General features: G+C 53.9%; 39 protein-coding genes and 1 other RNA gene (2 of these 40 running past the window's edge). 17 read left to right on the top strand and 23 right to left on the bottom strand.

The window, feature by feature from the left end; translation table 11 throughout:
* The 14 genes from Q9L42_RS09670 to Q9L42_RS21465 form a co-directional block, all read right to left on the bottom strand.
* Window positions 1–302 carry the start of an ATP-binding protein gene (locus tag Q9L42_RS09670; protein WP_305908646.1) on the bottom strand. 1,396 nt of this gene lie to the left of the window's left edge, so only the first 302 of its 1,698 coding nucleotides appear in the window; the start codon lies at window positions 300–302; its stop codon lies beyond the left edge, outside the window.
* Complete coding sequence (locus tag Q9L42_RS09665; RefSeq protein WP_305908647.1) at window positions 299–1,456, bottom strand: SIR2 family protein; 1,158 nt, start codon at window positions 1,454–1,456, stop codon at window positions 299–301. Before Q9L42_RS09665 ends, Q9L42_RS09670 begins: the two co-directional genes overlap by 4 nt.
* Window positions 1,457–1,516: 60 nt before the next feature.
* Window positions 1,517–2,269, bottom strand: coding sequence for a hypothetical protein (locus Q9L42_RS09660; RefSeq protein WP_305910243.1), 753 nt, complete (start codon window positions 2,267–2,269; stop codon window positions 1,517–1,519).
* Entirely contained in the window at window positions 2,269–4,263 is a 1,995-nt protein-coding gene (pglZ, locus tag Q9L42_RS09655; protein WP_305908648.1) for a BREX-3 system phosphatase PglZ, read from the bottom strand. Before pglZ ends, Q9L42_RS09660 begins: the two co-directional genes overlap by 1 nt.
* Entirely contained in the window at window positions 4,260–7,154 is a 2,895-nt protein-coding gene (locus tag Q9L42_RS09650) for a DEAD/DEAH box helicase (RefSeq protein ID WP_305908649.1), read from the bottom strand. Before Q9L42_RS09650 ends, pglZ begins: the two co-directional genes overlap by 4 nt.
* The gene (locus Q9L42_RS09645) at window positions 7,154–7,816 is read right to left on the bottom strand and encodes a DUF4276 family protein (RefSeq protein WP_305908650.1); all 663 of its coding nucleotides are present in this window, start codon (window positions 7,814–7,816) and stop codon (window positions 7,154–7,156) included. The genes Q9L42_RS09650 and Q9L42_RS09645 overlap by 1 nt, the downstream gene beginning before the upstream one ends.
* A gap of 4 nt (window positions 7,817–7,820) precedes the next feature.
* Window positions 7,821–9,122: an AAA family ATPase gene (locus Q9L42_RS09640; protein ID WP_305908651.1), complete on the bottom strand. Its 1,302-nt coding sequence runs from the start codon at window positions 9,120–9,122 to the stop codon at window positions 7,821–7,823.
* The gene (locus tag Q9L42_RS09635) at window positions 9,122–9,418 is read right to left on the bottom strand and encodes a hypothetical protein (protein WP_305908652.1); all 297 of its coding nucleotides are present in this window, start codon (window positions 9,416–9,418) and stop codon (window positions 9,122–9,124) included. The genes Q9L42_RS09640 and Q9L42_RS09635 overlap by 1 nt, the downstream gene beginning before the upstream one ends.
* The gene (locus Q9L42_RS09630) at window positions 9,415–9,801 is read right to left on the bottom strand and encodes a four helix bundle protein (protein ID WP_305908653.1); all 387 of its coding nucleotides are present in this window, start codon (window positions 9,799–9,801) and stop codon (window positions 9,415–9,417) included. Before Q9L42_RS09630 ends, Q9L42_RS09635 begins: the two co-directional genes overlap by 4 nt.
* Window positions 9,802–9,868: 67 nt before the next feature.
* Window positions 9,869–12,691 carry a DNA methyltransferase gene (locus Q9L42_RS09625; protein WP_349432689.1) on the bottom strand — a complete coding sequence of 941 codons (2,823 nt, stop codon included), beginning with the start codon at window positions 12,689–12,691 and terminating at the stop codon, window positions 9,869–9,871.
* Window positions 12,692–12,782: 91 nt separating this feature from the next.
* Window positions 12,783–16,514, bottom strand: a complete 3,732-nt coding sequence (locus tag Q9L42_RS09620; RefSeq protein WP_305908656.1) for a DUF6079 family protein — start codon at window positions 16,512–16,514, stop codon at window positions 12,783–12,785.
* A complete protein-coding gene (brxF, locus tag Q9L42_RS09615; protein WP_018076240.1) occupies window positions 16,511–17,026 on the bottom strand; it encodes a BREX-3 system P-loop-containing protein BrxF in 516 nt (171 codons plus the stop codon). Before brxF ends, Q9L42_RS09620 begins: the two co-directional genes overlap by 4 nt.
* Window positions 17,027–17,035: 9 nt before the next feature.
* Complete coding sequence (locus tag Q9L42_RS09610; RefSeq protein ID WP_011927933.1) at window positions 17,036–17,239, bottom strand: helix-turn-helix domain-containing protein; 204 nt, start codon at window positions 17,237–17,239, stop codon at window positions 17,036–17,038.
* A 102-nt stretch (window positions 17,240–17,341) separates the two neighbouring features.
* The gene (locus Q9L42_RS21465) at window positions 17,342–17,833 is read right to left on the bottom strand and encodes a hypothetical protein (protein ID WP_432648897.1); all 492 of its coding nucleotides are present in this window, start codon (window positions 17,831–17,833) and stop codon (window positions 17,342–17,344) included.
* Here Q9L42_RS21465 and Q9L42_RS09600 point away from each other — a divergent pair.
* Together Q9L42_RS09600 and Q9L42_RS09595 are read left to right on the top strand one after the other, a co-directional pair.
* Window positions 17,741–19,051 carry a recombinase family protein gene (locus Q9L42_RS09600; RefSeq protein WP_305908657.1) on the top strand — a complete coding sequence of 437 codons (1,311 nt, stop codon included), beginning with the start codon at window positions 17,741–17,743 and terminating at the stop codon, window positions 19,049–19,051. The genes Q9L42_RS21465 and Q9L42_RS09600 overlap by 93 nt on opposite strands.
* Window positions 19,048–19,470 carry a hypothetical protein gene (locus Q9L42_RS09595; protein WP_305908658.1) on the top strand — a complete coding sequence of 141 codons (423 nt, stop codon included), beginning with the start codon at window positions 19,048–19,050 and terminating at the stop codon, window positions 19,468–19,470. The genes Q9L42_RS09600 and Q9L42_RS09595 overlap by 4 nt, the downstream gene beginning before the upstream one ends.
* Window positions 19,471–19,888: 418 nt before the next feature.
* Here Q9L42_RS09595 and ssrA read toward each other — a convergent pair.
* Both ssrA and Q9L42_RS09585 read right to left on the bottom strand, forming a co-directional pair.
* Window positions 19,889–20,274: a transfer-messenger RNA gene (ssrA, locus tag Q9L42_RS09590) on the bottom strand.
* Window positions 20,275–20,400: 126 nt separating this feature from the next.
* A complete protein-coding gene (locus Q9L42_RS09585; protein ID WP_432648896.1) occupies window positions 20,401–20,607 on the bottom strand; it encodes a cold-shock protein in 207 nt (68 codons plus the stop codon).
* A gap of 258 nt (window positions 20,608–20,865) precedes the next feature.
* Between Q9L42_RS09585 and Q9L42_RS09580 the strand changes: the two genes are divergently transcribed.
* The 3 genes from Q9L42_RS09580 (at window position 20,866) to Q9L42_RS09570 (ending at window position 23,784) form a co-directional block, all read left to right on the top strand.
* Window positions 20,866–21,333, top strand: a complete 468-nt coding sequence (locus tag Q9L42_RS09580; RefSeq protein WP_305908660.1) for a putative molybdenum carrier protein — start codon at window positions 20,866–20,868, stop codon at window positions 21,331–21,333.
* A gap of 334 nt (window positions 21,334–21,667) precedes the next feature.
* A complete protein-coding gene (locus Q9L42_RS09575) occupies window positions 21,668–23,050 on the top strand; it encodes an NfeD family protein (protein ID WP_305908661.1) in 1,383 nt (460 codons plus the stop codon).
* Entirely contained in the window at window positions 23,050–23,784 is a 735-nt protein-coding gene (locus Q9L42_RS09570; protein WP_305908662.1) for a slipin family protein, read from the top strand. The genes Q9L42_RS09575 and Q9L42_RS09570 overlap by 1 nt, the downstream gene beginning before the upstream one ends.
* A gap of 63 nt (window positions 23,785–23,847) precedes the next feature.
* Here the strand turns inward: Q9L42_RS09570 and Q9L42_RS09565 are convergent, their stop codons facing one another.
* Window positions 23,848–24,324, bottom strand: coding sequence for a YbhB/YbcL family Raf kinase inhibitor-like protein (locus tag Q9L42_RS09565; RefSeq protein ID WP_305908663.1), 477 nt, complete (start codon window positions 24,322–24,324; stop codon window positions 23,848–23,850).
* Window positions 24,325–24,961: 637 nt separating this feature from the next.
* Here Q9L42_RS09565 and Q9L42_RS09560 point away from each other — a divergent pair.
* From Q9L42_RS09560 to Q9L42_RS09550, 3 genes are read left to right on the top strand one after another with little or no spacing between them, the layout of a single operon-like run.
* The gene (locus tag Q9L42_RS09560; protein WP_349432687.1) at window positions 24,962–26,761 is read left to right on the top strand and encodes a GMC oxidoreductase; all 1,800 of its coding nucleotides are present in this window, start codon (window positions 24,962–24,964) and stop codon (window positions 26,759–26,761) included.
* Window positions 26,762–26,782: 21 nt separating this feature from the next.
* Window positions 26,783–28,525: an alpha/beta fold hydrolase gene (locus Q9L42_RS09555; protein ID WP_305908668.1), complete on the top strand. Its 1,743-nt coding sequence runs from the start codon at window positions 26,783–26,785 to the stop codon at window positions 28,523–28,525.
* 11 nt (window positions 28,526–28,536) lie between these two features.
* Window positions 28,537–30,174 (top strand): hypothetical protein, encoded by a 1,638-nt coding sequence (locus Q9L42_RS09550; protein WP_305908669.1) that lies wholly within the window; start codon window positions 28,537–28,539, stop codon window positions 30,172–30,174.
* 306 nt (window positions 30,175–30,480) lie between these two features.
* Here the strand turns inward: Q9L42_RS09550 and Q9L42_RS09545 are convergent, their stop codons facing one another.
* The 6 genes from Q9L42_RS09545 to Q9L42_RS09520 all read right to left on the bottom strand — a co-directional run bounded on the left by Q9L42_RS09545 (window position 30,481) and on the right by Q9L42_RS09520 (window position 36,800).
* Window positions 30,481–31,791: a sensor histidine kinase gene (locus tag Q9L42_RS09545; RefSeq protein WP_305908670.1), complete on the bottom strand. Its 1,311-nt coding sequence runs from the start codon at window positions 31,789–31,791 to the stop codon at window positions 30,481–30,483.
* Complete coding sequence (locus tag Q9L42_RS09540) at window positions 31,769–32,464, bottom strand: response regulator transcription factor (RefSeq protein ID WP_305910245.1); 696 nt, start codon at window positions 32,462–32,464, stop codon at window positions 31,769–31,771. The genes Q9L42_RS09545 and Q9L42_RS09540 overlap by 23 nt, the downstream gene beginning before the upstream one ends.
* 106 nt (window positions 32,465–32,570) lie before the next feature.
* Window positions 32,571–33,137: a cytochrome b/b6 domain-containing protein gene (locus Q9L42_RS09535; RefSeq protein WP_305908671.1), complete on the bottom strand. Its 567-nt coding sequence runs from the start codon at window positions 33,135–33,137 to the stop codon at window positions 32,571–32,573.
* 17 nt (window positions 33,138–33,154) lie between these two features.
* Complete coding sequence (locus tag Q9L42_RS09530; RefSeq protein ID WP_305908672.1) at window positions 33,155–34,078, bottom strand: cation diffusion facilitator family transporter; 924 nt, start codon at window positions 34,076–34,078, stop codon at window positions 33,155–33,157.
* A 92-nt stretch (window positions 34,079–34,170) separates the two neighbouring features.
* Complete coding sequence (locus Q9L42_RS09525) at window positions 34,171–36,102, bottom strand: LTA synthase family protein (protein ID WP_349432686.1); 1,932 nt, start codon at window positions 36,100–36,102, stop codon at window positions 34,171–34,173.
* Window positions 36,093–36,800: a phosphatase PAP2 family protein gene (locus tag Q9L42_RS09520; RefSeq protein ID WP_349432685.1), complete on the bottom strand. Its 708-nt coding sequence runs from the start codon at window positions 36,798–36,800 to the stop codon at window positions 36,093–36,095. Before Q9L42_RS09520 ends, Q9L42_RS09525 begins: the two co-directional genes overlap by 10 nt.
* 306 nt (window positions 36,801–37,106) lie before the next feature.
* On the opposite strand from Q9L42_RS09520, the gene Q9L42_RS09515 reads away from it, so the two are divergent.
* The 9 genes from Q9L42_RS09515 to Q9L42_RS09475 form a co-directional block, all read left to right on the top strand.
* Window positions 37,107–38,783 (top strand): SulP family inorganic anion transporter, encoded by a 1,677-nt coding sequence (locus tag Q9L42_RS09515; protein ID WP_349432684.1) that lies wholly within the window; start codon window positions 37,107–37,109, stop codon window positions 38,781–38,783.
* A 24-nt stretch (window positions 38,784–38,807) separates the two neighbouring features.
* Window positions 38,808–40,919, top strand: coding sequence for a hydrogenase 4 subunit B (gene hyfB, locus Q9L42_RS09510; protein ID WP_349432683.1), 2,112 nt, complete (start codon window positions 38,808–38,810; stop codon window positions 40,917–40,919).
* Window positions 40,904–41,863 (top strand): respiratory chain complex I subunit 1 family protein, encoded by a 960-nt coding sequence (locus tag Q9L42_RS09505; RefSeq protein WP_305908678.1) that lies wholly within the window; start codon window positions 40,904–40,906, stop codon window positions 41,861–41,863. Before hyfB ends, Q9L42_RS09505 begins: the two co-directional genes overlap by 16 nt.
* Window positions 41,863–42,540, top strand: a complete 678-nt coding sequence (locus tag Q9L42_RS09500; protein WP_305908679.1) for a formate hydrogenlyase — start codon at window positions 41,863–41,865, stop codon at window positions 42,538–42,540. Before Q9L42_RS09505 ends, Q9L42_RS09500 begins: the two co-directional genes overlap by 1 nt.
* Window positions 42,537–44,000: a hydrogenase 4 subunit F gene (locus Q9L42_RS09495; RefSeq protein WP_305908680.1), complete on the top strand. Its 1,464-nt coding sequence runs from the start codon at window positions 42,537–42,539 to the stop codon at window positions 43,998–44,000. The genes Q9L42_RS09500 and Q9L42_RS09495 overlap by 4 nt, the downstream gene beginning before the upstream one ends.
* Complete coding sequence (locus tag Q9L42_RS09490) at window positions 43,997–45,577, top strand: NADH-quinone oxidoreductase subunit C (RefSeq protein ID WP_305908681.1); 1,581 nt, start codon at window positions 43,997–43,999, stop codon at window positions 45,575–45,577. Before Q9L42_RS09495 ends, Q9L42_RS09490 begins: the two co-directional genes overlap by 4 nt.
* A 9-nt stretch (window positions 45,578–45,586) precedes the next feature.
* Window positions 45,587–46,132 (top strand): NADH-quinone oxidoreductase subunit B family protein, encoded by a 546-nt coding sequence (locus Q9L42_RS09485; protein ID WP_349432681.1) that lies wholly within the window; start codon window positions 45,587–45,589, stop codon window positions 46,130–46,132.
* Between the two features lie 209 nt (window positions 46,133–46,341).
* Window positions 46,342–46,848 carry a cytochrome P460 family protein gene (locus Q9L42_RS09480; protein ID WP_349432680.1) on the top strand — a complete coding sequence of 169 codons (507 nt, stop codon included), beginning with the start codon at window positions 46,342–46,344 and terminating at the stop codon, window positions 46,846–46,848.
* A 542-nt stretch (window positions 46,849–47,390) separates the two neighbouring features.
* Window positions 47,391–48,772: the 5' portion of a sensor histidine kinase gene (locus Q9L42_RS09475; protein WP_305908685.1), read on the top strand. 37 nt of this gene lie beyond the right edge of the window; 1,382 of the gene's 1,419 nt are visible here — the first part of the coding sequence; the start codon lies at window positions 47,391–47,393; its stop codon lies beyond the right edge, outside the window.

The raw sequence follows: 48,772 nt of genomic DNA, 5'->3' as shown, positions 1-48,772 counted from the left end.
AACAGGTCGGCTTCGACAATTCTTTCATCCGAAGATGATGCAGGCACCAATCCTCGTTCCGCCTGAAATTCAGATTTCATCCTCAGTCGGCCGACCAACGCGTAGACGAGCCGACGCCCGAAATGGATTCTGACAATGGAACCAAATTGTCCGATAGGATAGGTTTCTCCCGCATACACACGCGAGAGTTCCGAGAGAGTTGGATTCAACTCGGCTACAAGGCGAGATCCATCAACCTCAATTATCTGGCCGATTGCCAGATTCTCAATTGGCTCATTGGGATTACGGGTCGACATGCTCATCTTTTACCTCCAAGCAGGCGGGTCAGATTTTCAAACTTCCACCAAAGTAGGTCGGCGTCGGATGACGTTTTATTGCTGCCATGAAAGAAGCCACGATTTGCGAAAATGAGAACCTGTTCGGTGATGGCGGGATCATCATGCCACCCCTTCAGTTGGCCTTGTGGATCATTGTCAGAAGTAAACACTACGACAGTAAGCCGACCATCCGATTCACGCAGCGCACGGTCAATTTCGAGGTTGATGTGTGAATCTCCAAAGCGATACCCGCAAGTAATGAGAATTTTCTGTGACCCCGGAGCAGCCCTTAATGCTCTTCTCCCATGTTCGGCCAATTGAGCGTAGGGATCTCTTTGAGTCTCGCGGTATTTGGTTGACGCAGGCCAAATGAGGATTCTTTTGTCACCCTCGGATTGAACATTGACATTACCGGCGACACGGCGTGGAAGCGGATCGCCATCGAACTCACACCAGTTTATGGAGCCGTGCAATTTGAAGATCCTCGACGAGATCCCGTCACGCTCAAAAACTGTAGGGTTCCACCATCCGGTGACTCCGCCATCCAGACCATCTGAGAAAGAAATTCTCTCAAGCGCGAGGGTATCTTCAAGAAGCGTGTCGTAGTTGAGGCAGAGATAATCCACGCAACCAAGGCCGTCTGTTTTGCCTGGTCGAATCGGGCGGTGAACCGCTTTTACGAATTCTCGATGAACCGCCACATCAATTTTCTTGTCGCTACACTCAATGATGTCAGAGATAGTGCGCTTTATTTTTTCTGCAGATTCCCTCAGCTGCTGTCCAGAATATTGCTTGTCTTTGATAAAGACCTGGTTATCAGTTGCGCCTCGTTCAGACCTTCTCTCAGCAATGGCCAGAAGGTCGATAATTTCACTAAGGTAGTCCTCAATATTTGGACCACTCGCGCCAGCGAAGCTGACCTGAATTCCCTTGAGAATATCTGTGGTGTCAGCGTCCAGCACACCGCTACCCAGTACCTTAGCAGTAAGTTCTTCCATCAACGGTAGGCCTGCGCATTTGCTGCAACCCGCACCGATCAGGAACACTCTCCCATGCTGTGCCATAAGCGCGTCCAGGGCATCCAGAGCGTCACCAAATGGAGCAGTCCATATTGCTTCAAGATTGTCAGATGCGCTCATACGAAACCCTCCTCAACTTTTCTGTTCCGATTTTTTGACTTCATTCCTTGCCATGTGTCGCTATGCCTTCAGTTTCAACAGCTCATCGTCCAGTCCATAGCGAACCACGTCGATCCGCTCGCTGCGTTGGGATACAAAGTCTCCGGTCATCACGGGGAGCTGGAATGGGAAGAAAGCCGGATTGTTCAGGAGCAGCCCCAATGCGCCCTTGGCCTCTGGGGTGGCCAGGAGTGCGGATTCGAACATCAGGATGGCCAAATCCGAATCAGCAATGCTCACCGGAGCGACTTTCTCATAGCAGCCCTTGGCTTCGGAATCCTTCAAGGCTCCCCAGGCGACAAATGAGCGGATAACATATTGTGCACAGCGGCTGACAGTCTGTCGGTCGCCATATTGTTCCTTGAGCCGGTTAACGATCTGCGTGTGGGTGACCTGGTCCTGCAGAGCCAGCAGACGACCGGTCTGCCGGGCCACATTGAACCAAAAAGGATAGACCGCCGAGATCATCCCCCAATGAACCGCAAGACCCATCGAAGGGTGCTTACGCAAAAACGCCAGTGCCGCATCCCGGAAAGGAACCAGTACCGGGTCCGGAGATACCCAAGTTTTCACCAGGTTATCAACGACAAAGGTTCGGGTCTGGTCGCTTCGTTCGCCTTCGGAGCCGTTGCCTTTCCTGTCCGCGAGAAATTCGTGCAGCTCTTGACGGATGGTTTTGGCGTCGAGTCCCGCCAGCAGCAGATTGGCTGCTTTCTGCATCCACTCGAAACGGATCGCCTGTTTGATACCGATGGCTTCGTGTCTTTTGCCCATCACCGTGTCCTCCTTTCAAACTTCACAAGGGGCACAATGACTTCTTCGATGGCTACACCGCCGTGACCTACGATGGCATCTCCCGGGTTCACGAATGCGTCGCGGCCACCGGCCACCAGGGGGAAATAATCTGCGGGCAAACCGACCGGCTGCCATTCGTGGGCAAACGGGAAGGCCCCGGCCACCTGAGCGCGGAGTTCCGGCGTGGGATAGACACGAACCCGCTCGCCGCGAGTTTCGGCAATCACACCTTCAGACGGGCGGCCTTTGCCTTCGCATTGGATGTTGCCGTGATCGGCCGTCAGCCAGACCTCATAGCCGTAATCCAGCAGTTGGCCGACCATCGCGGAAAGAAATCCTGCATGGCACCACTGCTTGATCTGGTTGTGCATCCCGGCCGAGCCGAGTTGCATGCCGTGCATGATCTTGTCCACCTTGTCCACGACCAACCCCACCACCTTGGTCTTCCCGGGGTGGATTGCGGAGTCGAGGACGCCCGCAGCATCGCCGTCGCCAAGACCTCGCTGGTAAGCGACATCCAGCCGGGACAGACCATGGCCTTCCCAGAACTGCTTCCAGAGTTTCTCTTCGCTGTTGGTCGAGTTGATGGATGACGGGAAATAGAGCGGCGGCTTGCCCGAGAAGATCGATTGCCGCGATACCGAGGTCAGCGTCGGAATCCAGGCGAAGGTCGCGGATTCGCGCATGACCAGATTGGCGTCCTGCTTTTGCAGAAGCTGGCGAATGGTTACCCACTGATCCAAGGCCAGGCCGTCAACCACAATCAACGCCGCACGGCTGCTACCGGAGTCCTCGATATCCCGAGCCAGGCGGCGCGGCACATGGTGGAGCATGGCCGGATTGGTCGGCGGCAAGTTGATCAGACTGGAGTAGTGGTCGGCCAGCCAAGCGGCAAAGATCGTGTTCAGTGCATCGCCGATTTCCCTGAGCCGGGTCTGATACTCGGTGCTGTTGCCACAATGAACCAGCGAAGAAAGTTCGGCCCATTTCAATGCAAAGGCGGTCCAGTCCGAGTAACGCGCTTCCGCAGTGGGCAGTTCCTTCTCGACAAGGCCAAACAAGCGAGAGATCCGCAGCTCGTCATCGTCCACGCCGGACGTGGCGATGCCGCTTCGAACCCAGGACCCGGCATCCACTTCAATGCCTTTGGCCTCGACAGGGGTGAGTTTCCCCTCCAGGAACAGGTTGTCGATGTAGACCTTGATGTCCTGATGGTCGAACGACAGGCGATCAGGGCCGGGATACTTGAGACCGTATTCCGGCGAATCCTCCCGTAACTGATGAGCGCTGCCGAGCCTGGAAAGAAATAGCGGCCAGCGTTCCTGCAAAAAGGCGAAAAAGGCCTCATCGTCCGGAACGATTTCAGAGAGCGGCCAAGCCTTGAATCCATCATGCCCTTTGAGAACCTGGATAAGCCGCTCAGCCAGCATCTGCGGGATCTGTAGCTTCCCATAGTGCAGGCGAAGCAAGGCGCGAAGCAGTTCCACCTCGCTGGCAATCAGCTCAGCGGCGATGCCGAACACATGGCGGAGGATGAAATCCTTGGTGGCGTTATCGCCCATGCGATCCGGCGGCGACTTGCGTTGAGCCTCAAAAAGTGCGTCCAGCAGGCTTCGGTCGAGCTTCTCGATCACCGGATAGCTAAGCGTTGGGAACAGATCCCCCAGATTGAATGAAAGCTTGCGGCCTGCTTGGAGCAGGTCGTATGGCAGGGATTCAAGCTCCGCATCCTGCAAGCGGAGGACTACCACCAGATCGGTGTGCTCACCCCGGTCCCAGATCGAACGGTACTTTGACTCATAGGCGTATCTGAATTCGACCGGATCACTGAACTCGATCAGGTCGAACCCGCGCCCGCGAAGCTCCAATGCCAGCTTCTCCTCGGTCAGCAGACAATCCGGGTCCGCGACCAGGGTCAGCTTGCTGACGTTGGGCACAAAGTCGTTCAGGATGGCGTCTCGCCAACTACTCATTGAGCGCCTCCCTTGATGATCCGCAGCATCAGCAGCGACCGGATTTCCGGTACGATCTGCCGCGCTGATTGCAGTTCATGCCGCCACTCATTTTCCTCGGCAGCGCAGCGGGCCAGACGGTACTGGCGCACTTCGGGCAGCCCCACCCGTTCGATGGCCTTGCGCCGTGAGGTGAAGGCGACCATGCCGCGTTCCTCTTCCCTGTTCACCGAAGCGAGGTGCGCTTGCTGCAGGGCGTCGAACAGCTCCTGTCCGGCCTGTTCGGCAGCAATCTGCAAACGCTCATGGGCGGTGATAGATTCATCCTGCCCGAGGGTGGATTGCACCTCGGCTTCCGCTGTCTGCAACGCATCCCAGATATGCCGGGCCGTGGGCAGAAACAGTTTGCCTTCCTCGCTCAAAAACACGCTGACATAGCCACGCCGCACCATGGGGATGCGCAGGAGTTGTGTCTTCTGGTGCATTCCGGCCCGAAGGCGGATCTCAAAGAGCCCCCAGAGCCCGGAGATGCTCGCTGGCAGTCCGCTCACGGTTACGCAAGGCAATGGCTGACCTGCCGCGACCTGGGGCAGGTTCAGGGCAAGACCACGGACACGGCTATTTTCAAGGTTGAGCAGAGTTGCGTCGGTCAAGCGATTCGCTTCTCGGGCGCTGAATACGGCTTTGCGGTGTTCCTGACCGTCAGGCCAATTCAGATCCCACCAGGAGCGCTTGCGACTGGCCATACCGCCATGGGAGTTGAGGTAACCGACCGTCATCCGTTCCACCCAGTGGGGCAGCGGATGCGAGCGCAGACGCTCAGCGGTTTGCACATCCGGCTCTTCGGAGATGCCATAGATGGCGGAGGCCTCGCGCACCTGCTGGATCTCATCCCGAATCCTGGCCACCGTGTGATCGACGGAGGTTTCGATGCCGTCAGGATTAAGGATGGCCGAGGCGAACACATCCTCGAACAACTCACCGGCCTGGGCCGAGTCGAGCACGTCGCCGGTCTTGTCGATGCCGAACTCGTCGAAGATCACCGAGAGCTTCTGCTCCAGAACTTCGCGGACCCGGAACTCGACTGAATCCTCAAATACGAAATTGATCGCCTGTACGGTTTTTGGCTGGCCGATACGGTCCACGCGACCGATACGTTGCTCCAGCCGCATCGGGTTCCAAGGGATGTCGTAGTTGATGATGACGTGGGCGAACTGCAGGTTCAGACCCTCACCGCCCGCATCGGTGGAGACCAATACGCGGTGCGATTTGCGGAAGGCATCCTGGGCTGCCCCACGTTCCTCCATGGCCATGGAGCCGTTCAGGGTGACCACCGAGATTCCCCGGGCTTCCAGAAACTCCTTCAGCATCTGCTGGGTCGGCACGAACTCGGTGAAGATCAGCACCTTCAGATCCGGTTCGTTTTCCTCGGCTTGCAGCTTGTAGATCCACTCGATCAGCGCCTCGGCCTTGGCATCCGGACCCGCCTGCTCACAACGGACCGCCGCGTCAAGCAAGGTCTCCACATGGCTGCCTTCGCTCTGCAGAGCCGACACGTGGGATTTCAGCAGCTCATCGAGCAAATCCTGGCCGTCCATGTCGTACAGCTCGGCTATTTCATCGTCTGGGCTTTCCGATCCCTCCGCGCCATTTTCAAGTTCCACCAGGCGCAGGCTGGCTTGTTGCTCGCCATCCTTGAGCGCCACGAGTCGCCGTTCCAGCGTGGTGCGGATCGCCCGGGTGCTGGAGACCACCAGGCGCTGCATCAAAATCATCAGAAAGCCGATGTGGCGCTTCTTCTCGCGCAGGGCCTGGTTGTAGCCCTCGCGCACATAGTCGGTTACTGCCTCATAGAGGAGCTGCTGCAAGTGGTGTCGGCTTTCCCAGGCCACCGGGGCCATCTGCGTGCGCCGGGGTTTAAAGAGCGGCTTGCCGTCGGCATCGATGGCCTTGCGCTTCTCGGTGCGGATGACATAAGGAGCCACCCGCTCGCGGGAGACGCTCTCCATATCCGGAAAGGCGTCGTCATCCAGCAGGCTCATCAAACGATGAAAGGCATCGGTCTTGCCCTGGTGAGGCGTGGCCGAAAGCAGCAGCACATAGGGTGCGGCTTCCGCCAGCCCCTTGCCGAGTTTGTAGCGGGCGACCTGATCGGTGCTGCCGCCCAGCCGATGCGCTTCGTCCACGATCACCAGATCCCAACCGGCGGTAATCAGATCCTCGAACCGGCTGCGGTTGTATTCGGCGACGCGCTCGGCGGTCCAGCCGCGCCGCTTGTCCATGGGTTTGACCGAATCCAGGGAGACGATGACCTGATCGAACATCGACCAGGCGGAGTTCCGGTGGTCCGCTTCGGGTGCCAGCCGCTGCAAAGTGCTGATATCGTCGCCCAGCACAAGCTGGAACTGTTCATTGAAGTGGGTCTGCATTTCCGCCACCCACTGGGTGGCAATACCTTTGGGAGAGACAACCAGAGTTCGGCGCACCAGCCCGCGCAACTTGAGTTCGCGCATGACCAGCCCGGCCTCGATGGTCTTGCCGAGACCCACCTCGTCGGCCAGTAGGTAGCGCACGCGGTCGCCGGAGGTGGCCCGGAACAAGGCGTGGATCTGGTGCGGCAGCGGAATGACGTTGGACTCCATGGGAGCCAGCAGCACATGGCCGTCGGTAGCGCTGGTGGAGCCTTCGAGCACCTCGGCCACCTTGGCTGCGGCGGCCACATAGGCAATATGATCAGTGGTTAGTGACGAGGGGCGAGAGGCGAGTGGAATCAGACCGGAAGCCGGGATTCGTACAACAGAATCAGAATTCGGCAACCAGACACGGCACACCGTCTGCCCCCACAAAGTCTGTTCCTCGATGACCTTGCAGGCGCTGTTATGAACGGTGCTGTATTGCCAAGGGGATTCCATCAGGCCGGGGCTCCAGCGAGTTCAAGCAACTTTTGGCGGAAATAAGCAAAACTTGGGGAAGCGTTGTTTGTTACATCCATGTGCGGGCTAATCTTTTCAGCCCACTGCGATTTCTCGGCACCGACAGCCTGCCAACCTTTTGCTGAAAGTGCGGCAAAGCCTCCGCTATAGACTGCCTCTGCCAAGCGCTCCCAAGTGCCGCAAATGGAATCATTTACGTATGTATTCAGGACAGCGTCTTTGGCTTTTGGATAGGCAGATTTGACCGCTGGGATGTCGCCAAGAAACCAAGCCTCACCTTCTTCAATGGCAATGCAAAACCGGGTATCTGGCTGGGAATTGCAAGCATTCAGGATATTGAAAAGCTCTTGGCGAAACGCTTTCAGGCACTTGTTATCAAGATCGCAGACAAGGATTACAGCCGCCGGATAATCAGCTGGATAATTGGCGAAAGTGTTACCGTATCCACGGAGAAGCTTTGGGAGCTGATCGAGCAGGATGCGTTTGCTTGCATCTGCCTTGTTGCCGAGATTCTTCGGAATGCGGCCTATGCCTTTATAGGGATGAACATTGAACGTATGGTCATCACCGATGATTTTCGGGACAAGGATATCGAGCGCTTTCTTGCCGGACTGGTCTTCAACGAGGATCTCAAAATGCATCCGATCACCTCGCGTCCAGATAATCGCTGTACCAAAGGCCACCCAGCGGTAAACCTTCGGCCACCATGTTCTTGACGATGGCATCATCGCTCGCTCTGCGGATTACTGAATAGCCATCCGATCCCTTTTCCAGAATCCAGACCTCGGCAGGTTCCAAGGCATCAACCAGATAGGGCTGATGGGTCGTAATGAAAATCTGAGATCCACCCTTGCGGCCTGTCGCATGCTCACGGAATTCCTTTGCCAAGGATTCGAGAAGTTTATGGTACAAGCCATTTTCCGGCTCTTCGATACATAAAAACGGCGGTGGTGTCGGGTCTTCGAGCAACAGGAGGTACGCGAACACTTTCAATGTGCCATCGGACATTTGTTGCGAATAAAAAGGATCTTGAAAACCTTTGTCATTGAACCGCAGCAGCAAGCGGCCATCGTTTGTCTTTTCTGTATCAATCTTGTTGATGCCGGGAATTTTTTCCGCAATCCGGTTCAAAATAGCCTGGAAACGCTTTGGATGTTCCCGCTCCATGAATTGCACAACGTTTCCGAGATTGTCGCCATGGATGTTGAGATGCTTCTGAGGACCGGCGAGCGGCAGGCTCCTCGCTGCGTCTGGAGTGAAATAGCTGAGGTACCACCCTTCGATAAATTTGCGGAACGCGGAAATCCTCGGATGTTGTTTCAACGAACCCAGCGTGGCAATCCCAAGCTTGCGCATGTCGTCAAGCTCGACAACATCGGTTTCTTTAGATTCTTTAGACTCTTCTTTCGCCTCACCTGATTTAATGGACTCCATCAAACCAAGCAGGTCAAACTCACCCTGTTCTTCATCGATCTGACGGCCTTCTTGATCGCCTTTCCAAACAACACCTTTTCCACTGTTCAACACAAGAAACGAGAAGGGCCATCCGTGCTTCTGGCCCTTGCGCCTCTGCCGGAGACGTTCTTTCAAGACATACGGACGACCTGAACTATCGACATCAATGGAAATTTCGTAGGTGATGGGGCGGGCATTCCCATCTTCCTTGTAATAGACCTCGAATTCGATTGGCCCTTTTTGACCTTGCGCCCGGATTCGCTCAAATCCTCCCCTGCCGCGAGAGTCGCACGCCTCTTCTACACCAGACTTCAAAGCATCCGCAAGAAACCCGAAGGCGTCAAACAGCGTGCTCTTGCCAACACCGTTCTTGCCAATAACCGCCGTCATGGGTGTGAGAGGCTCGGCCTGCTGCTGATTCCAGAGGCGACCAAGTGTGACATCTTTTAACGCCCTAAAGTTCTTTATTCGAAAACCTTCTATTTTTGCCATTACTCGCCTCCCACCTTTCTTCTATAAACCGATCTCGCCTTTTCAAGAAACTGCTCTTTCGAACTATCGCCGGAGACGGCGTAATCGTACTCATGGAGCAGTTCTTGGAGTCTGTACAGCTCATCAACCATAATTTTCAGGTATTCCATTGTCTCAGGCTGATGCTGAAATCCGTAAGGCGTATCTATCGGTTTGGAGCTGTCATACTCGACATCGTTGAACTCGATATCCTGTTCGAGTTGCTCAGCGATGTATCCCAAATAGTTTTCTTTGTAGTCAAAATGTCCACCGCTCATTTCATTCCCCTCCGGTCAAAGTGGTGAGGGGCGAGTTTGTTCATCAGTGCGTTCGTCATTTTGTTGATTTCACCCTGGATATTCAGAATCTCATCCAGTTTTTTAGAGTCGATATATTTCAACCGCTCGGCAATAAGCAACTGGGTTTCGACTTCAGCCAGCGAGCCACGAGCTATGGAAAGAAAATTCCTGAATTCAGCGGTTGAATTTCTGGCTTGTCCCTCAGCAATGTTGGATGGAATGGAAACGGCGGCTCGCCGAAGCTGATTCGTCAGTCCATAAAGCTCTTCCTTCGGAAACGTCTTGGTCACCTGGTACACCATTGCCACTAAATCCATCGACTTTTGCCATACGATCAGATCTTTATAACTTTTTACCTGCATGCTCACTCCTTTCTCGCCCCTCGCCACTAGCCACTCGCCCCTGCTTTTCCTTTCTCGCCCCTCGCCACTAACCACTCGTCCCTAGCCTTGTAACTGCTTGATCAAACCACATGAGCAGTTTTGGATCTTCTTCCAGGACGTTGTTGGAGATCTTGTCGGCCACGGCGACGATGACTGCGTAGTCGCGCTCCTGCCAGGCTTTCTTGAATCCGGCGCGGACAGCTTCCAGGCGGAAGACCTTGAGCTTCTTCTTGACGTGTTTGTACTCCTCGAACTCCTTGAGCAACGCCTTCTCGCGCAGTTTCTCCAGGTCGCCTGCCTTGTTGGGGTCGGGCACGTACCAGCGGTCGCGTGCTTTGGTCACCAGCGCCGGGGCATCCTTCGGCAGGTTACGCAGATCTTTCCAGTTGGTGGAGAGGTAGGCATGTATTTGCTCGGGCACAGGGCCTTTTCCGTCGTAGCAGAGGAAGTTCTGGTTCAGCAGTTCGCGCAGATCCAGCTGGGCCTCGTTCTTGCTCCAGCCGCCGAGCTGCTGCATGAACTGCGGATTGATGTCGGAGAAGGTCTGCGGCTTTTCCTTGATGAGCTGGCGGAGCCACTGGATGGCGGATGCTTCGTCGGAGACGAACATCGAAAGCTGCTGTGGGGCACCGGAGGTCATCTTCTTGCGGTCGTATTCGGCCACCTGGTCCGGCAGGAAATACATGCCGTCACGCTCAATGAAACGCTGCGATAGTCCGACCTGGAACTCCTGGCTGGAGATCGGCACCGGGTAACCCTTGCGGACATAGAATGCGATCATCTGGTCGAACAGGATGCGAGGGTCGCGCTCGGGGACAAAAAGCATTAGTGGCCCTTGGCGCTTGGTGACTGGCAGATACTTTAGGTGGGTTCGGACAAAATCCCACACGCCTTCTTCGGTTTGTGCCTCTTTCTGGAAGCGCTCTTCAAAACCGCCATTGGGTTTGTATGCTGAGATGACAAGGTCTTGCTTGACTGCTGTAGGTGTGGTTACTGCCTTAAAGCTGCCTTGTTTTTTATCTAGAGCCGAGACATTCGCTACAATGAAACCAACTTCAGTCAGAGCGGTTTGGATGCTGTTCCATACGGATGCATTGGTATTAGAAAATTCAACAGTAAGCCAGCGACCCGGCTTAAGTAATCGATATGCCTCCTCAAAACAAGCCGCCATCAACTGGCGATACTCATTCAAACTTTTACCTTGGGAGCTATTTTCCACAGCCTCAGGCTTATTGTTTGTTAATACCTTTAACCAAACCTCCCAGAGTGAATTAAGCTCAGAATAGTTGATGTTTGCCCCAAATGGTGGATCGAAGAAAAAATAGTCCATAGAATTGTCTGGCATCAGCATCTTCTCTGATGATGACGTAAAAACAATCTGCTTGGTTTTACCGTCTCTTTTGCTCAAATACGAGGAAACGTCTTTGATTCTGAATCCGATCATCGCGATCAGGCAGTACTCAATTTGGTTGGACGGTATATACAAAGTTCCCGCAAGAACGCCTGCTGTTTTGGAGAGATTAGTATTAAGGCGGCTGACAGCGATTTTGTGCATTTTGCTTGCTCTTGGGAGTTGGTCACCCACGAGGCAAAGCAACTGGCTTTCCATCTCTGAGGTCGAAAGGATGTGCCGGAGTGTTGCGAGCACGCGCAAATTACGCTTTGTGTAAAAGTGATGAACATGCGTAATGCCGATGGGATCATTTCTTCGCGTTTCGCGTCCCTCGATCATGCGTAAAGATGGATGCCAGTATGGAATGTCCTCATTCTCAATTTTAGCTATTAAAGCAAGATCACCTTCGTCAGGTTTTTTTTCAAAACGGCCAGAAACTCCAGCGACAGAGTAATTGATCTGCACTGGAACTTGCTTGGCTTGTTTAATCGTTTCTCCAATAGCAACATCGTACTTATTTACCCAGGCCCGCTCGATACGTCTTTTGGTTAACTCGGCATTACAGTGAGGACAAGGAAAGCTGTCATGGACTTTGCCATTTTGCTCATCGACGGCTTCGTCCCAAAAAACGACCTCACCAGCACATTCATTACAGACAAAAACATCTGACCAAACGGTGTAATTTATTGTCCCGATTCGTCCATCCGAATGCCTTGTTTCATACATCCAACCGCATTCTTTTTCGACTTCTTTCAATATCCGGTAGGCTTCGCGTTCGAAAGAAGATGGATTTACAGGCGTGTTGTAGTTGTACGAGATGAACGTTGCTGCTGGAGACAGATCATTGAGAATCGCTCTGCGGACGCCTAGTTTTGAAAACGGTCGCCAAACCTTTTTGCCATCTTCATCCGCCTCTTCCAGCAAAATGGTGCCGTCCGGCTTCACTTGGTAGCCGAGCGACATTACCACTTCGCGGTCGCCACACATCTGCGCCGCTACACCGGTCATACCGGTTCCGCAGAAGCCGTCGAACACGATATCCCCCGGCTGCGTGTAATGGAGGATGTAACGCATGATGGCCTTGTGCGGTACCTTGGTGTGGTAGGAGTGCGCGTTGTAAATGGGGTCGTTTTTCCCCTCGCTCACATCGGTCGCAAATGGCTCACGGTGATAGTGATAGCCTTCAGGCTGTTTCGGCTTCTCCGCCTCCCATTCAGCTATGAAATCGGCAATCCATGGGTTCGGGCAGGCGGTGTAATACGGCGGATCGCTCAGGTTCAGGATGTCCTCGTCGCTGCCGATGGGAAAGCCTTCGATCTTGCGGAACTCCGGGTCCTGCAGCTTCTTGCGCAGCTCCTCGGTAAAGTGGGCGCGGCGGGCCTCATCGTTCTCGAAGGTCATGCCGAGGCAAGTCACCGGGCCGGAGGGCTTCTGCGGCTCTTCAAGCAGCGAGTCGAACAAACTGGTTTCTTTCATCTTCATAATCCTTGGCTTTCGTCTTGTGTCTCAGCTTGGTCACTTTGCGGGTGACCAAGCTCGGCGAAGTTGGTCACTCGCTTAGTCACTCTTATTCCATGACGATCCGCACCTTGGCCGGGTCCTTGCCCTTGGTGAGCTGATCGATGTACTCCTCAAAGCGTTTTTTCATCTCCGCTGGGGTGGCCGGGCCAGCGGTGACCTGCAGGGCCTGTTGCAGCTCCTGCGCCTTGACGGTGACCTTGACCAGGCCGGAGAGCACTTCCTTCAATGCATGGACAAAGTTGCTGTCCAGCGGCACCGGCAGTTCCTTCGACTTGATGAAGGCTTCCAGGGGTTCGCGGTCATCGATCTTCAGCAGGTCCATGTTGGCCTGGGTGATCGGGTCCTCCAGGTTGCTGAGGATGGTCGAGGTCCAGGCCGTCACCATGGCATCGAGCTGGGCGTCCATCTGGTCGATCATCTGTGAGCCTGCCGCCGCACCGGTTTCCACCGAAGGCCGGAACCCGCAATGCGGGCAGATGGGCGAGGCGTCGAGGTTTTGCTCGGTCAGGGCAAAGCAACTTTTCAGTCCGGCCAGGCGGTTCTGGTAATCGGTGAGCTGCTGCCGGGGCATCAGGTCGATACCAGCCAGTTTGAGCAGGGTTTGCAGGCGCTGGTCGTTGAGCAAGCCTGCCTTTCGCTTGTCGTCGTTCACGCCCAGCCGCGCCTTGGCGTGCAGACCGATGTAGGCGACGGTGTAATCCTTCTTCAGCTTTTGCAGCTTGGCCCCGATGGACTGGGACTGGCTGGCCAGCTCGGTCAGGTCGGCCTGCTTGAGGGCATCCAGCACGTCCTGCCGGGTGGTCTTCATACGATCCACCCAGTCGTGCTCGGCGGGCAGCACCGCCTCGGCGGTGGAGAGCCAGGACGCCGTCGGGCTGTGGTCCATGATGAACTCGCGTAGGGCGTCCAGCTCATCCAGGGCCTTCACGGCCTTTTCGTGGGCCAGCACTTCGGGAGCGCTGTAGCGGAAGTTTTTCAGCTTACCCGGCGAGGAGTAGGCCTGGAGCGATTCAAAGAAGCTCTTGGCCTCGTCCAGCCCGCTGGCCTGGCTGGCCAGATCGGTGCCCGCGAGCAGGTCCAGGCCCCAGAAGGAGAGCCCTTCGCGCAGGGTCTGCTGGGTCATGACGATGCGCTTGACGATCTTGCCCACCGCCTGCTGCAGGTTCTGCACCGGCTCGTCCTTGCCCTGGGTGACGAGCTGAGCCATGCCCGGTGTCATGCCGAGCAGTTCGAACAACGCTTTGAGCGCGGGCAGGTTCCATTCTTTCGGCTGCTCCAGGTGCTTGAAGCGGACCAGCTCGTCCATGCCGGTCGCGGCAAGCTGCTGCAGGCCGGTGGCGTCAAACTTTTTGCCCGGAATGGCGAGCACGATGTCGCCGGAGTAGACCAGCGCCGCCACCAGGACGGTGACCCATTCGGGCTCCAGACGCGAGCCGCCCGGGTTCATGTACTCAAGCCCGTGGTCGTCCTGGATGATCTCGCTACGGTTGACCACCTGGCCGTGGCCCTTGGCCTTGACGGCATCCTGGATGAACTTGGTGTACTTCGATTTGTAGGGATCGATCTTCTCGCCGTCGAGCAACTCCAGGGCGTCCAGCACGGCGGTGGCTTGCTTGGTGCGGTTCTGCCCGGCAATGGCCCGCAGGGCGTCCTGCGCTGCCTGGGCGCGGTTGTTGCCGGTGATCAGGACCGAGAAGAACGGATAGTCCGGGGCCTGGTTCTCGAAGTTCGGTGCCAGGCAGACACCGGCGATGGTGTTCACCAAGTCGCGGAAGTTGATAGTCTCGTGAGGCGACAGGCCCGACAGGTCGCGGATGGATTTGCCCTTGGCCCATTCGGTCATGGACTTGGCACGGCCCTGATAGGTGACCTCGAAGGCATCGCTCATGTGCTTCTGCAGCCACTGGACCAGCTTCTTCAGGAAACCGTTGGCCTTCGATTCATAGGTGGCCTTGGCATGGCCCGATGAGGTGGCTGCAAGATCCAGTGCGGCCGCATAGCTCTTCAGCGCAGTCTGGAATTCCTCGTCGGTGCCTTTCAGGCGGAAGAAGACCTCGTCGTTGACCTTGTCATCCTTGAAGCGCGGCGGATCGTTGGGCTGGATGAAGTAGAGGTAAAAGTCCCGCTGCGGCACGGCGGTGGAACGCTCGTTCGGTGCCCCGAAAAAGAGGTAGCCGGAGCGGGCTGCCTTGTGCTCCTGCCAGACCAGTTCGTGCTGCCAGATTTTGTAGCCGGTCACATAGGTGGCGTCCTGGCATTCCATGACCCGCTTGAGCGCCTCGTAATAGAAGCGGTCGAGCTGAGCCTGGCCCAGGCTTTCGGCCCGCTTGTCGATCAGGGCGTCGAAGTCGTCGGTCTTCTTCAGGTCGAGATAGAACTGGCGGTTGTCAGCATTAAAGGAGATGAACTGGCCGCTGACTGTCTTGTGGATCTCGCGCAGGACCGTTTCCACATGGGTCTGGAGATCCTTGTCGGGTTCGTCGCTACCCAGCTCGGCGATCAGCGGATCAAACAGGCAGAGACGGTCGCGCAGTTCCTCGGCGGATGCGCCCATGGGGGCATAGATGTCGCCAGTGGTAAGGCGGTGGACGGACAGAGCATGGATCAGGCGTAGCGCCATCGGCTTGTATTGTTTGCGGGTGATGGCGTTCTCGATGCGGGATTCCAGAACCTGGCTGCAATCAATGACTGCCCGGATTTCGGGAATGGCGCGGAACGAAGCGTTCTGCTTGAGGGTACCCCAATAGCTGTCGAAGGCGATCAGGCCGGGTTCGTCCTGCGGCACGTCCTTGCCAAGAATGCCTTTCATGCCCATGGACAGGGTCTTGAGCACCTCGCGCTTTTCCACCACGGTGACCCGCTCGAAGGTGTCGATGTAACCGGGATGCACCGGGAAGAGCCGGACAAACTCGTCCATGCGCTCGTTGAGCCCGCCATAGTATTTGGCAAAGGGCATAAGATAGTCGCGGATCTTGGCCTGTTGCTCGGTGGTCTTCTTGAGCAGGCGCTCGGCCACCACGAATTTCACGTCGCTGCGGGCGATAAGGATCTGCTCGAAGCGGTCCTTCACCCGGCGGATGCTGTCGGCGACAAAAGCGAAGCGGGGGCTGTCGAAAATGGCTTCCTGGACACCGGCCATGAAGCGGAAGCGCAGGTCCTTGCAGACCTCGCCGACCTCGCGGAGGAAGTTGAGGTCGAGGATCAGCTCCTGGTCCTTGCGGGTGCGCAGGTAGTCGAGCAGCTCATCGACCACCAGCAGCAGGCCGTGTTCGGGGAAGACCTCGCCGAACTTGGCCATCATGTCTTCGAAGGCCCGTTTGTGGCTGGTGATGGTCCCGGCTTCGGGGAACACATACTCCACACCGAGTTTTTCGAGATGCTCTTCCAGTTCGGCCACCAGGATGTCGCGCAAGGACATGGTGGTGGCTCCGATCTCGGTACGGATGACCTTGAAACGCCCGGCGATCTGAGAGGCTGCGTCGCGGACACCTTCGCTTTTCAGCCCTTCCAGCAGGGAGGCGTCTGCGGCAAGGCTGGAGACCACCGACATCAAGTGCGACTTACCGGTGCCGTAGTTACCGACGACCAGCAGGCCCTTGTTGTCGACCGGCTGGTCGAACTGCATCTGAGGAATGACAAGCTGCGTGAGCCGTTCGGCCATTTCCTCGGAAATGACATAGGTGTTCACGAGGGTGTGTGCGGCGCTCGATTTGTCCGCGTCACGCAACTGAACGACCGACTCAATCGGGTCGAATTGGATAAGGTCTCCGTATTTCATGCTTGTCCTGCCTCTCTATTGTTTTTTGCCGAATCGACAGTGGCCGTGCCATCCATGCCCACAATCAGCGCATCGACCGAGTCATAGCTGCGGTACTCGGGATGGCCGGTTTCGGCGTACAAAAGCCTCCCGGAATTCATGATTCCGTTCCACGAAGCCACCACGGCCCGATTTCTCGAAATGGACTGCAGCAGGCGCAAGGGGTCCTGCTGGAGATCCTTGTCGAAGAGGATCTCGAGATTATCCAGCACCACCGGTGCTTGAGCCTGGTCCGCGATCTGATCGAGGATGCCCGGCAACCGAAGCGACCGCTGCTTTGCCGTCAGCTCAAGCAGTTCGCCTGAAAGCGCCAGATTGACGTTGACGACAGATGAGCCGAATTCCTCGGCAATATCCCGAAGAACGCCGGTCTTGCCGGAACCGGTCTCACCCACCAGCAACACCAGGCGGTGATACAAGCCTTCGGCTGCCTGTAGGGATCGTTTTATCTTGTCGTGAATCGGCTCGGCCATGGTCGCTCCTTATTGCTCGGTGTCCGGCTTATCGGATTTATCAGCCGCACCGCCGGAGCGGACCCATTCGTCCACTTCGTCTTGTTTGAACATCCAGCGACGGCCGACACGGTGACCGGGCATAGCCCGTTGCTCGATCCACTTGTAGACCGTCTCGTTGCTTACATTCAGATACTTGCAAATGTCATCGACCGTCAGCCATCTCTCATCCATAGCCTTCGTCCTTCGTTCATCATGTTTTCGGTAAAAGCCCGAAGGTCTCCGGGAAACCCGAAATCCGGACACAGTGCCTCAAATTAACCTCTATAAACTACTTTAATGGATTGCCATAATCAAGCGTTTTGTGCCGAATAGAGACGACTTTTCCAAAAAACGGCCTGATTGTCGTTTGTGATACGTTCGCCGTTCTGAGGCGCATACATGGTGTAAGTCCATACAGCACAGGCGATTGAGCCCCTGGCTACCGCCACCATCACCCGCTGGTACATGCTGTGGCCGCCGGGCCGGAAGCCTTCCAGCTGGTCGATGGGCGGCAGGTCGCGCTGCGGGTCGGAGAAGGTCATCAATTCCCCATGGATCAGATCCCAGTCGCCGGTTGGGCGACCGAAGCGAGGCGTACCGATCTCTTGCTGCCTGCGGGCGTCGGCCAGTGGATCGGCGGTGCCCCTTGGCCAGGATCAGCCCTTCCGGCACTTCCAGGGCCGGGAACCCGGCATGAAGGTGATAGAGCCTGCCCCAGACCACGGCTGGTTCGATGCTGCGGACCTGGGCGCAGAAGCGTTGATGGTTCCAGTAGCCCCGTTTCAGGGTGCCGTAGACGAAGAGCCGGAGGTTGGTCTCGGGACTGGTCCTCCGGGTTTGTGTTCAGCTTCGAGGGAGTACGAGCGGGAGGTCATCGCAGAGCGTATCCGGGACAAGGTGGCGGCCGCCAAGCGCCGGGGGAAATACTGCGGCGGTGTGCCAATCCTCGGTTACGACGTCGACCGAGAAAACAAGAAACTGCTGGTCAACCCGGATGAAGCCAAGACGGTGCAGTACATCTTCCGCCGGTTCATCCAGATCGGCTCAGCCAAGAAGTTGGGGCAGGAACTGAACGAGCAGGGATACCGCACCAAGGCCTGGACCACCAAGAAAGGCAAGGTGCGCGAAGGCTCCGAGTGGAATACCGCCCATATTTACCGGCTGCTGAACAACCGGATCTATATCGGCGAGATCGCCCATAAGGACCGCAGTTACCCCGGTGAGCAGGATGGGATCATCGACCGGGTGACCTGGGACAAGGTTAAGGCCATCCTGGCAGACAACAAACCGGTCAAGATTTCCATGGCCAGAACCAAAATGGTCGCCCCTCTGAAAGGCGTCATCCGCTGCGGCCACTGCAGATGCTCGATGGGGCCGACCTACACCCGCAAAAACGGTCGCCACTACACCTATTACATCTGCGAGAAAGACAGCAAACGGACGGTGAGCCGCTGCCCGCTCAAACGGATTCCCGCCGGGGACATCGAGCAGGCCGTGGTCGAGCAGTTGAGCGCGGTGTTTCGCACGCCGACGCTGGTGGCCAAGACCTACTTCGCGGCCCGTGACATCGAGCAGGCGGAGCGGGAGCGGCTGTTCAAACAGAAAACCCAACTCGAAAAGGAACTGTCACAGGCTCGGGAGCAAGCCATCGAACTGATGAAACCCGGCAACGATCAGCCGGGCAAGGCCGAGATGCCGACGACCGTCAACCGCCAAGCGGTCGAGCTCTCGAAACAACTGACGCATGTGAGCGAGCGATGCAAAGCCTACCAGGGGAACAGCATCACGGAGCTGGATGTCTCGGAGGCCTTCCAGAATGTCGAGGGCTTCTGGGAGGACCTTTTTCCGATAGAGAGGAACCGGCTCATCCGCCTCCTGGTAGACAGAGTCGAGATTCGCGAGACCGGAATCGACATGGAGCTGCGCACCAACGGGCTGACGACACTCATCGCCGAGCTGGCCGGTCTGGCATGCGAAGTCACTGAACGGAGGGCAAGCCGATGAAAATCAAACCGACCATTACCGTGGCCGACAACGGCAACCTGCAGATCCACATCCCAATGCTCATCCGGCGTATGCGCGGCCGCAAGACGGTTATTGCTCCCCAGGCGCTGGATGGAGAAATAGCCGGGGCGCAGGAGCCGGTGCAGTCAGCCATCCTCCAGGCGCTGGCAAGGGCCTTTTCCTGGGCCGACATCCTCGAATCCGGCCAGATCAAGTCCATCAGCGAGCTTGCCCGTACCCTCGACGTCGACGGCTCGTATGTGGCCCGCATCCTCAAGCTGACGACCCTGGCCCCGGACATCGTCGAAGCCCTGATCAACGGCGAGGAGCCCAACGGACTCTCGCTGGCCAAGCTGACCCAAACCTTCCCCGAGGACTGGGCCGAGCAGCGCCGTCAGTTCGGGTTTGTTACCGACTGACGACCGGACCGGAGACCACCCCCACAGCCGACCATCAGCGTCGGCTTTTCTTTTGGCTGAGACAGGAAGCCGGAGTTGACCACACTTCTTTTCATCGCCGAGGAAGGCTATTTCGAAAAATACGTCCGGTTGGGGCATCGAACGAAGACCTAAGACAACCGCCCAAAACGGCAATATTCAGAAAACCCATATCAATCAATGATGTAGCTTTCCGGACGCGCTTCGGACTTGGTCCGGAGAAAACAGAGAATCTGGGGGCAAACAGAGAAAGAATGGCTGGAGGATGGGGAGAATCGATGGTGCACAGAGGTGCTTTGGAAAGATGTGAAACGGGCGCAAACCCTTTAGAAACAAGGGGAAAAAGAAAACCCGTCACCCCGGAGAATGACCCCAGAGAGACGGGTTTGTCTTTTGTTGATGGTGGAGGCGGCGGGGATTGAACCCGCGTCCGCAAGCACTCCGCCATAAGGTCTACATGCTTATCCCGCGCTTTTGATTTAACCGTTGACTACCCGACGGGCCAAGAAAATCAGCGGCGATTTCGATTGGTTTTAACGCTTCGGACTCCGAACAAAGTCGTGGCGCGATCTTATGTGAGATGCCCCCTGAATGTCTCTCCCTAAGGATAAACGCTACACGCATAAGCACATGTAGTCAGAGGAGTGGTGCAGGTTTTAAGCTGCTAAAGCCACTGAGTAGTTTTCGTCGTTTGCGAATACTTTAATATCAGTATATTTTACGAGATGTACTGTCCTCGGCATGCACTTAAGGTTTTGCTACCCGCGTCGAAGCCAGGTCGCCCCCTTTATGTGAACTATCAGTTAGGTTATGTTTCTGTAAAAAAGTTCAAGTCTTTACTGAAAATAAACCTATCAGTTTCACATTATTTGGCGAGCCGCACTATTGGTGCGCAGCTCGCCGGTTTATCGTTTAGATAACAGTTACTTCTTCGGCTTGTGGACCTTTTGGGCCACGAGTGATTCTGAACTGTACGTGTTGACCGTCGTCCAAAGATTTATAGCTGCTGTTTCCGCTCAGGATATTTCTGAAATGCACGAAAACATCCGGGCCTTGTTGTTGTTCGATAAAACCGAAACCTTTATCGGCATTAAACCATTTAACTGTGCCAGTAGTCATTGTAGACATGATGTGTCCTATATAAATAAAATAATTGTAGTAGCCTTAATTGCAGGCAGATGAAGCAGATAATGAAGAAATTACGAAATGAAAAACAGGACGAACAACTACAGGAGAGATCGAAATGGTAAACAAAGGTAAGTCATATTCTCTAGCTGGATTCTATTGTACGCCGATTAGCATCATTGTCAATTTATTATTGCCTAGCGGCGTCTTTTTACCTAATCAATTCTTGCTAGCAGCCTAAGCCATGAGACCATGTCCCGCTTAAAAATCGTTTCCGGCGGTCAAACCGGCGTTGATCGTGCGGCCCTGGATGCGGCGCTGCGATCAGGCGTAGAGTGCGGCGGCTGGTGTCCTGAAGGCAGAATGGCCGAAGATGGAACGATTCCTACCCATTATCCTGTCACCGCGCTGACAGGGGCCGGCTACCGGCAAAGAACACGGCAGAATGTCATCGACAGCGACGGGACCGCCATTATTCATTTTGGCGCCCTGTCTGGCGGCACCAAGAAAACCCTACAATACTGCCGCCAACTGCATAGGCCCTATCTATTAATCGATGCCGACGCATGTTCAGCAGAGTATGCTTCGCAAAGGATCGCGGCATTCATTGCCGAACATTCCATCAAAACCCTGAACATTGCCGGCCCCCGGGCAAGCGGTGAACCGATGGCCTATGCTTATACGCTAAAAGCCCTGCTCTGCTTCCTGAACAGATTCTGAAAAATTCCATATTCATCAGCCGTCTGCCCAGCATCAGTTTGAGCATTTTTGCTGTGTTTAGGGCATGGGATGTGTCTGTCGAGGAGCGCCGTTCACCCAGCACCTAAATTATGCTGGAATGTAAATTATAGTCCAGTAGCCATGGAATTTAGGTGCTGGGGGCTTTACGGCAGCATCCTTGCTGCCGACATCCTCGCCAAACGCTCCCCATGCCCTTTTTGAACGCCAAAGTGGGAATTGCTGCCGTCTGCCTTGCGGGCTTACGCCGTTAAATGATTGCTGACAGCAGAATCCAGGAGTACACTGAGCATTAAAAAACAGCGGATAAAGCGTTATGTGGATTGCTCGAAGCATACGATTGATTGTGTTGGTTTTGCTGACTGTCTCCGTCGCAGCGGATGCCGAGGAACAGAGTCTAGCGAAGATCCCGTCAACATTCCTGATGCAACTGGAGATTAACGATGTGATCGGCCCGGCAACTACCGATTATATCGAGCGTAATCTGCAAAAAGCGGCCGACACTCAGGCTCACGCGGTGTTAATCCGTCTCGATACCCCCGGCGGGCTGGACACCTCGATGCGCCGGATCATCAAAAAAATCATCTCCTCCCCGATCCCGGTAATCAGCTATGTCGCACCGGGCGGCGCTCGCGCCGCCAGCGCCGGCACTTATATACTCTATGCCAGTCATATCGCCGCGATGGCCCCTGCGACCAACCTAGGCGCGGCGACGCCGGTGCAAATCGGCGGCTTCGGCGGTTTTGGCGACGACAAAAAAGACCAGGACGATAAAGAAAATGGTCCAGACAAACCGTTGTCCGATCCGATGACCCACAAGATGGTCAATGATGCGGCCGCTTATATTCGAGGCCTGGCGAAAATGCATGGCAGAAACGAACAATGGGCGGAAAAGGCGGTGCGAGAAGCCGCCAGTCTGTCGGCCGAGGAAGCGTTGAAACTGAATGTCATCGATATCATCGCTACCGATGTCCGTGATTTACTCAACCAATTGCAGGGACGAAAAGTCAAGGTCTCAGGCCAGGAAGTCATCCTGAATACCGAAGGCATCGCCATTAAACGCATGGCTCCCGACTGGCGCAGCGAGTTTCTGGCCGTCATCACCAATCCCAGCATCGCCTATATTTTGTTGATGATCGGTATATATGGCCTGGTGTTCGAATTTGCCAACCCCGGCAGCATCGTTCCCGGCACTATCGGAGGCATTTGTTTGTTGCTGGCCATGTACGCCTTGCAACTGCTGCCGATCAACTATGCCGGCATCGCCTTGATATTGTTAGGGGTGGCGCTGATGGTCGCGGAAGCCTTTGTGCCCAGTATCGGCATCCTGGGGCTGGGCGGCGTCGTGGCCTTCGTCATCGGCTCGATCATCTTGATAGATACCGATGTGCCCGGCTTCGGCATCGATCTGGGCTTGATTGCCGGCTTTGCCTTGAGCAGCGCGGCCTTCTTCATCATCGCCATCGGCCTGTTGATCAAATCCAGAAATCATCCCATCGTCAGCGGCAAGGAGGAAATGTTGGGCCGCATCGGCGTGGTGTTGGATGACTTCGACGGCATGGGGAGAGTCCGCATTCATAGTGAAAACTGGCAAGCGTCTTGCAACCGGCCGTTGCGTAAAAATGAAAAAGTGAGGGTCACCGCGATCGATGGCCTGCTGTTAAAGGTTACGCCTATTCAACTACAAGGGGACGAGTGATGTTTACAAATTTCGGTTATATCTTCTTCAGTATCCTGCTGGTCTTGCTGATCAGCGCGTTTCGCGTCCTCAGGGAATATGAACGCGGCGTCATTTTCATGCTGGGGCGTTTTTACAAGGTCAAGGGACCGGGGTTCATCATCGTCATCCCGCTGATCCAACAAATGGAACGCGTCGATCTGCGCACTATCGTCATGGATGTCCCCACTCAGGATGTCATCTCCCGCGATAATGTCTCGGTCAAGGTCAATGCCGTCGTCTATTTCCGCGTCATCGAACCGGACAAGGCGATCATACAGGTGGAAAATTTTTACGACGCCACCAGCCAATTGGCTCAAACCACCTTGCGTTCGGTATTGGGTCAGCATGAACTCGATGAGATGTTGGCCGAGCGCGAACGTCTGAACATCGATATTCAGACCAACCTGGACCAACAAACCGATGCATGGGGAATCAAGGTCTCGAATGTCGAAATCAAACATGTGGACCTGGATGAAAGTATGATCAGGGCCATCGCCAAGCAAGCGGAAGCCGAACGCACCCGACGCGCCAAGGTAATCCATGCCGAGGGGGAGATGCAGGCTTCCGAAAAACTGTTACAGGCGGCGAAAATCCTGTCCGGGCAATCGGAAGCGATTCAACTCAGGTATATGCAGACGTTGACCGAAATCGCCGGCGACAAGTCTTCGACCATCGTCTTTCCGCTGGACATATTGAAAAACTTGAAGTCCTGACCCGGTTATTTCGCCAAAACGGTCTAATTTACAATAGACCTTAACCGCCCACGAGCCGCGGCCCTAGTGGCCGCGTTGATAAGTTCCGACCAGTTCAGTCTGTTCGATGACATGTCCCTGCATGGCTTGTTCCAGCTCGGCTTTGTTGGGCTTTTTCAGATCCGGCAGCACCACATCGAGGGCATATAGTTTGTGAAAATAACGATGACGGCCCTTAGGCGGACAGGGTCCGCCGTAACCGCTACGCCCCCAATCGTTCTGCCCCTGCAGCGCGCCTTCCGGTAATTGTCCGCTTTCAACGGCTTGTGGCAGGCCAGTCGCGCTGGTCGGTATGTTATACAGCAACCAATGAACCCAGGTCATTTTTGGCGCAGCCGGGTCCGGCGCATCGGGATCATCGACGATCAGCACCAGGCTTTGCGCGTTTGCCGGGATGCCTGTCCAACTTAATGCCGGCGAAATATCATCGCCGTCGCAAGTCAAGCGTTCGGGTATTTCCCCACGGTCGGAAAAATCGGATGAATTAAGCGTTAAAGGCATGACAGCTCCCCCCCTCCGCGGCTTGAACCGCTGCAACATAAAAAACGCCGAAAAATACCAAGATAAAACGGATTAAGATTTGTGGATTGAATGCAGTCATCAGGTCACCTCATCGAATAAATGGGACTTTTTCCGACGCTTCAACGATAAACTGAACATCTGCTGCTGGCAAGCTCTAAATTTTGCCGCGGACCATCAGTCATCGGGACTTAAGGACCGAACTCCTGCATCACCGTCGCCCCCTTGGCTGCTATTATCGAAGACCGGAACATAAAAACCTGACAACTATTCTGATTCCAAACGTTGCTGCGCCCTGCCCTAGTCAGAAAGCTTTTGATCGAGTTTAACGTTCAGAAACTCCTGACTGTTTCTACGCCGGGCGATATCGAAAATCTAATTGATCCAATGTCGCGTAAGATTTTAGTTTGGCGGCCAGAAATAACAATGACTAAATGCATCCTATGTTGCAAAATCAGGCAATTAGGTCTATTTATTAAGAGGGCCATTAAAATAACAACAAGCGACTTTACTCCGTAAAGAGGTTTACGGCACAAGGACCTATTTCGCGCACGACCCATTTCCAAATGAGGCAATAACTGTCGCCTTGCATAATAACAACAATCAATGAGGAGGTATTATGGTTAGCAAAAACCTTGATTATGAAGCCGTCGTCGTCGGCAGCGGTTTCGGCGGATCAATCAACTTTTGTCGGTTAGCTCAAAAATGGGGCGACAAAGTTTTGCTGTTGGAACGCGGCAAACGTTATCCAATGGGTTCATTTCCTAGAACGCCACATCAGATGCGCGATAATTTCTGGAACGTCGAAGGCGATGCGGTTAAACGCCCTCGCCATATCCGCAAAAGAAATCTGCGAGGGATGTTCGATATCCGCACCTTTCATAAAATCGATGCGGTTTTTTCGGCCGCTCTCGGTGGGGGATCGTTGATCTATGCCAATGTGTTTTTAGAGCCGCCTGAGCATGTTTTCGAACAAGGTTGGCCCAAGGCGCTAAACAAATCGTTGTTGTCGCCTTATTATCGGGTCGCGCAAGAAGTGCTAGGGGCGCGCCCCATTCCTTCCTGGGAACAAAACCCAAGACGCCGCATTGTACGCACCGAATTGTTTCAGGAATTCGCCAAAAACGAAAACCGCACCAGCACCTTGGCCGATATCTGCGTTTTTTTTGGCAATGACTATAGCTATAAGGGGAAAAGCGAAGCGCTGCCGATTGGTCAACAAGAACCCAATCGCTATGGCGCCCTACAAACCTCCTGCGTCTATTGCGGCGAATGCGACGTCGGGTGCAATACCCATTCCAAAAACACCTTGGACTTGAACTATCTGCATGTGGGCGAAACCCAACACGGTGGAAAAATTTTGACCGAGTGCCTGGTAGACAAAATCGTCCCGTTGAATGCGGAAGGTGAAGACGATAGCGCAGCCGACGGTACAAACGGCTATAGGATCGTCTTTAACGACCTTGAAAAAGATGAGACCCTACAAGTCACGACCCAACGCGTCATCATCTCCGCCGGCACATTCGGCAGTAACGAACTTTTATTCCGCTGCCGCGACGTACACAAAACCCTGCCGAATCTTAGTCAAAAACTGGGCCATTGGTTCTCCGGCAATGGTGATTTTCTCTCTTTCGTCGCCGAAGGCCAAAAACCAGCCGACCCTAATTACGGCCCGGTGATTACCCAGTACACGGACTATAACCTGTATTCCGACTTCAAGCGTAATCAAGCGTTTATATTCGAGGATGCCGCCTACCCCGGTTTTGCTGCCTGGTATATCGAGGGCTTCTATCCGATGGGCTGGATACGTAAAGCCTTACGAACGTTAAAAATAGCCTGGGACTGGCTGAAAAAAGGCCTTTCAACCGGCTCATGGACCGGCATGCTCGGTTCGGCTTTTCATCAACTACTGAAAGGCGACATATCCTATAAAAGCAGCGTGCTGTTATGCATGGGCCTGGACCACGGCGACGGCAAATTATCGTTAAACAAACAGGGCCGAATCGATTTGCATTGGCCGCAGAGCACCAGCATGGCGCTTTATCAGGCCATCCTCGATACCGGCAAACGGTTCCAGGAATTTGTCAAAGGGCGTTGCTTTATTCCACTGCCGACCTGGGGTTGGCCGGTATTCCGCAACATCACGTCCTTTTTTCCTTACCGTCACAACATTACCGTACATCCTTTGGGCGGCTGTATTATAGCGGACTCACCGGATCAAGGAGTGGTCAGCGGAAATCCGCAAAATCGCGGTGAAGCCTTTGGCTATAAAGGCCTCTATGTCGCGGACGGTTCAATATTGCCCAGCGCGGTCGGTTCCAATCCCATTGCGACCATTTCCGCGACAGCCGAATGGATTGCCGAAGGAATTACCGGCATTAAACCGAACGCCGATTTGGGCATCAACGATCAACAATAACGCGACCTCGAGACAATCATTATGACTAACAATTCAACAGCAATCTCATTCCAATTCACCGAAGAAATGAAAGGCTATATGAGCGCGGACGAGACCGCGTTCGAGGACGGTTTTCAACGAGGCCGGGAACAAAACCATTACTTCATGTTTCATTTGACCATCCGTAGCGAAGACCTGGATCAATTTCTGCAATCCCCGGAACATCAAGCCGAAGCCATAGGCTATGTCGAAGGAGACTTGGTCGGCGGCCGCTGTACCGTCGAAAAAGGGGTTTTCAATCTATTCGTCGACAGCGCCGATTTGAACCGCAAACAAATGCGTTATCGACTGTTTTTTAATGACTCGGCCGGCCAGCCGATGACTTTCAGCGGCGTCAAGGAAATTCAGGATAACGTCGGTCCCGATTTATGGCGCGATACCACGACGTTATTCACCAATCTGTTTCGCGGACATGTAGCCGCCGAACAAGAAGCTAAGGCCGAGCTGTACGCGGTCGGTATTCTGCATATCGAAACGATGGATTTCATGAAACAATTGACCACGATACGTAGCGGCGGCGGCAATCTCGCCGAACGCATGCAAGGCATCGAACGCTTCGGAAAGTTTTTCATGGGAGGACTCTGGGATATTTACGGCCCCTCGTTGATGCCGCGAATGGGGGCCTTCGAACGGGAAATCCCGCTTTATACCACCGAAGGCGTCAAAGATGCCGAAATCACGACCCACCCCTTCAACACGACCGACAAACTGGGCTTAAGTTTGCTGCGTTATCAACGTGCGGCCAGTGATGACGTCGTCGTTATCCTGCACGGTTTAACGACCTCCTCCGATATGTTCATCATGCCCGAACATAATAATCTGGTTCAATACCTGCTCGACCATGGTTTCGAAGACGTATGGACGCTGGATTATCGGATGAGTAATCGCTTTTCCTACAACCTGCATCGGAACAACTTCAACATGGACGATATCGCATTATACGACCACCCAGCCGCCATCGCTAAAGTGCGTGAAGCGGTCGGGCCGAACCGCCGCATCCATGTGATTTGCCATTGCCTGGGCTCGGTATCGTTTACGATGGCGTTGTTTGGCAAGACCGTCACCGGTATCCGTAGCGTTATCGCCAACAGCGTCGCATTAACGCCGCGAATTCCGAAGTGGTCCAAGGTCAAGTTATCCCTGGGACCTTTCTTATCAGACTATGTTTTCAGTCTCGAATATCTTAATCCATACTGGCGGCGCGAACCGGGCTGGTCGATCGGCAAAGCCATCGGCTGGGGCGTCTCCTTATTCCATCGTGAATGCGATGTCCCGGAATGTCATATGCTGAGTTTCATGTGGGGGACCGGTTTTCCCGCGCTGTACAGCCATGAAAATTTGCTCGATGTGACCCACCGCCGCGGCGGCGACCTTTATGGCGGCGTCAGCGTCAACTATTACCGGCATGTCAATAAAATGGTTAACAACGACAATACCGCGGTGAAATACAATACCGAAGACCCGCGCTATCGCCCCTTGCCCGACAATTATTTCCAATATGCCGAGGAAATCGAAACGCCAGTGTTATTCGTGACCGGAGAAAAAAACAAGGTATTCACCGACTCCAACATCGTTTGTCACCGTCGTTTGGAAGAAATTGTTCCTGGACGCCATCAGCTGCATGTTTTCCCCGGCTATGGCCACCAAGACGTGTTTATGGGTAAAAACGTCGATAAAGACATTTTCCCCCGCTTCCTGCAATTTTTAGAACAAAACCGGGATTGAGGGACAACATTATGACTACATCCGAAAGCCTCAACATCACGCTGGAGACGCTGCAACCCGAACGCAAAGCGCCGGCAAAACAGAACCGCCTATGCGTCTGCATCAGCGACGTCCATTTCACCGACGGCACGGCCGGTACACAAAGCGCCGAGGAAACGGCCTGGGAAGATTTTTTCAATGAAATCATCAGCACTTGCCGGAAAAATACCATTGAAGAATTGACGCTAGTGGTGGTTGGCGATGTTGCCGACATGATCCGTACTGCGGTCTGGGCTCAAAAAGGCGTGTACCCCTGGGAAAGAACCGAGCCGGATAATCCCGAACAAGCCAACCCTAAATTCCATGAAGCGCTAAACGAAATCATGCAGGGTATTGTTGAATTGCATGCCCGGAAACCGCAAACGGGTCAAAAAGACGAGGCGTCTCAATCTCATCGACACGGTAGCTGCGGATTTTTTTATCATTTACAAAATCTGCGCAGCACACTCAAACACGATGGCACAGAAACCAATGTCATCGTGCTGCTCGGCAATCATGACAAGGAAATGTTGACCGACGAGCGGGTTTTGAGATCCTTTTACGAGGATTGCCTAGGCCAGCCGGTTGCAGAACTGTCGCCAGAATACCGACGCTGGATCGGAAAAATGTACTTCGCTAACGAAAACCATTTTATCGACCCCAAAACCGTACCCTGGCTCCCATTCTATTGGGGAGATGAGGATTTACGGTTATTTCTCACTCATGGCCAATGGCGCGATTCCAACAACAGCCTTGCCGTTAACCAGGAAAACGATCAATTGGGGTGGGCAGTCGGCGACGGTTGGCGTACCGATATTTGGCAAACATTGCAATATCAGCCCTTTACCGCGGCGTGCTTCGGCGACAGCGTCGCGGCCGGTGTTTTATCGACGTTTATTTTTCAAGCTAAAAACCAATTGGCCGGAAGGAATGAACCCGAAATTTCTCGCATAAAGTGCATTTTGGATGAGCTGGATTTGTACCGGCCTTCTTCCGCGGCGGTAACCCGTATATTGCAGGAAGCCCGGCGTGAAGAAACCAGTGCGGTAGTTCGTGACATCATAGAATCAGAACTGTATCAGGCGATATGCGAGTGGCTGAGCTGGGATTTTACGCTGGAAAGTTCGCCGAAGAAAAGGCGCATCATGTTAAAAGCGGCCCGCGCCTGGTTGAAGCTAACCGGTCCCTTTCGCTTGTTCCGCATTCAGTTGACCCTGGTCAAGGCGATTCTCAGCCTCATGGGATTTATCGACAAAAAACTGTTGCCTTTGACTGTCTATCACAAAGACGGCGCGAGCTTTAAGGATATTCAAAAATTCCCGACATTTCAAAAAGCCTTTTGGGAACGCGGCTTTCGTCTTCACGGCGAAGGTCATACCCATATACCACTGCAATCGGACGCCGGCATGGAATATGCTGAACCGAATTCATCCCGTCCGCGCAGTAATTTTACTTACGTCAACTTCGGCACCTGGCGCGACCAAATCCTCGGCAAAGAAAACGGCGGTTATCGGCGCCGTGGCGTAGGCCGCGCATTGTTTGTGTTGAGACGACAACAGGATGAACATCGAAGTTTCCGCTACTATGTCTCAGACAGCATTGATTGGGGCGATGAGATGGATCAACTGTGATCATTATCGCCGGCCGGATGGTGGCCGATGATATCCACATGCAGGTTTTGCAATAACGCCAAGGACGGCTGTAGCAAAGCAAACTCAAGGAGGTGGCTTACGTGGCAATCACCAGCAACCTAACGTGATTGCCCTTTCTCCGCTTTTCGAGATTAGGGCGGCGCTCCCACGTCAACCCTCTGCCTTCCTGCGTAGGATGTGCTGAACAGCGAGAAGCGCATCAAAAACCGGTGCGCTTCCTTTCGTCAGCACACCCTACCCGCCCCCGTGAGGTGGATCACGCGCAAGCGGATCCGCCAAAAGAATTCAATACACGCCCCTCCCTTCACGAGGCATTTCATAGCCATCCGGGGTTACTGGCGCGAACTCCAGCATCACCGTCGTCCCTTGGCCGCTGATGCTGTCGATGGAGAGCCGCCACTGATAATAATCGCAGATCCGCTGCACCAGCGACAAGCCCAAGCCCTGACCCTCACTATGCCGATCCTTATAACCGCGTTTGACCACCTGTGGCAAACACTCTTGAGGTATGCCTTTGCCGGTATCGGTCAACGTCAGCCGATGATCATCGATCTCTATGGTAATGGCGCCTTCAACGGTATTGGAAAAGGCATTTTTGATCACATTACACAACACGATCGACAACATCGCCTCCTGTGCCTTGATGACAGGCCTCGCCGCGAAATGCTTGACAATTTTCACCGCCGGCGGACGCAGAGATTCATAATCCTCTAATAATTGCTCCACCAACCTGACCAAATCCGTCGAGTCGGTCAATAACTGCGACCGGTCCGGTTCCCGCGACAAGATCAGCAACACCTGCAGACAATTGTTCATCTCGTTAACCGCCCGTTCTATCCTTAATAGCCTGGTTCTGATGTCTTCCGGCAAATTCTGCCGCAACAATAGCGCTTCGGTCGCCGCCTTGATAATCGTCAGCGGCGTTCTCAGCTCGTGACTGGCATTCGCAGTAAATTCCCGCTCCCGTTCGATCAACCTTCTGATCCGATTGATATAACTGTCAAATTCGGAAGCCAGAAAACCGACTTCATCTTGCGCATAGCTATCGACCTCAATCGCTTCGGCGGCGCCAAGGTCCAGCGTCCTGACTTCATCGGCCAATGACATCACCGGCTTCAACACCCGTTTGGAAAACCACAAACCGTAAGCGGTGGCGGCCCAGATGATCACGCATGCGCTAGCGACCATGAAGGCGATCAAATTGATTTCCAGCGCTTCCGCATCCTGATCGTTGTAGAGTATGTAATATCTTGCGCCATCGCGTTCGGCAATGCCGATATCGTACATTTGACCGCGTAATTCCACATCATAGGTGCCGGGAGAATATTGGGACAGGAAGTTGAGCAAGTCGAACGGGTGATCGTCATCGATCTTATAGATTTCCCAGTGACTGGCGTGCTGTTCGGTCAACTCCGGATTCGACGTGCTGTTCTCAATAAAATGATCGAGTTCCTCCAGCAAAAAGTTATCCATATATTGCCTTTCCAACAGATCAAAGGAGAAAATAAAAAAGACAATGACCAGCACACTGATCAAAAATCCCAGCAACGGGTAGGTGAAAAAGATCCGGTATCTAAGATTCAGACGGTAGGGCATGTTCGGATTGTAGTTTGTAACCGACGCCTCTGACCGTATGCAATAACTGTTCGGCAAAGGGTTTGTCGATGGCGTTGCGAAGATGATGAATATGCACTTTTAATACATCGGCGTCGGGAGGATGGTCCCCCCAGATTTTAGCAGTCATTTCATTTCGGCTGACCACTTTCGGACTGCGCCGCATCAGTAATTCAAGGATCTGAAACTCGATGACGGTGAGTTCGATTTCCTTGCCGCCACGGCTAACTTCCCGCGTTTCGACGTTCAAGCGCAGATCATCACAATGCAACACCTGTGCCTGACGGGAACCAGCGCCGCGCCTGGCTAGTGCTTGAACTCGCAGTTGCAGCTCCTTCAACGAAAACGGCTTGACCAGATAATCGTCCGCACCGTGTTCAAAGCCCCGGATTCTATCATCGAGGGTGTCTCTAGCGGTCAGCATCAGCACCGGCAACCATTTGCCGGCATCTTCGCGTAGACGCCGGCAAAGCTCCAATCCATCCATGCCCGGCAGACTCAGATCCAGAATCAACACATCATAGACATTGATCACGGCCAAATGCAAACCAGTCACTCCGTCGCTGGCGCAATCAATGACGTTGCCCTGGTCTTCAAAATAATCCGCCAATTCCAAAGCCAAGTCTTGATTATCCTCAATAATCAGCAAACGCATCATAATTCATGATCATCCCATCTTTTATAAACCAAACCCGTTGTAAACCGCCCAAAGCCAGACGCCAAAAAAACGATCAAACCATCGAAAAGGCAACCAATCCCCGCTAATCCCCCTCTTCCTCCGCTCTTTTAAAACCGTGCCACATCGACCTGACCAGACTTTCACGATGCACGAAACTTTCAAGCAGTACGCCCAATACATGCAGAATAACCAAAAACACCGTCAAATTGGCAAAAAACTCATGGCTTTCCTCCCATAATTCTTCCTGTGCAGTCCCGACCAGTCCGGCCATAGGCCCGGCGCTCTGATCCGCCGCGTAAACGGCAACCCCGGTCAACGTCGTCAGCAATAGACTGAGCAGCAACAACACGATCATCCAGGCGCCGGCCGGATTATGGCCAAGATAGCGTTTGCCTTTCAACTCGACCACTTCCTGCAGGTAGCGCAGCCCCGCGGCCGGGCTGCAAATAAAATTGGCAAAGCGGGCGTAACGATTGCCGACAAACCCCCAAACGATCCGAAACAGTAATAATCCGCCAATCAGGTAACCCGCCCAAACATGGACCGTCAGCAAATCGTCTTCGCTGACATAAGCAATCAGGAAGGCCGCAACCAACGTCCAATGAAAAATTCTTAGCGGCAGATCCCAGACTTTAACTCTATTACTCATAAGTTCTCCTGATTCAGTTAATGATTATGTCGCCATGAGACGATGTCCTCTATCGGCTCCAGATGGGTGTCGATATCGATGCTGTCAAAACGGCGGCTGATTCGGCTTTCGATCAGCTCTAGCAAGTCGTGGCCTTGTTGCACGGTCCATACGCCAGGCACCAGTATATGCACCGAGATAAAACGACGACTCCCCGAATAGCGTGTGCGCAGCGCGTGGTAGGCGATGCCTTCTCGCCGCACGAACTCATCCAATATCGCGATGATCGTTTCCTGTTCCCGACTGTCCAATGCGACGTCCATCAATCCGGCAAAGGTGCGACGCATCAAACCGATGCCGGTCCAGACGATATTGACGGCCACCAATATCGCGATGATCGGATCCAGTCTTTCCCAGCCCTGATAGCCCAGCCATTGCAGGCCGGCAATAACACCCACGCCGGCGATGACGCCAGCCGTCGTCCACACATCGGTCAACAAATGTCTGCCATCGGCCTCCAGCGTGATCGATTGACGCCGCTTACCGACCCTGATCAATACTCGCGCCACCAGTAAATTAATTAATGAGGCGATCGCCGAAACGACCAAGCCGATATCCAACTGCCGAATTGGCTGCGGATGCAGGAGCCTTTCCCAAGCCACCCACATGATGCTGATCGCCGCCAACAAAATCAGTACGCCTTCGGCGCCGCTAGAAAAATATTCTACTTTTTCGTGACCGTAAGCATGCTTTTCATCCGGCGGCTTAGCCGCCACCGTTAAAGCCAGCAGCGCGATGACCGCCGCCGCCAGATTGATCAACGATTCCATCGCATCGGATAACAAGCCGACTGAGTCGGTCAGCCAATAGGCATAGCTCTTCAACGTGATCGTCGCGACCGCCGCGGCAATCGACAGCCAGGCATAAACGGTTAAAGAGCAGCTCGAATGATTGACAGTCATAGTTCAGCGATTTTCATGAAGAAAAACTTCCTCTGGTTTAAAGCCTGCGGCATTTAGCGCTATGTTCGCACGAAAATCATTGCCGACCGCTGTTACTGATAACGATTTAAGCGATGCGTCCAAATATAATCAGCCGCCTGGTAATACGCCATGTTTTCCTGCACTAATTCCTGCTCGTTTTCCGGCGACAGCAGTTCATTTTTATTCAGAGGGTCGTCAATCACAAACACCTGCTGTTGCGGCGCCAGATAGGTCAGTTTATTGTTTTTAAGCAGGCCCAGCTTCTGATAGTTGCCGATCAAAGCCCGCCCCTGTTTGGCCGGCATTTGCAGGATATCTTTGCCGAAGAAATGACTATCGTAACTAAAATTCAACAAGCCCAATAAGGTCGGCGCGACATCGATCTGGCTGGACAAGGTCGTTATTTTACCGGGCTTTACATGTTTCGGGGCATAAATAAATAATGGAATATGATATTTTTCCACCGGCAAGGCCGCTTTCCGCGCACTGCCTGCGCAGTGATCGGCGACAAGAACAAACACGGTATCATCAAACCAGGGCTTATCCTTGGCCGCCGCAATAAATTCCTTCAGCGCATAATCGGTATACTTGACTCCTCCTGAACGTCCCGTTCCGGAGGGAATATCGATCTTGCCTTCCGGATAAGTATAGGGGCGATGATTGCTGGTGGTCATGATATGAAACAAAAAAGGCTTGTTTGCGGCAAATTCCCGGTCCGCTTCCTTCAGGGCTCGACGCAGCAAATCGTCGTCGGCGACACCCCAGGCATTCTCGAAATGCACCTCCTCATCGCTCAGCTCGGTCTGATCGACGATGCGATAACCGTTGCCGGAAAAAAAGGCGTTCATGTTGTCGAAATATCCTCGACCGCCATATAAAAACACCGTCTCGTAACCTTTCTGCTGAAACACCCGCCCCAGACTGAACATATTGGCGTTATCCGGCCGTTTGACGATCGATCGGCCCGGCGTGGGCGGCACCGACAAAGTCAGCGCCTCGAGACCGCGGGTCGTGCGCGTGCCGGTGGCATAGAAATTCGTGAATAACAGCCCGTCATCCAGCCATTGATCCAGAAACGGCGTCAGTTTTTCCTCATTGCCGAAATGCGCCAGGAAGTTGGCGCTCAGGCTTTCCACGGTAATCAAAACCACATTCAGGCGCTTTTCGTCGCCTGAACGGCTGATATGTCTGTTGACATCATAGAGTCCCGATGCCCCTTTGTCACCTCCATCGATACCGACCAACGCTCTGATTTGCCGCGATAAAAGCCGATCATCGTCCAACGCATAGAAATGACGATAATCGATTTCATTATTTCTGAAGGCGGCGAAAAATTGATAAGGGCCGTTGGTGGCGATTTCATTAATAAAACGGTTTCGAGAAATCTCATGCAGGGACTGGTCGATCGCCGCATAGCTGACCAACGGCAGCACCAATAAAGCCAACGCCATTTTAGCGCGGCTGGCGAAGCGGTCTTCGACCATTAGCCTAGCGTGCAGTTTTTTTCGGGACAGCGCAAACGTCAACACCGCGGCGACGAATATCGCACTCAACAACCCGGTCAACGGATAGGATTCGATGATATTGTTGATCACCTCATGAGTGTAAATCAGGTAGTCGACCGAGATGAAATTGAAACGAACGCCGAATTCGCTCCAGAACAGCCATTCCGCCACCATGTCGAAGTAAAGGCCGTACAGGCACGCGAAAAACAACAGATAGATGATCGCCTTGTTGACTCGCGAACGGTAAAAACGATTCGGCGCCAACAATAAATACAGTGCAAATGGAATCAACAAATAGCTTAGAAAGGCGACGTCATGGATAACGCCTAAGAACAAGGCGATGACCACCTTGTAGGCTGGCTCATCGATATCCGCATAATGCCTAAGCAGCAACATCACCCGGAATAGCGCAAAAATAGGCAGACTGATGGCAAAAGCCAGAGTCAGGATGGAAAAACGAGATTTCATAGATGCAGTGCGACTTGAATTTATTGCCATTGCAGTTCTTTCCAAAAAAAGACGCCAAAAAGGAACAACGAGGAAAACCAACAGATTGCTAATGAGAAAATGTCATGACTCAAAAAGTGAGCGCCACGCATTTGTTGAGTCACGCCAAAAATGATGCCGATCACCATGCCGGCAAGCAGTCCGTAGTGCCGATAGTCGGGTTTTATGGCCAACAGAAAAAAATACAGACTGATGAAGGCGTAACCTCCGCCGGCGTGTCCGGCGGGAAAACAACGCCCAATTGCCAATGGATAGTTGGCGAAATCGAACAGACGGATATAAGGCTTGTCGCCGCCGAACAGGGTTAGGTCCCAGGGACAATAGATATGGGTATTGTTCTTCAATACCGCGATCAGCACCGGACCGGTGATGCTGGCGACAAACAGATAGGCCAATAACTTTGAATAAGGCCGTAAGCTCGCGTAAAAACGCGACAACAGCAAGGCGCCGAACACCAATATCCCCATGGCGATGCTCAATTTCTGCCCCCCGTCATGAAGCACAGTTTTGGTTAGCCAGTGATTGCGCCACGGCCATTGCTGTTGCAGTGAATCGTAAAAATACTGTGCGATTTGAAGATCCAGGCGGGAAAACTCCAGCATGGAAAAAACCAGCACAAACATCATGAACGGAACAATGAAGTGCGTGATGACGAAACGATCAAACTCACACCGAATTTGGGTATGCAAGACCATGTCTCCCGTTAATTAAACAACCGGCTGCAATGATAAAAAAAGCCAAGTTCAGTAAGGGTTAATGGCAGGTTAATTTTGGGTTAAGCGAAGACTATCGACTCAATTCTTTTTTTCCGGCGAACGTTTGGTTGATATCAACCAGTCAATATTGGTTTATATCAACCAACCCGCCTTGGCGTAGACTCCTTGCTCCGTCAACTAAAAAATAAATACCCAATAATTCAAAGCATTACGGACCGCCCCACCTCTGGCATAGGTTTTGCTGAAAGTCGATTGTGTTTCAACTATTGGGATCAGATTGTGAACAACGAATATTTGCAACAGACGACACCTGAATCCGGTTTAGCCGGCTTGAAAAAACACTGGCGCGATGACCTGCTGTCAGGTTTCTTGGTCTTTCTGATCGCCTTGCCCTTATGTCTTGGCATCGCGATGGCTTCGGGCTTGCCGCCGATGGCCGGCATCATCAGCGCCATCGTCGGCGGCATGTTTGTTTCCCGGATCAATGGTTCCTATGTCACGATCACCGGCCCCGCCGCCGGTTTGATCGTGGTGATACTGGACGCCGTTCAGACTCTCGGCGAAGGCGATGCTAGCGCAGGCTATCAATATGCCCTGGCTGCGATCATGGTCGCCGGCATCCTGCAAATGGCGTTGGCTTTTTTCAAGGCCGGCAGCCTCAGTTCGTTTTTCCCCAGTTCGGTGGTGCACGGCATGCTGACGGCGATCGGCATTATCATCATGACCAAGCAAATCCATGTCATGCTGGGCGTGACTCCGGACCCCGGCAGCCTGTTTTCGACGATGGCGCAGATACCTCACAGCATGTTCAACATGAATGCCGAAATCGGTTTGATCGGCAGCGCCGGTCTGTTGATCTTGATTTTGTGGAACAGATTGCGGCATCCGTTGTTGAAAAAAGTCCCCGCGCCGATCGTCGTGGTGTTGCTGGGCATAGGTCTGGGCACTTTTTTCGACCTGCAACACCAGCATATTTTCCATCTGCCCCGCCAGCTGGAAATGCTGACCGGTCAGGCCTTGCATGACGGCGAAGTCGGCCCCAACTACTTGGTTGCCATCTCCAACCATTTCCTGTCCAGTTTTTATTTGCCGAACTTCGGTAAATTCTTCACCGGAGAATTCTGGGTCGCGGTGGTCAGCATCTGCCTGATCGGCAGCCTGGAAAGCGTACTCAGCACCGTCGCAGTCGACAAGCTCGACCCCTACAAGCGCCATTCCAACTTGGACAAGGACTTGGGCGCGATCGGCGCCGGCAATACGCTGTCTGGTCTGATTGGCGGCTCGGCGATGATTTCCGAGATCGTTCGCAGCTCGGCCAATATCGACAACGGCGCCAAGACCGGCTGGGCCAACTTCTTTCACGGCTCGTTGATGCTGTTGTTTGTCGTCTTGTTTCCCCAGGTCATACACAGCATACCGTTGGCCGCTTTGGCCGCCTTGCTGGTGTACACCGGTTTCCGGTTGGCCTCGCCTAAGGAATTCAGCAAGGTTCTTAAAATTGGCAGCGAACAGTTTTTCATATTCATCGTCACCATCGCCGGCGTGTTAGCGACCGATCTGTTGATCGGCGTGGCGATCGGCATAAGCGTCAAAATATTTGTGCATCTCCTGCGCGGCGTGTGGTGGTCTAATTTGTTTAAGGTCCACTTCCACGTGATTGAAACGGACGATGGCATCGTCGTTAAACTGATTGGTTCCGTCTTGTTCACCAATTTTCTGCCGCTGAAAAAAACCTTGGATAACCTGCCTGACGGAAAAAATTTAACGCTGGACTTTTCTAACGGCTACCTTATCGATCATACTGTGATGGAATATTTCCATGACTTCATCCAGGCTTATCAAAGCCGAGGCGGAAGCTGCCGACAGATCGGCGAGCCGATCCATACCTTTTCCAATCATGCACTGGCGGCGCGCCTGATGACCGAGGACGAACGTCGGCACGGCAGCTCGCTTTAACAACTTTTTCGTTGGGAACTGACGATGATTCTATTCTTAGCTTATGCCGCCGTTTGCTTCAGTTTGCTATCGGCTTTGTGCGCCTTGCTGATGCGGCAACGCAACAATCTGATGAGTCTTACGCAAACCTGTTGCGCCCGCTACCCGGCGCAACTCCGGCATTGCAAAGACTGGTTGGAAGCAAACGGTTATCCGCGGCGGATACAACTGACTTCATTTGTGTTGTTAGGCATTAGCGCCGTTTCGGCGATCCTAGCCGGCTTAAGCGTCTTGCTAAGCCAAGCCGTCGTGACCGATCAACTCAGCCTGGGCTTGCCTTGGCTGCCCTGGCATGTCCGCTTCGACAGCTTGTCCGGCCTGTTTTATTTAATCATCGGCATCGCCATCCTGGCCGTTGCCTGTTATGGACCGGGCTATGTCAAGGATGACGACGAACAAGCTCACCCCTTTGCCGTGCTGGGACTGTTTACCGGATTGTTTATCGCCGGCATGTTACTGGTATTGCTAGCCGATGACGCCTTCTTTTTCATGATCGCCTGGGAATTGATGTCGGTGGCCAGTTATTTTCTGGTCGCTTTTCAGCATGAAAATTCGACCAATCGCCGCGCCGCCTTCGTCTATCTGATCATGGCCGAAGTCGGCGCGATCATGATCATCCTGGCCTTCGGAGTGCTGGCCGCTTTTGCCGACGGCTTCACCTTCGACGCCCTGCGTCGAATCGGCTTATCGGAGACCTGGTCCAGCATCGCCTTCGTGCTGGCTTTGCTAGGTTTCGGCATGAAAGCGGGATTGGCGCCGCTGCATGTCTGGTTACCGGAAGCTCATCCGGTAGCGCCATCGCATATCTCTGCATTGATGAGCGGCGTGATGTTAAAAGTCGCCGTCTACGGCCTGATCCGTTTCAGTTTCGACCTGCTCGGAGACATCCAATGGCAATGGGGAGTCGCATTGATGATTCTGGGGGCGTTTTCGGCTCTGGCCGGCATCCTCTATGCGATGATGCAAGCTAATTTGAAACGTTTGTTGGCCTATAGCTCGGTGGAAAACATCGGCATCATCTTCATGGTACTGGGTCTGGCGATGATCTTTCTGGCCAAAGGCCATCCGCAACTGGCCGCGCTGGGTCTGATCGCGGCATTACTGCATGCCTTCAATCATGCTTTGTTCAAGAATCTGTTGTTCCTCGGCGCCGGCATCATCCAGCATCAGGTGCATCAACTGAATATCGAGCTGATGGGCGGTCTGATCCAACGCATGCCCGATACCAGCAAATTATTGCTGGTCGCCTGCATGAGCATAGCTTCCTTGCCCTTGTTCAACGGTTTCGTCTCCGAATGGCTGGCCTTTCAGACCGCGTTACAAGTCGACGTGCTCGCTGACGGCGTGCTGCGCAGCCTGATTCCGGTCGCTGCGGCCGCGTTGGCGTTGACCGCGGCCTTGGCGGCGGCATGTTTCGTCAACCTGTACGGCATAGTATTCCTGGGACAGGCGCGTTCCAGCCACAGCGCCAAAGCGCAGGAGTGTGACGATAAAGGCATGCGACTCAGTCTTGCGCTGCTGGCGGCGTTATGTTTTTTATTCGGTATCTTTCCGGGCCTGATCATCAATTTAATCGAGTCGGTGTCCCTGCAATTGCTGGGACACAGCCTGCCCAATCCGAACGCGGCCGGTTGGCTGTGGCTGGCGCCGGTCGGCGCCGAACAGGCCTCTTATGCAGCGCCGCTGGTGTTGCTCGGCGTACTGATCGCCGGCGGCATCAGTTTTCGCTATCTGCGCCGCGACCCGGCCATGGCGCTACGCCAATCGGAAACCTGGGATTGCGGCTTTGGCGGCATCACGCCTCGGATGCAATACACCGGCGGCGCCTTCACGATGCCGTTTCGGCGCATCTTCGCCAAGGTCTGGCGACTCGAAGAACAAATCGACCGGCAAACGGACGACATCGGACTGCAGGTAAGCGATATCCATTATCAACTTCATGTCGAGGACCATTGCTGGCCGAGTCTCTATCAACCGCTGGAACGTAGCGTCAACCGCTCCGCTCGCCTGATCGGACGCATCCAAACCGGCAACATACGCACCTATCTGGCCTACTCGTTCGCCACCTTATTACTGTTGTTATGGATCATCAGCTGATGAATGTCTTACTCGCCATCCTGCAAACATTGCTGTTCATCATCTTGGCGCCGCTATTGGCCGGCTGGCTGAAGCGCTGTAAATGCTACTTACAGAACCGCAAGGCGCCCTCATTGATGCAACCTTATCGCGATTTGCTCAAATTGACGCACAAACAACCGGTAGTCTCCAAGCAAGCCTCTTGGCTGTTCGTGATCTCGCCCTACATTATCTTTTCGGCGATGGTATTGGCTGCCGCGGTGGTGCCGCTGATTGCGGTCGATCTGCCGACCGCCGCCGGCGCCGATGTCATCGTATTGGTCGGCTTCTTCGCCTTCGCCCGCTTTTTCCTGGCCTTGGCCGGCCTCGATGTCGGCACCGCCTTCGGCGGCATGGGCTCGTCGCGGGAAATGACCATTTCATCGCTGGCCGAACCGGCCATGCTGATGGCGATATTCACGCTGACGATGACAGCCTCGACCACCAACCTGTCCTATGCCATCGCCCACGTCTTGGGGGAAGGCATGGTGTTACGGCCCTCGTTCATCTTCGCTCTGTTCGCGCTAGTGCTGGTGGCGATCGCCGAATGCGGCCGCATTCCGGTGGACAATCCCGCCACCCATCTGGAACTGACGATGATCCACGAAGCGATGATCCTGGAATACAGCGGCCGCCACTTGGCGCTGATCGAATGGGCCAGCCAGCTGAAGCTGATGTTGTATGGCGTGCTGATCGCCAATATCTTCTTTCCTTGGGGCATCGCCGAAACATTGACGTTGCAAGATCTGGGCTACGGGCTATTGGCGATCGTCGGTAAACTGGCGCTGTTGGCCATCGTGTTGGCGCTGTCGGAAACGCTGTTCGCAAAAATGCGCCTGTTCCGGGTGCAGGAATATCTCAGTTTCGCCTACTTGCTGGGGCTGCTGGGAATGCTCAGTCATATCATTCTGGAGGCGTCCCGCTAATGAATATCGAACAATTGGATTTGTATACTCAAATCATCCTATCGTTGGCGGGATTAATCATGCTGACCTCGTTCATCATGCTGGGCCAGGGCCGCTTATTGCGGTTGGTGTTCGTCTTCGCGCTGCAGGGCTTGCTGCTGGTGCTGGCGACCGCGCTGGCGGCTTACAGTTTCAGCAATCATCATCTCTATATTTCCGCGGCGATCACGCTGGTGCTGAAGGTCTTGTTCATCCCCTGGATGCTCAGGGGGCATATCCTGAAACTGAACATGCACCGCGATGTCGAAGCGCTGAACAATAAAACCACGATCATGCTGGGCGGCGCCTCGCTGGTGATATTCAGTTATTACGTGCTGCATCCGATCCTGGCCGACTCGACCATCGTTCTGCTCAATGCCTTGGCCTTGAGTCTGGCCGTGGTGCTGTTGGGCATGTTGCTGATGATTTCGCATCGCCAGGCCATCGCTCATGTCGTCGGTTTCATGTCGATCGAAAATGGCTTGTTCTTCGCCGCAATCGTCTCCACCCGCGGCATGCCGATGGTGGTCGAACTGGGCGTGGCTTTCGATGTGCTGGTCGCCGCGGTATTGTTCGGCATCTTTTTCCTGCATATCAGCAACAGCATCGATACGCTGGATGTGGACCGTCTAAACCGCTTAAGCGAGGAGGATGAATGATTCCGGCTTATTTACTGCTGCTATTGCCCTTTGTTGGAATCATTTATTTCGCGATGTTGGGGCACAAGGAAGACATCGGTCGGCAAAACGTCTGGTTCAATGGCATCGCCTTGTTGCTGTCATTGTCGTTGGCGCTTAACGTCTTCAATTCAGGCGCACTGATTTCGACTGATCAGTATTTCATCGTCGATTCCTTCAATGTCTATTTGATCGTATTGACCGCCTTCGTCGGCCTGACCACGGCTATTTTTTCCGCTCCCTATATGGATCATGAAAAACAGCTGGGTAAATTGACCGACACCCGCCTGAAGTTGTATTACTCGATGTATCAGGGGTTCATGTTTGCGATGTATCTGGTGCTGACCACCAATAATATGGGCATCATGTGGGTGGCGATGGAGGCGGCGACGCTGGCGACCGTACTGCTGGTCAGTCTGTACCGAACCCCAGAATCGGTCGAGGCGGCCTGGAAGTATTTCATCCTGTGCGGCGTCGGTATAGCCCAGGCTTTGTTCGGCACGATATTATTGTATTATGCGGCGACCCAAATCAACGATGCCGAAAACGCGCTGATGTGGTCGGTGCTGTTAGATCATGCCGGCAAGCTCAACCCCGACATCTTGGAGATCGCCTTCGTCTTCATGCTGGTCGGCTACGGTACCAAAATCGGCTTGGTGCCCTTGCACAATTGGCTGCCGGACGCGCATTCCGAAGGCCCGACGCCGATGTCGGCGGTATTGTCCGGCCTGCTGCTGAACGACGCCTTGTATGCGGTCGTGCGCAACAAGATGCTGGTCGACGGCGCCACCGGCAGCGACATTGCCGGCTACCTGATGATGGGCTTCGGACTGTTGTCGTTTCTGGTCGCGGCGTTCTTCCTGCACCGGCAGAAAGACATCAAACGGCTGTTCAGTTATTCCTCGATCGAACACATGGGCATGATGACCTTCGCCTTCGGCATCGGCACGCCGTTTGCGACCTTCGCCGCGTTGTTGCACATGACCGTGCATTCGCTGACTAAGTCGGCCATCTTCGTGACCGTCGGCCATGCCGCGCAAATCGCCGGCACCCAGCGTATCGAAAAAATTCGCGGCCTGATCCGAACCCAACCCAAGGTCGGATGGGGCCTGTTGATCGGCACGCTGGCGATCGCCGGTTTTCCACCGTTCGGCGTCTTCACCAGCGAGTTTCTGGTATTGCTGGCGACGATGCGGAGTTATCCGTGGCTGACTCCGCTGCTGCTATTGGGCATCGGCATCGCCTGCGCCGGACTGTTCCGCAACATTCAACCGATGGTCTACGGCGAATGTCCGCAAGGTCAACAAGCCGTCAAGGCCAATCTATGGCCTGTGATCATTCATCTGGCGCTGGTGTTATGGCTGGGCTTGGCGATTCCCGATTCACTGGCCAACTGGTTTACCCAGGCCACTCTCTTAATTTCAGGGAGCGCACCACTATGAGTGAATTCGAGTCCGATTGGCGTCAGAGTTTATTGGCTCTGCTGGAAAATGCCGCAATCAACGTTCGGATCGCCGGCGCCGCTATTGAACAGTGGCATATTAGCGCCGAAGACTGGCAACGCTTTGCAGAACTGGCCAAACAACAGCGACTCCGCTGGGCGGCAGGCTGGGCCGAACATCTCGGCAGCGATTTTGTCGTCAACGCCTGTTTTGAAAAACAGGGTCGCTACCTATGGCTGAAAACGACCTTAACCGCCGACAACCTCGAATTGCCGTCGCAAGCAGGACTATACCCGGCCGCCAGCCGTAGCGAAAGACATAGCCAGGATATGTTCGGCGTCAACTTCGCCGGCCACCCCGACTCGCGGCCGTGGACACGGCATAAAGCCTGGAACAAACATCAGTATCCGTTGCGCAAGGATTTTCCGTTACCAGGCGAACCGGAGAAACAGACTCCGCCCGACATCGACTATAACTTCATCAAGGCGCGCGGCTCGGGCGTTTATGAAATTCCGGTCGGCCCGGTCCATGCCGGCATCATCGAACCGGGGCATTTTCGCTTTCAGGCAGTCGGCGAAACCGTGCTGCATTTGGAAGAGCGCTTGGGCTATGTGCACAAGGGTATCGAGAAGCTGGCCGAAGGCCGCTCCCCCGAAGCCTTGACCAAGTTGGCCGGGCGCATATCCGGCGACAGCACAGTCGCGCACAGCTGGGCGGCCTGTCGGGCGATGGAACTGGCCGCCGGACTCGCCATCCCGCCGCGCGCCGGATTCATTCGCGCCCTGCTCTGTGAACGCGAACGCATCGCCAATCATCTCGGCGACATCGGCGCGATCTGCAACGACGTCGGCTTCGCCTTCGCCCAGATGCAGTTCAGCCGCCTGCGCGAACTATGGCAACGCAGTCAGGCCGAAACCTTCGGCCATCGATTGCTGATGGACAGCATCGTGCCGGGCGGCGTGAACACGAATCTGTCTGACGAACATTGCGCGCTGATGCAGCAAGAGATACAGGCTTTACGCGCCGAGCTGGATGAACTGTTGCCGGCCTTGGACTTGAATTCGTCGCTGGAAGACCGCTTATTGACCACCGGCTTTCTATCGACACAAACCGCCGAGCTATTCGGTTGCCTGGGATATGTCGGCCGCGCCAGCGGTCAGGATTTCGATGTGCGACGCGATGCGCCCTATCCGCCTTACGACCATTTGGCCTTCAAGGCGGCGGTGGAAACACAGGGCGACGTCGCTTCCAGACTCTGGATCCGGGTCAAGGAAATCTTCGCCGCTATCAAGCTGATCGAACAAATCCTGCAACAACTGCCCGGCGGCGACATCATCGCGCCTTGGCGGCGCCCACCCGAACACAGCGAGGGGCTGGCGATGATCGAAGGTTGGCGCGGCGAAATCATCACTTATGTCCGCTTCGCCGACGACAATCGCGTCAGCCGCTTTTACGCTAGAGATCCCAGCCTACTGAATTGGCCGGCCCTGGAAAGAATCGTGCTGAACAATATCGTGCCGGATTTTCCGGTCTGCAACAAATCCGTCAACGGCTCTTATTCGGGCCATGACTTATAGGACTCGTCGATGTTAAGACTTTTTCTCAAAACACTGAAAACCGGCGTCATCACCGAACGGCAGAAACGTCCGAAAGATTCCGAATTGGAACGCTTGGGCATAGTCGTGAAGCGCCATATCGACAAACATTTCTCCGGAAGCTTGGCGATACGCGAAATCGATGCCGGCTCCTGTAACGGCTGTGAACTGGAAATCCATGCGCTGAACAACCCCTTTTACGATGTGGAACGCTTCGGCATTCATTTCGTCGCTTCGCCGCGACATGCCGATGTCTTATTGGTGACCGGACCGGTATCCCGACATATGCAAACGGCGCTGCTGCGCACCTATGAAGCGACGCCCAACCCGAAATGGGTGATTGCGGTCGGCGACTGCGCCGCCTGCGGCGGTGAATTCGGTGTTTCCTACGCCTGTTGCGGCGCGGTCTCGAACGTGATTCCGGTCGATGTCGTGATTCCCGGTTGTCCGCCTACGCCGGACGCCTTGCTGCAAGGCTTGCTCGGTTTAATGAAAAAAAGATGTAATTATTCAGCGTATTTTTATCAGAGGGAGTAGGCTATTGATTTATCGGGCTGTCTGCAACAGGACGTTGCAGTCAGAGCTTACATGGAAGTATTCACGCGTCCCGAGAAATCAATGGTCTACTCCCTAAACCCTGAAAGATACTGAATAGTTACAAAAAGATAATGAAATCTAACGGTCGCGACATTAGAGCCGGATATATTATGATAGGCTGATACGCCCTATCAATCAGGAGAAAATGAATGAAAAAAACAACGTCAATCTGGCTGCTCGCCCCCCTATTGGCCTGCGCCAGTCAAACCTTGAACGCCAAAGAGATCGCCCCGGCGCCGAACGGCATCGAGGTCCCTAAAGGTTATCAAAACTGGCAATTCATCGGCACTTCGCATCGCACCGACAACAACAGCCTGCGCATCATCGTCGGCAATGATATCGCCGTCGCCGCGGTCAAGTCCGGTAAAACCAAGCCCTGGCCCAAAGGCAGCATACTCGGCAAACTGGTGTGGAAAGACTCGCAACATCCCGATTGGGATCAAGCCACGGTGCCGGGTAAGTTGTCGCATATCGAGTTCATGATCAAAGACTCGAACAAATATAAAAAAACCGGCGGCTGGGGTTATGCGCGCTGGAAAGGCATGAAGGCCGAACCCTATGGTGAAAACGCCGAATTCGCCCAGGAATGTTTTAATTGTCACAGTATCGTCAAACAGAACGATTATGTTTTCACCCGAGCGGTTAAACTGCCTTGATCTCGGGTATTTTCTATCGGCCTATTTAATGCAGCAATTCCCAGTTTGAACATTTTTGCTGTGTTTAGGGCATGGGGTGTGTCTGTCGAGGAGCGCCGTTCGCCCAGCACCTAAATTATCCTGGAATGTAAAATATAGTCCTGTAGCCATGGAATTTAGGTGCTGGGTAAACCCATCCCTGGGGGCTTGACGGCAGCATCCTTGCTGCCGACATCCTCGCCAAACACACCCCATGCCCTTTTTGAACGCCAAAGTGGGAATTGCTGCTATTTAATGTCCACTGCCCGCGTCGAATCGCGGGCAGTGAACGTCCGCTCACCGATGAGCCAAAACCAGCCTGTCGTTGCATCGCTGCGTGCTGAATTTGTCAGCATGTCGGTAACATAAACGGCGACTTTCCTTAATCCGATTAATCCATCGCCGGTGATGGTTTTAATCAAACTTGCCCACAGTGCTAAAAGCCGCTAGTAGCGACATTTTCCCAATCCGAATTATTGACTATTGCCTCTTAAGAGAGGACATTCGACCGAGGTTTTCAGAGCATGCGTAATCTATTATTCAGACCGCTGATCGTTGTCAGCATGGTTTTAAGTCTGTTTATCTTGGCTGAATTAGTGGCTATCGGCGGATTGACCTGGCGCAATCATCAACGCCTGAATATTCTGGAAAAGGATATCCGCAACGGCCATCGCTTGGAAGAAACGATCTTCATCTTATTGAAGAACCAGCTACAACAAAGCAAGGCAGACTCGCAGCCCGACCGTGTCGCCGTTAAGCTGGAGAATATTTTGCCGCCCGAACAAATCAATGATCCGGGCATAATCGCCGATATCCGAAAATTACAAGCCGCCTTCGGCAAAGCGGTGACCGGCGACAACGACAGTCTGGTGCGAACACTGGACACGACCCGGCAAATATTTTCCCGACAAATTTACGAAGAAGAAAATTTACTCGAGAAGATCGCCGAAGACAGCCAGCTGGAATTTGAACTGGCCGTGGTTTTACCCTTGTTGACATTCCTGATTCTTTTCGTGATCGGGCGTTATGTGTTCAAACGCAACGTTTTGACGCCACTGGATTCACTGAAGGAATTCCTACAAATGCTCGCCCGCGGCGATCGGCGTCCGATTCAGCAACAAACCGCCGACCCCAACATGCAAGCTTTGTTCGATAATTACAATAAACTGGTCATGCGTCTAACCGAACTCGAGCGGGAACAGCAAGACTATACGACCGAGCTGGAACATAAAATACGTCAAACCACGTCCAGCTTACTGGAAAAAAGCCAACAGATCGCCCGCAGCGAACGCCTGTCGGTAGTCGCCGAACTCGCGGCCAGCACCGCTCACGAACTGCGCAACCCATTGGCGGGGATACAACTGGCGCTGGAAAATATTCTGCTGGATTGCGACGATCCAGAACTCTGCGAAAGACTGACGACCGTCAATACCGAAATCAAACGTCTAACCCAGCATTTAAACGACCTGCTGGCTTTGACCCGGCCTTCGACCGACTCGGCCGAACCGGTCGACATCGAGCGCATCTGCAATGAGTTAAGTCTTTTTCTTAAATATCAGATCCCAGAAAATGTCAGTCTGCGTTATAATATCGATCCAAAACTAAATATCCATCTACCGGCTACCGAGTTTCGCCTGGCATTGCTGAATTTATTATTGAATTCGATCCATGCCATCGGTCAGGAACCGGGACATATCGAACTGACGGTTCGACAAGCGGAAAAACAAATGATTATCACCGTTGAGGATAGCGGCCCCGGTTTTGCCGAATCGTTATTGAAAAAAGGCATACAGCCGTTTGTCAGCCTCAAGAAAAAAGGCACGGGACTCGGCCTAGCGATGGTTCAGCGCTTCGTCAAATCCCGCCAGGGTGAAATTCGCCTCCATAATAATGATCAAGGACATGC

The sequence above is a fragment of the Methylomarinum sp. Ch1-1 genome, from assembly GCF_030717995.2.
Classification (GTDB): domain Bacteria; phylum Pseudomonadota; class Gammaproteobacteria; order Methylococcales; family Methylomonadaceae; genus Methylomarinum; species Methylomarinum roseum.
This window is presented reverse-complemented; position numbering and strand designations above follow the sequence as displayed.

Excerpts from the sequence above, each read along its gene's own strand:
- Q9L42_RS09665 (WP_305908647.1), bottom strand. The coding sequence starts at position 1,456 with ATGAGCGCATCTGACAATCTTGAAGCAATATGGACTGCTCCATTTGGT.
- Q9L42_RS09660 (WP_305910243.1), bottom strand. The coding sequence starts at position 2,269 with ATGGGCAAAAGACACGAAGCCATCGGTATCAAACAGGCGATCCGTTTC.
- pglZ (WP_305908648.1), bottom strand. The coding sequence starts at position 4,263 with ATGAGTAGTTGGCGAGACGCCATCCTGAACGACTTTGTGCCCAACGTC.
- Q9L42_RS09650 (WP_305908649.1), bottom strand. The coding sequence starts at position 7,154 with ATGGAATCCCCTTGGCAATACAGCACCGTTCATAACAGCGCCTGCAAG.
- Q9L42_RS09645 (WP_305908650.1), bottom strand. The coding sequence starts at position 7,816 with ATGCATTTTGAGATCCTCGTTGAAGACCAGTCCGGCAAGAAAGCGCTC.
- Q9L42_RS09640 (WP_305908651.1), bottom strand. The coding sequence starts at position 9,122 with ATGGCAAAAATAGAAGGTTTTCGAATAAAGAACTTTAGGGCGTTAAAA.
- Q9L42_RS09635 (WP_305908652.1), bottom strand. The coding sequence starts at position 9,418 with ATGAGCGGTGGACATTTTGACTACAAAGAAAACTATTTGGGATACATC.
- Q9L42_RS09630 (WP_305908653.1), bottom strand. The coding sequence starts at position 9,801 with ATGCAGGTAAAAAGTTATAAAGATCTGATCGTATGGCAAAAGTCGATG.
- Q9L42_RS09625 (WP_349432689.1), bottom strand. The coding sequence starts at position 12,691 with ATGAAAGAAACCAGTTTGTTCGACTCGCTGCTTGAAGAGCCGCAGAAG.
- Q9L42_RS09620 (WP_305908656.1), bottom strand. The coding sequence starts at position 16,514 with ATGAAATACGGAGACCTTATCCAATTCGACCCGATTGAGTCGGTCGTT.
- brxF (WP_018076240.1), bottom strand. The coding sequence starts at position 17,026 with ATGGCCGAGCCGATTCACGACAAGATAAAACGATCCCTACAGGCAGCC.
- Q9L42_RS09610 (WP_011927933.1), bottom strand. The coding sequence starts at position 17,239 with ATGGATGAGAGATGGCTGACGGTCGATGACATTTGCAAGTATCTGAAT.
- Q9L42_RS09600 (WP_305908657.1), top strand. The coding sequence starts at position 17,741 with ATGAAGGTGATAGAGCCTGCCCCAGACCACGGCTGGTTCGATGCTGCG.
- Q9L42_RS09595 (WP_305908658.1), top strand. The coding sequence starts at position 19,048 with ATGAAAATCAAACCGACCATTACCGTGGCCGACAACGGCAACCTGCAG.
- Q9L42_RS09585 (WP_432648896.1), bottom strand. The coding sequence starts at position 20,607 with ATGACTACTGGCACAGTTAAATGGTTTAATGCCGATAAAGGTTTCGGT.
- Q9L42_RS09580 (WP_305908660.1), top strand. The coding sequence starts at position 20,866 with ATGTCCCGCTTAAAAATCGTTTCCGGCGGTCAAACCGGCGTTGATCGT.
- Q9L42_RS09575 (WP_305908661.1), top strand. The coding sequence starts at position 21,668 with ATGTGGATTGCTCGAAGCATACGATTGATTGTGTTGGTTTTGCTGACT.
- Q9L42_RS09570 (WP_305908662.1), top strand. The coding sequence starts at position 23,050 with ATGTTTACAAATTTCGGTTATATCTTCTTCAGTATCCTGCTGGTCTTG.
- Q9L42_RS09565 (WP_305908663.1), bottom strand. The coding sequence starts at position 24,324 with ATGCCTTTAACGCTTAATTCATCCGATTTTTCCGACCGTGGGGAAATA.
- Q9L42_RS09560 (WP_349432687.1), top strand. The coding sequence starts at position 24,962 with ATGGTTAGCAAAAACCTTGATTATGAAGCCGTCGTCGTCGGCAGCGGT.
- Q9L42_RS09555 (WP_305908668.1), top strand. The coding sequence starts at position 26,783 with ATGACTAACAATTCAACAGCAATCTCATTCCAATTCACCGAAGAAATG.
- Q9L42_RS09550 (WP_305908669.1), top strand. The coding sequence starts at position 28,537 with ATGACTACATCCGAAAGCCTCAACATCACGCTGGAGACGCTGCAACCC.
- Q9L42_RS09545 (WP_305908670.1), bottom strand. The coding sequence starts at position 31,791 with ATGCCCTACCGTCTGAATCTTAGATACCGGATCTTTTTCACCTACCCG.
- Q9L42_RS09540 (WP_305910245.1), bottom strand. The coding sequence starts at position 32,464 with ATGCGTTTGCTGATTATTGAGGATAATCAAGACTTGGCTTTGGAATTG.
- Q9L42_RS09535 (WP_305908671.1), bottom strand. The coding sequence starts at position 33,137 with ATGAGTAATAGAGTTAAAGTCTGGGATCTGCCGCTAAGAATTTTTCAT.
- Q9L42_RS09530 (WP_305908672.1), bottom strand. The coding sequence starts at position 34,078 with ATGACTGTCAATCATTCGAGCTGCTCTTTAACCGTTTATGCCTGGCTG.
- Q9L42_RS09525 (WP_349432686.1), bottom strand. The coding sequence starts at position 36,102 with ATGGCAATAAATTCAAGTCGCACTGCATCTATGAAATCTCGTTTTTCC.
- hyfB (WP_349432683.1), top strand. The coding sequence starts at position 38,808 with ATGATTCTATTCTTAGCTTATGCCGCCGTTTGCTTCAGTTTGCTATCG.
- Q9L42_RS09505 (WP_305908678.1), top strand. The coding sequence starts at position 40,904 with ATGGATCATCAGCTGATGAATGTCTTACTCGCCATCCTGCAAACATTG.
- Q9L42_RS09500 (WP_305908679.1), top strand. The coding sequence starts at position 41,863 with ATGAATATCGAACAATTGGATTTGTATACTCAAATCATCCTATCGTTG.
- Q9L42_RS09495 (WP_305908680.1), top strand. The coding sequence starts at position 42,537 with ATGATTCCGGCTTATTTACTGCTGCTATTGCCCTTTGTTGGAATCATT.
- Q9L42_RS09490 (WP_305908681.1), top strand. The coding sequence starts at position 43,997 with ATGAGTGAATTCGAGTCCGATTGGCGTCAGAGTTTATTGGCTCTGCTG.
- Q9L42_RS09485 (WP_349432681.1), top strand. The coding sequence starts at position 45,587 with ATGTTAAGACTTTTTCTCAAAACACTGAAAACCGGCGTCATCACCGAA.
- Q9L42_RS09480 (WP_349432680.1), top strand. The coding sequence starts at position 46,342 with ATGAAAAAAACAACGTCAATCTGGCTGCTCGCCCCCCTATTGGCCTGC.